Consider the following 57,045-nt stretch of genomic DNA (forward strand, 5'->3'; position numbering starts at 1 on the left):
GACCGCCCTCAGCACCTCGTTGACGGTCGTCTTGCCCGAAAGGACGAGTTCGCGCGCGTTCACGTTGATGGGCTCGAAGTCCGTCCGCCTGACGGCCTCGAGTATCAGGTTGCGGTCCCCCTCGTGGATGGCCGCGCGCACGTCGCCAGTCACGCGCAGCACCTCGGCCACGACCGTGCGCCCACGATAGCCCGTGCCGTAGCACTCCGGGCAGCCACGCCCGCGATAGAACTTGATGTCCTCACCCACAACCGCAGGGTCAATGCCAATTGAGCGCATCTCGTCCGCGTCGGGCACGTAAGCCTCCTTGCAGTGGGGGCAGATGCAGCGGACCAGGCGCTGGCTGACGATTCCGCGAAGTGCCGTTGCCTGCATGTACGGCTCGACGCCGATGTCGCTCAGGCGGTCGAGGGTCGAGATGGCGTCGTTCGCGTGAATGGTCGAGAGGACCAAGTGCCCCGTGACTGCCGCACGCATGGCGATGTCGGCGGTCTCGGAGTCGCGAATCTCTCCCACCGAGATGATGTCGGGGTCCTGTCTCAGTGCAGAGCGCAGACCGTCGGCGAAAGTGGTCCCGGCCTTGTCGTTGACCTGGACCTGGGTGACTCCTTCGATGCTGTACTCGACCGGGTCCTCCAGGGTGATGATATTGACTCCCTCGGTGTTGAGGCGACCGATAATGGTGAAGAGGGTCGAGGACTTGCCCGAGCCCGTGGGGCCAACAAGGAGGATGACCCCCTGCCTATACGAGACGAGCCTGTTGTACTCCTCCAGGTTGTGTCCGTAGAACCCCAGCTCCTCGGCAGTGTCGAGCTTGTTGTCACGGTCGAGAATACGGATGACGATCTTCTCGCCATGTACCGTGGGAAGGGTCGACACGCGAAGGTCGGCCTCCTTGCCGTGCAGGCTGACGATGGCCCTTCCGTCCTGGGGCACGCGCCTCTCGGTCACGTCCATTCCGCACATGACCTTGATTCGGCTCGTGAGAGACTGCTGGAGCTCCTTCGGGATCTGGAACTCCTCGTGGAGGACTCCGTCGATGCGCATGCGGACGCGCACGCCCCCGTCCTGCGGCTCGACGTGGATGTCGGAGGCCCTGTCGGTGATGCCACGCTCGATGATGTTGTCCACAAGGCGAATGGACGGCGCCGACGACCCACGGCCGTTGTCGAGATCGTTGGTGTGGAGGCCGAGGCTGTAGGCCCCGTTCACGTCGGACTGCTCGGCCTCCTGCTGCATCTCTCGGATGGCGCGCTTGGCGCCGACGGTTCCGTACAGAACCGAAATGGCGTGATCGATGCCGCTCTGCGTGGCAATCATGGGGACGATGCGCTTGCGCGAGGCGGCGCGTGCCTCCTCGGTCGCGATGAAGTTGAGGGGGTCGGACATGGCAAGGTAAAGCTCGTCGCCGCGCGTGCGAACCGGAACGATCGAGTTCTTCTTGGCAAGGTTCCTTGGGACGAGCTTGGTCATCTCGGGATCGATCTCGATTTCGGAGAGGTCGATGTAGTCGATTCCCAGCTGCACCTGAAGAGCCTCGATGAGCTGGCGACGCGTGATGACGCCGGTCGAGATGAGCGTCTCTCCCAGGCGCTGGTGCGTCTCTTTCTGCGCAGCGAGCGCCTTCGACAGCTGCTCCTCGTCGATGACGCCCGCGTCAATCAGAAGGTCTCCGAGACGTGTGTACTTCATTTCAAACTCCTAAGCGTTGACGTCGTGGTCGGCTGGCGGCGCGGGCCTTCGCGCGCGCCGCTACGACGTGGGAATGGGAAGCTCGCGCGTGTAGCTCTCTCCCAGAGGCGTGTAGTAGAAGCGATAGGTCCTGCTGAGCGACGGGTCGCTCGCGTCGGTGATCCGGTAGGCCCCCTTGACGCAAACGGACGTGCAAGAGTAGTCGTCCTCGGGATCCGTGGGATCGTCGACCAGCTCGATCTTGCAGTTACCGTAGGCGCTCCCGTTGAGCAGGGGGAAGTCGCCCTGGTCGCCCTGCAGGTACAGCTGGCCGTCAATAGAGACGAGCCGCACGCCCCCAGCCGCCGAGATGGTCTGACGGTGGAAGACGACCGTGTCGACCTCCTGACCGTCCTCGGCAAGCGTCGAGGTCATGAACCTGAACGGGTCGGCCAGCGAGCTGTCCACCGTCCCGGAAAGCATCTGGGCCTGAGAGGCAAACTGCTCGCGTCGGTACACGTCCAGCGCGCCGGACGTGCCAACCGCGACCACGCTCGTCAGCAGCGTGAGCACGAGGAGTGCGGCCAGAAGCTCGACCAGCGTGAAGCCGGAGCACGACCTTGGGAGACGCCGTGGCGCAATGTGACGCGCGATCATGGCTCCTCCCCCGTGAGTCGATACGACACGATGTCATCCCCGCCGGAGATCAGCATCGTGTGGCTGCGGCCGTCGACCTGCACCGTCGCTCGGTCGCTCCCCCGGCTTCCCACGTAGCGGTCCGACTCGGCCGCCTGGCGCTGCTCCCACAGGTCACCCTCGCGGTCCTCCGCCTGCCTGCTGAGCCTTGCGGCGGTCGCCGATGCCGCAAGGAGCATGACGGACGCGAGAGTGCAGATCAAGATGGCAACCAGAGTCTCCGCAAGGGTTTCTCCCCGCTCGCCCCTTCCGACGCGGCATCGCGGTGCGTGGTGGACAGGAGGCCCGCCCTGAGTTTTGCGTTGAAGTCGCATCACGCCACCTCCACCCACTGGACGCCGAAGTTCCTCTTTCCGGTCAGCTGCGAGTCATCGTCGTCGCCGCCAACCGTCTTGGCGCGGCGCTGGCACGAATACGTGTCGTCGGCGGGCATCGCGGTCAGGCTGCCCTCGTAGTTGCCGCTACCAAGCTTGACTGCCATGTCCCAGCCATAGTAGTCGTAGCGCAGCGTAATGACGATGATGGTTATGCCCGTGTGGGTGGTGCATACGGGAACGTAGTACTTGCCCTGGTAGTAAACCATGCAGATGTAGTGACTCGAGTCGGACAGGACCATGAGCTCGCTGTTGGCCGTTGCCTTCCAGGTGCATTTTGCCCACTGGTTCGTATACCAGCTGTCCTGCGTGGTCCCCCAGACGTTGCACTGGGCCTGAAGCTCCGTAGAGAGCCTCATGCCAGCAACGGGTCCGGTGTACTCCACGGGAATCTCAGTCGAATTGGGTCCCCAGTGGATGACGAGCCCGCCCTCGGTCGTACTTCCCTCGAGCATCGCGGGCACGGTGGTCGAGAGCGTGTAGGCGTAGTCGCCGCCATCCGCAAGCTCGGCCTTGATGGTGATGTAGTACTGCTCGGCGCCCTCGGTCTTCATGCTATAGGTGAGCTTGACCTCGGGGACCGTGGCCCCCTCCACCGTGAAAGAGTCGATCTTGGTGACCATCTCCTGCGGAGAAGTGCTTCCCGACGCAATCGACCGGGCAGCCTGGGTCGCCCAGTTCGCCAGGGCCGATCCGTCAGAGGTCGTCCCGGGATCAAGCTGGTCGGCAGGCTTCGCGCGCGTGAGGATGAGGTTGGCGATGGAGCCGCGCTCGCAGGCAAGGGAGCGCGCGGTCTGGATGCCCGAGGAGACCGCAAAGTATGCCTGCTGCTCCTTGGTCGTCTTCTTGCTCCGCTCGACGCTCACAGAGGACGAGGCGATGACCACGGTGGCAACCATGGTGCAGACCAAGAGGAAGACCAGGGCGACGATGAAGGAGGCACCGCGGTCGGCGCGCAGGAGCGCGCGGGCTCCAGCGAACCTGCCTTTGCACTTCTCGCATGCGTACGTCATCGCTCGCCCCCTATCCCACGATCGGCCAGTCGCCATAGTACGGTAGCAGAGACCCGTTCGCCCAGACTCCGCCGAACGGGAAGGCGCGACCGACGAGCGAGGAGGAATAGGGATGGGTGTCCGCGACCGAGAGCCTCGGCTGCGTCTGCGCGGCCATCTGGTCGTAGCTCAGACGGCACGAGAGCTCCCAGGAGTTGTTGTGGTCGTTGTAGCCCGAGTTCCACACGTAGTGGACGTTGGCACCCGGCTGGTAGGCATGCCCGCTGCCGACGCCGCCAGCAAGCGCGCCCACGTGGTTCCAGCCCTGGGACATGCCCAGGACCGTGCAGTTCTGGATGCCCCAGTCGTTCTGAAGCTCGTCGTAGCCGGCGATGCCGCCCACGTAGTCGGCGCCCGAGGTGTTGACGGCCGCGATGTTCTGGTTCCAGTAGCCGCCCTTACGGTAGCCCGCGAGGCCTCCCACGAATGACCAACCGCCCACGTCGCCGGTGGCGTAGCAGTTGTCGATGCCGCCGTCGTTGTGGTAGCCCACGAGTCCGCCGAAGCAGTTGCCGTTGTTGTCCCCGTCGCGGACGTAGACCGCGGCAAAGCTTCCGCTGATGTTCTGCGAGTCGCGGTAGCCCACGAGGCCGCCGACGCTGTTGCCGCTGGAGGTCACGCGTGTGTACTCGATCGTGCCGCCGGAGCCGGGGTTCTGGTGCACGGAGCACGCGTTTATGGCGCCCGAGGACCAGCCCGAGAGGCCGCCCACGTTATCGGCGCCGCCGACGACGTCGACCGCCGAGGTGACGCCGTTGGCGGAGCCGGCCTGGCGGCCGAACGCGCCACCCACGTTGTAGCCAGAGCCTCGCACGACCTCGCGGCCATCATACGAGATGCCCGAGCGGCAGGCGACACGAGAGTTGCTGAACGAGCCGGACGAGAGGTCACCCACGAGGCCGCCAACGTTGCTGGCGCCCGAGACCGAGGCCAGAACGACGTCGCCCGTGCCCTCACCCGGGGTCGAGCCCGCAAGGCCGCCTACGTTGTCCCCCTGGCCGGCCACGGTGACCGCCGTGTTGCTGGCCGTGTTGCCCACCGTGGTGTTGGAGATGGCGCTGTAGCTGCGCACCTCGCCTGTGACGCCGCCGACGTGGCTGGCGCCCGAGACGTTGGCCATCGAGGCGCAGCCGTTGATGCCCTGGGAGTTGCTGCCCGCAAGGCCACCGACGCAGTTGCCGGTGCCCACGACGCTCACCACCCTGGACGCGTCCTTCTCGCCCACCATGGAGCCGTTGATAGAGCCGTTGTCGCCCAGGTAGCCGCAGAGGCCGCCAACGTAGTTGGCGCCCGAGACGTCGGCGAGGGAGCGGTTGCCATCGAGCGAGGACCCGTTGCGACCGGCTATGCCTCCGACGCAGTCGCCCGTGCCCGTCACGGTGACGTGCCAGCTGCGGCCGAAGTCGTTCTTGTAGTAGCCGACATTGCAGTTCTCGAGCGAGACGCTGTTGGGATTGTCGCCCACCAAACCGCCGACGTAGCCCGCGCCCAAGACGTTGACCGCGCTCGAGCAGTTCTCGATGTTGTTCCAGCCCTCGATTCTTCCCACGAGGCCGCCCACGCAGTCGCCCGTGCCCGAGACCTGGCCCTTGCCGTCAGCGGTCTCGAATACGTGGCAGTCGCGCACGGAGCCGGTCCTGTGCACGCCCACGAGCGTTCCGACGTCGCCCTTGCCGCTGACGACGGGGTCCTCGAAGTTGAGGGAGTCGACCGTGCAGAAGAGGTCACCGAACAGGCCGGTCTCGTTCGAGTCGCTGGAGATCCTGAAGTTCTTGAGCACGTGGCCGTTGCCGTTGATGACGTTGGAAGGCGTCGCCTCCATCTCCTTCGAGGCGGAGATGGGCGAGAAGGACGCCAGCGGGTTGAAGCCGTTTCCGCTCGATTCGTTCCTACTCTGGATAGAGACGCACTCGGGATGCTGCTCCCACGTCGTCCCGTCGAAATCGATGTCGCCCGTCACCTCGGCATCCGTATAGCGCGCGAAGCCATAGGTGAACGCGTCGAGGTTGTCGATGTTGGCCGAGGCGCAGGCGGCCCGCAGGTCGAGGTTGCGCAGGTGGCGCAGGGTCGAGACGCTGACCTTGGGCGCCTCGGAGTTCGACGTGTCCCTGCTCTCGTAGAGGCTGTTCGTCTGGAACTCCTGCGTACGGATGGGCTGCGAGGGGTCGTCCTGGCCCACGTCGCAGAAGAGCGAGACGGTCACCGTGATGTCGGATCCGGGCATGACGTCCTTCACGATGTCCGAGAACCTCAGGCCGTCGCGCATACTGTCCAGGATGAAGTCGAGCTCGCCGTCGCCGTTGGAGAGCGCGATGCGCGTGCTGGGGTCAGCGCTGACGGGCGAGTATGAGCGCGACCAGACCTCCTTGGCACCCCAGTTGCGGCACGACTCTCCCTCGACGGTGACGTCGATGCGCAGCGAGGCCAGCCTCTGGCTGTCGCCCGCGACCTTGCCGAGGCCCTTGGTCTTGACGCTTGCGTAAAGCTCCTCGGAGTTGACCAGCGAGAGGTCAAGGTCCGAGAAGAGCTCGCGCTGCTCCTCCTCGGCGGTACGCGCGCGCTTGGTGAGCTTTGACCCGCCGTAGTACCCGATCAGATAGGGCGAGCGTTCCTCTCGGGAGCGCAGGCCGCTGATGGACGAGTAGTCGACGTCTCCCCCGCTGGGGCATTTCGCATCGCCCTCCCAATAGTAGACGGAGTAGACCTCGCCGGTCGCGGGGCTTACCTCGACGACGAAGCTCCCCGAAAGCAGTGCAGACGTGATGGGGTTGGCCTCGCTCGTGACGAGATAGGCCGTCGTCTCCTCATCGGAGGACGAGAGCTGGAATAGCCCGTAGTCCTCCCACGAGGCGGACTTGTCGGGGTAGTCCGCGGGCATCGCCACCACCTTGCTGCCAGGCTTCGACGAGAGGCTGCCCGCGAGGATGTCCGCCTGTCCGGTGGACGAGAGCGCCGAGAGGCGGCTCTGCACGGCATTGTAGACAACCTGGGCCTCGGCATCCAGCTGCATCATGCGCAGGCTGCGCTGGATCGCCATGAGGTTGGGTATCGCGATGGCCATCATGACGGCGAGTATCGAGACGGCAGCCATCATCTCGGCCATGGTGAAGCCGAGCGTCGCCCTTGTCCTGTCCTTGCGCCGCGTCATGACCCTCCGTTCGCGCGGTTAGTCCAGCATGCATAGATACTGAAAATAATAGCACCGCACCGGGGACACATTCGCAGAATCGCAGGTTCTGGGGGCATCCATCCCGTCAAGCGTGGGGGGAACCGGGGCCTTGGACTCGACGACGGGTCAGTCGAGGCGGCGCTCGACGCCCAGCGACTTGTACAGGAGCCCCTTTCGCTCCATCAACATCTGGTCCGCGCGCGCGAACGCCCCGGCCGGGGTCTCGTCCGAGGCGACGATCCTCGTGTACCCGCAGGTGGCGTGGAGCGCCACGGGAAGCTCCCCCCGAAGCACCTGGACGTTGAGGACGGCGTGGAAGTACTTCTCGACCGCCTCGGGACCGCCCTCGCGAAGAGAGGCGTCGTCAATCACGAGCAAGAACTCGTCCCCTCCCCAGCGCGCGGCAAAGCCGCCGAAGCGGCCGACCGTCTGACGCGCCGCGGTGGCCGCGCAGCACAGCGCGACGTCGCCCACGGCATGGCCGTACACGTCGTTCACCTGTTTGAAGCGGTCGATATCGAACAGGAAGAGGCTTTGCTCGACGCCGTCGTCGCGAGCGAACAGCTGGGCCAGGTACTTGTCGGCCCGCCGGCGGTTGTTGAGGCCGGTCAGGGGGTCGTTGAGGACAAGGCGCTCCTGCATCGTGGCGAAGCCTATGACGAACGAGCACAGCAGGGCGAGCGGATAGGCGGGCGTGCCGGGAAAGACGGAGTCGAACATGGCCGCGACCAGGGGCGGGACGGCAAAGCGCAGGACCACGGCAAAGAGGGCGCGCCTCTCCTGGAGGGCGTCGGTCGCCAGCCCCCAGATCGCGCGGACGGAAAGCACCAGAGCGTAGGCGCTGCCCAGGAGCATGGCGAGCCAGAACCAGCGGCCGCGCGAATAGGCGCCGCTGGAGTCGAGCGTGAACACGAGTCCGGTCGACATGGAGGACAGGACCAGGACGATCAGGGCAAGAAGAGGCACCGCGAGCAGGGCGATCGAGGAAGCGCGCCCGATGCGCACGGAGCTCAGGCGCGTCGTGAGGCCGACGGCCCACCAGAAGTTGATGAGGCAAATCAGAACGAGGATGACGCAGGTGAGAAGGGAGTACAAAACGGGCTCGGCCGTCCACTTCCCCGCATAGATGAGATTCCAGCAGGTGTCCAGGAGACAGTACGCGACGTAGCAGAGGAGCATCGTGCGGACCGATCTGACCTCGAACATGGAGCCCATGTCACTCGACACGTTCACGGCCATGAACAGTGCGCCCAGGGCGCAGAAGACCTCGGTCGATACCAATGCGGCAAGGTGTACGGAGGAGACGTCCATCACTTCTCGCCCTCCTTGCTGAAGGCGCTCCTCTTGCGAAAGAGCATCTTGCGGTCATAAAGGACCTTGTCGGCACGGGCAACCGCCTCGTCGAGGGAGGTGCGGGAATCGCATACGTCGGTGCTGCCCATGCAAAGCGTGAGCGTGAAATCGAGCCCGTCGCGCTCGCAGGCCGCTTTGAGCGCATCGTTCGCCAGACTCTCGGCCACCACGGTCCCCGCGGTCGGCCCCGTTCGGATCAGGACGAACTCGTCGCCACCCCAGCGGGCGACGAGACCCCCCACGTCTTCGACGACCATCCTGAGGGCGGAGGCGACCGAAAGGAGGGCCTTGTCCCCCGCAGCGTAGCCGAACTCGTCGTTGATCCTCTTGAAGTGGTTGAGGTCGCAGATGTACACGTGGATGGGATTGTCGACCGACACCTCCAACGAGAGGCTCTCGAAGTAGTCGTCCGCACGACTTCGGTTATTGAGTCCCGTCAGGGCGTCGAGGTAGATGTCCGCTCTCTGGCGCGAGAGAAAAGCCATGACGACGGCCCAGAGCATGCCCAGAGACCCAATGCCGGACACGCCGGCCACGACGAGGGAGAAGCCCGCGACGAGCGGCCCCAGGCCGCAGAGCATGAGGTTGAGGCAGCGGAGGGAGCGGATGCGGGAGCGCACCCTCGCGATGCACGCCAGGATGCTCGCAAACGAGACGGTGACGAAGAGGAGCGAGGGGGCCAGGACCAGCATGTAGTAGGGACCGTGCTGGAAGAGCCCAGCTTCGTCGACATAGAACACGGCCCCCGTCCACCAAGAGTCCACGAGTGCCACGACGCAGGACAAAAGCGCGAGGTGGCAGGCGATGCGGACCGCCCTTGACTGCAGCAGGCGCGACTCGAGCATCACCTCGACGTAGACGAACCATCGATAGTACATGTACGCCAATAGGAAGAGGCTGAGCGCAGAGACGGCGAAAGCGACCGAGGCGGGAACGGGAACGAGCGCGTATCCGGTAAAGAACCACAGGAAGTCCACTACGAGGTAGGAGAGGTAGGCGCACGCCACGCAGCGAAGCGCCTCTCCGTCCGGACTATGCCCCAAATCGGACGACATGCGGACGAGCAAAGCCAGGCTCAAGGCAAGGCACGTGACGTCAGTCAGCAGGTATGTGAGGGTGTAGGCCAGCGTGACGATCTCCCCCAAGGCCGCGTTGGTATACAGGGCCAACAGTAGCATCGCCCAGCTGGTACCAGGCAGGCATTTTTCTAAATGGTACCCCTGAGGTGCCAGCCGCAGAACGCGACTGCATAAAATGTCATCTCCCTGGATACACTTCTACACAAGAACCGTCGAGGGGAGTCAGCATGGGCGCCTACGACCTAACCCTGCAAGAGAAGCTCGACGACCTAAAGCGCTACATCCAGTCGCTGGGGAGCGTCGCCGTTGCGTTTTCGGGCGGAGTTGACTCTGCCTTGCTTGTAAAGGTCGCAAGCGAGACGCTTGGCGGAAACACGATAGCGATCACCGCGCGGCCCCCTGGCGCCGAGGCCCCCGGCCAGGAAGAGGCGCGCCGCCACTGCAAGGACCTTGGCGTCCCTCACGTCTTCGTCCTGCTCGACGAACCCGAGGCAACGTGTGCGATGAGCGCGGAGGAGCGCTGCTACGACTGCAAGAGCGCGCTCTTCTCGCAGATGAAGTGCGTGGCGAACGCGCAGGGGTTCACATTTTTGGCGGAGGGTTCGAACCTGAGTGACCTCGAGAGGAACCGCCAGGGCCTGCGGGCGCTCTCCCAGCTGGGAGTGAAGAGCCCGCTCAGGCACGCGCGGCTCGACCGCCGGGAGGTGCGCGAGCTCTCGCGCAGGCTTGGGATACCGACATGGGAGCGCAGCTCGAGCCTCTGCGAGACGCAGGTCGCGCCGCGGCCGCGCGACAGGGACCGAGCACTCGCGACGGGTGCGAGCGCGGCCGAGGCATACCTTCGCGCGCTGGGATTCGGCTGTGTCCGCGTCAGCCCGCAAGATGCGGGCGGCGCCCTAGCGCGGATAGAAGTCCCCGAGGAGGACCTGCCGCGACTCCTGGAGTCGAAGACGAGGGCAGCCATCGAGAAGCGCCTGCGCGAGCTTGGCTTCGAGCGCGTAGCCTGCGACCTGGGCGGGTACCGCGCCGCAGAGGCGCGCGCCGAGCCCTAGAGCCCGAACGACGCGGCTATGGTCTGAATTACGGAGTCCACCGTCAGCTGGGCCCCGTCGAGCACCACGGCCTTCCCCACAAGAATCAGTGCGAGGGCAAGCAGGAACAGGAATAGCCCCACAAGGAACCTGAGGACTCCCCTGCCCTCGGAGGGGCTCGAGCCCATGGTCGCATGGGCATCGCCGCGCAAGCGCGAGCCGTCGAAGGCCGAGGACGTGTCGGCGGAGGCATACGGCCTGAAGCCCACCGCGCCTTCGGTATGCCGTCCCTCTGCCGTGCCGCGCCCTGGTGACCCACTCGCCATGTGACCTCCCTTGCCGCCAACCCATTTAGTCTAGCCCCGCGCGAAAGCGCGACGCGACCACCCTCGGGAGAAACACGGCAAGCGGTACTGCCACGGGAGCCGCGAGGCTAGCGAGCGAGGAAGAGCTCGAGCACGAACACCAGCGAGCAGCAGCCCACGGCGACCTGGAAGAGGCTCGCCCCATACCACGAAGCGACTATGCCGGCCACAAGCGCGAGCGCGCCCGCAACGGGAGAGTTCGTCGCCTCGATGATGGCGGGAAAGGTCATGACCGCAAGCGTGATGTAGGGGACGTAGAACAAAAACGACTGGAGGAAGCGGCTCTTGATCTGCCCCTTCACGAGCGTGAGGGGGAGCACGCGGACGGCAATCGTGACCGCAGCCATGATCGCGATGTAGACGTAGGGGTTGTTCCTCATGCCACGTCCCCCAAAGCCTCGGGCACGCCCTGCCCGATGGCCTCGGAATCGGAGGCGAGGAGACGTCCCCGCTCGCGCGACTCATCCTGCGAAGGCTCCTCGGCCTCGCCGTCCTTGACGGGAAAGAGAAGGGCCGCAAGCGAGGAGAGCGAAACGGTCAGGACGATGGTGCGCGTGCCTGCGGAGAGCCCAGAGACGAGCGGGGCGAACTCAAAGAGCGCGCTCGCGGCAAAGCTGGCGATCACGAAGCCGCGCACGACGGGATTCTTGCGAGAGGGCGGCACGATGACGGCGAGGAACATGCCAAAGAGCGCGACGGAAAGCGCGCTCACGATGCGAGCCGGCATGACGTTGCCGACGACGATGCCGAGAGCCGTGCCCAGGGACCACGCGGGGAGGGCGGGAATCATGGCTCCATAGGAGTAGTACGGGTCGATGTTGCCGGGACGGGCGATCGCGATTCCGAAGATCTCGTCCGTAAGGTCAAAGCCCACGAGGAAGCGCTGGACGAGACTCGCCTCTGGGTCGAGGCGCTGCGAGATGGCGAAGCTCATGAGGAGATAGCGCGCGTTCGCGATAAGCGTGACGATGGCCATCTCGAAGTAGGTGCCACCGGCCCCCATGAGCGCGAAGGCGGCATACTCCCCCGCCGAGGCGTTGTTGAGCAGGCTGGCAAGAAAGCCCTGGATGGGGTCGAGTCCGACGCTACGCGCCGCTATGCCGAGCGAGAACGAGACGGCAAGATAGCCCAATGCGATGGGAAGACCGTCGTGAGCTCCCTCGCGAAGCGCCCTTCCGTGGCGGTTGATGAACTCTCTAAGCATGCGCCCTCGTCTTCCCCTCGTTTTGCGGGCTAATTATCGACGAGTGTACAAACTCGAATCACCTTGTTAACGTTCCTGAAAAGCAAACGCCAAATCTTCGCAAAGAGCACAATTTACGAGATGACCGACGACACCAACGCACGCCCGCGGGCGGAGGCGCCTACTTGTTTTCGATCTTGCCGACGTTCTTGATGACGATGGACACGTATCCATCGGCGTCGGTCGTGAACTCGATGTAGTTGTCGTCGGCGGCGTACTGGGACGGGAAGGTGATTTCGATTCCCGTGTCCGTCTTGATCTTGTGGTTCTTGGCAAGGCGGTTGGCGACGCCGCGCTTGACGGGCACCTCCTCGGGCAGGTCCTGCTGGCGAGAGACCTCCTCGAAGCGCTCCTTCATCTGGGGGCGGTCCTCGAAGACCTGGCGGCCGACCTCCTCGGGCGTGAAGGACTCCTCGCGGTCGGCACTGGAGCGGACGACTGCCTTTGCCTGGGCCACGGCCTCCGTGACGTTGGCGCCGTACTCCTCGGCGACGTCGGCCACGATCTTCTCGACCGCCTCGACGACCTCCTTGCTGGACGCCTGGACGGAGCACTGGAGCAGGCCGTCGGGGATGACCATGCGCTCCTGGGAGCCGACCGTGCGGACCTTGTCGTGGAAGTCGATGGAGAAGTCGGACAGGTCGACGACGACGTAGCTGTCGACCTTCTGGGTCGGGTTGGGAAGCGTGGAGTCATGCCTGAGGATGCCGTTGGAGGGAGCCCCGACGGCGTCGGAACCGAGCTCGTGGACGAAGGCCTGGCGACGCGGCAGCAGGACGGCCGCAAAGAACTCTTGCGAGAGGTCCTCGAACCCATCCTCGCCCTCGTTTGCGGCCTCGACCATGGCCTCCGCCACGACGCCGTTTCCGGCCTCCTCGGCGCGGACCTTCATGTCCTTGGTGTCGGTGAAGTCGCACACCAGCAGGTCGCACTCCTCCAGGTCGTCGCAGCGGCGCAGCTCCTCCCACAGGTACTGCGCGACCTGCTGGGAGATCTCGACGAAGTCGATCTGCCCGCCTACGTAGCCGTGGAGCGCGTCGGCGAACCCGCTGCCCTCCGAGAACTGACCGTGCTTGTTCTCGACGCTCGAGCTGATCTTGCGCATATGCCTCTGGACGTACGACTTGATGGCGCGCTCGGATACGTCGAGCTCGCGCTGCGAGAAGGAATAACTTCCGCTCTCGAAGTCGAAGGCGTGCAGAATGGCATGACTGATTCGCATCATGGGAGACTCACCGTCAATCCTTTGGCGCGCAGGGCGCCCGTCCGTACGTGCTTGCGTGGCGCCCGCGCAGGCGAGCGCTCGAAAAGTCTACCGCACCCAGGGGCCCGCGGAGGGCCAAGGAGTGCGCGCTCCACATGTTGAGGGCATGTCGCGAAGCGGACGCCGGGCGGCTCCGAACTTCGACCTGACACCGACGATGACCTGCCGTGATTCAAGCGTTGAATACGCGCCCAGAGAGATATGTATTTAACATGTCCGCAGGTGCGAACTAGGATTTGCCACATGCCCGGCGCGGCTGGGCACTCCGTCCGGGCGCCATGCGCCACAGCAAAAAAGGAGAGCAACATGATAGCCGGACTCGGCGTACCAGAGATGATCGTCATTCTGTTTGTGGCCCTGCTGATCTTTGGGCCCCAGAACCTTCCCAAGCTCGGAAGCGCCCTTGGAAAGACCGTGAAGAACATCCGCGAGGGCATGGAGGAGGAGGGCGAGAAGGACACGGCCCCAAAGTCCTCGCAAGAGAGCGAGGACTAGTCCTCACCCGTCGGCTCGCCGCCGCCCGCCCCCTGCGCGTCGGCCTCGAACAGCTCGACGAATCGCTCCACCAGCGGCGAGACGTAGCGTCCGCGGCGCCACACCACGGCCATGCGCGTGACGAGCTTCTCGCAGTCGACGACCTTGACCGAGGCGCGCTCGACGCGCGTGGTGGAGAGGAACGACTCCGGAACCAGCCCTATGCCCATGCCCCTCGACGCCCACACGCAGGTCGTGCGGGCGTCATCGCTTACGCAGGAGGGGGTCAGCCGCAGCCCCCTCTCTTCCATCAGCTCTGAGATAACCTTCTCGAAGCGGCGGTAGATAGCCAGTGGCTTGCCCGAGAGGTCCTCGAGCGCCACACGCTTGGGGTCGCGTCCGCAGCTCATCTGCTCGGGAATAATCGCGACCATGTTCTCGGGCTTGGCGTAGCGGCACTCGAGGTCGCCGACAAGAAACGGCGTGCGCACCACGCCCACGTCGACCACACCGCGCTCGAGCATGTCGAGCACCTCGTAGGTGTTCCCCTCGCGCAGCTCGAAGCTCACGTCGGGGTAGTCCTCGGCGAAGCTGCGCATGCTCGGCGTGGGGAACAGCCCTCCGGACGACGAGATGATGCCGATGGAGAGCGTGCCACGCGAGCCCTTGCCGAAGCTCTTCACCTCGCGCGTGGCGGAAGTGGTCGCGTCGATGATCTGCGCGGCCCTGATGTAGAGCAGCTTTCCCGCGTCGGTGAGCTCCGCCATGCGGGGCCCGCGGTTCACGAGCCGGACTCCCAGCTCCTTCTCGAGCTGCTGGAGCTCGTAGGAAAGCGGCGGCTGGGTGATGTGAAGGCGCTTCGCGGCAGCGGTCAGCTGGTGCTCCTCGGCGATGGCCATAAAGTACTCGAGTTGTTTCAGGTTCATGAGGCCCCTCCACGACGCCGACGTGCCATGCGACGCAACTATAATGGGAACTTGCTGCCGCTGCCGGCAGCCTGGCGTCTGTCTTTATACCCGAGGGAGAAGAACGTGAGAAGCCTCCACGCCGACATAACACTTTCCCGCCGCGCCTTCGTCGCTATTCCCGGCACCATCGCCCTTGCGGGTCTCGTGGGCTGCGCGGGCGGATCCCAGAAGCCCACCTCAGGCAAGAACGTCCAGATAACACTTCCCAACGGCGCCGGGACCGGGTACAACTGGATGTGCGAGACGGACAACTCCATCCTGGAGCTCATAACGCAGGAGACCGTCGACAAGTCCGACAAGGACGTGGACGGAGGGAGCCTCGAGGACACCTTCCACTTCTCGACCGTGAAGAAGGGCAACGTCACGGTCAAGTTCACCCTGGCCCGTGCCTGGCAGGAAGACGCCGTGCGCAAGACCTGCTCGTACAGCTTCACGGTGGACGAGAACAAGAACGCCACGCTAACGGGCTACGAGGGTCCCGACGACTGCAAGGACCGTGCCACCATCTCGTAGCACCCCACGGGCCGTGCGGCTCACGCAAGGCCGCATCCGCACAGGCACAAGACCGCACCTGGGCCCCGGCTGTCGTCGGGGCCCAGGTTTAGTATGCGCTTCTCCTCAAGTGATATCGCATATATTTTGATAAGTTTTGGATATTTGAACGACAACCCATCCGCTTACCGATGTATCAATTCCGTTTGCAAGCGCATGAGATCCCCAACCTCGCCATTTTTCTCGTGGCCTGTAAGCAAGGTGCTAAAGTAGACATGAAACAACTGATGCCTATGTCTGGATGCGGAATGAGGATTCTATATTATGAGGGGTCTGAGGATGACCCAAATATCCAATTTATAGACGCTTCGCTTGAGGGGCTGGGTGAGAGCGCCCACATCGAGGTCAACAGTGAGCGCGTAGAGCTGAGCGAGGTCGAGAGCGTCGGAATCTCCTCTCTCGCGGACATGCGCTCCGTCGCCAGGGTTGCGCTGACCAGCGGAAGAACCATTTGGCTGTATGTTCCGCGCGTGTTCCCCGGCGGCATCACGGACGTCATGATCAACAACATCCCCGCCACCGAGCGCGTCGTGAGGCAGCTGGACGAGCTCGCTGGGTCGAGGGACGGGGCCGAGTAGGCCGACCCCGGACGCGTCCGCGTGGACGCCACAAGAGGCCGCGCGCCGGCACCGGAGCGCGGCGGCCGTCACGGCAGGCCCGAAGCTCAGTCCTCGGGCATATGGCGAAAGTCGTCCTAGTGGCTGAAGGCTGCGACGACGAACGCGAGGCCACTGGCAAGCCAGAGGGCGAGCACCAGGAGGGCGGCACGATAGAGCCAGGGAGCCCTCGTGGCACGCTTAGAAACGCTGTGGGGTGCTGGCATGCGAATACCTGCTTCGTTTTAGGCGCGTGTGGATACGTACAAACATGCATATAGATAATTTAACATATCGCACGGCATGTCACCAGCTCGGACGCGAGCGGCAAGCGCTCAGGAGCAAGCGGTAGCCCCAAGCGCAAGGCCAGCGTACCAGACAGGCATGCCAGGCTAGCGCCCCCTACTCCACCCGCTCGAGCGGTACGCGGAAGGTGATGGTCCGCATGGTCCCCATGTCGTCGAACTTGACGAGGTAGGCGCGGCGTCCCTCGTCGACCTCGCGCACGCTCCCGACCCCGAAGACGCGGTGCCGGATGCGCTCCCCCACCTTGAAGCGCGGAGCCGACCTCAGACGTTCTGCGGCGGCGATTTTGCTGTCAGAGAGCCTGTAGTAGTCGCGTGCCTCAGCCACGAGCGAGTCGGGCAGTGGCTCGTCGAACTCCACGAGGCCTGGCTTCAGGTCGAGCATGAAGCGCGACGGATAGCGGGGTATCCCCTCCTGCGCGGCACCCTCGGCGTCCACTAGGTAGAGCCCCTTACAGGCGCGCGTCATCGCGACGAAAGCGAGCCTTCGCTCCTCCTCCATCCCCTCTCGCGAGCGCACCTTGCGCGAGGGAAAGACACCCTCGTTGAGCGCCGCCACGAAAACATGGGGAAACTCGAGCCCCTTGGCGGCATGCACGGTCATGAGCCTGACTTTGTCGCGCTCCATCCCCTGGTCGATGTTGGAGAAGAGCGCGACGTGCGTCAGGTAGCGCTCGAGTGTGGCCTCCTCGCCGCAGCTGGTCTCGTACTCGTATATGGACTGGCGAAGTTCGGCCAGATTGTCGAGCCTCTCCTGACTGCCCTCGGTCCTGAGCGCGAGCTCGTAGCCGCTCTCGTCCAGAAGACGTGCCAGGAGCTCGGAGACCGTCCTGTGGCTGGCGTCGGCCGAGTACCTGTCGACCATCTGGACGAACTCGCGCGCGGACGTGCCCCTGAAGAAGGGGTCGTCCAGGCTTCGCCGCAGCGCCTCGAGCAGGCTGATGCGCTGCCCCGCCGCGAACTCGCGCAGAAACCTCATGCGCTGCTCGCCGACGTTTCGCTTGGGGCGGTTCACGATGCGCATGAACGAGAGGTCGTCGCGGTAGCAGACCATGCGCAGGTAGCTGAGGGCATCCTTCACCTCGCTGCGTTCGAAGAACTGCACGCCAGAGTAGATGACGTAGGGAATCTTCCTCTTGACGAGAGCCTCCTCTATCGCGCGGGTCACGTAGTGCGCACGATAGAGGATGGTGATGTCGCGATAGTCGACGGGGTTTCTTCCCTCCTCGAGGCTTCCCGCGTGGAGCTCCGCTATCCGCTCGGCGATCCAGGCGGCCTCGTCGGCGGAGCTGTGGGCGTGGTGCCCCCTCACCGCAAGGCCGGACGGAGCAACGGCGCTCAGGGTCTTCCTGTAGCGGATGGTGTTCTTCGAGATGAGGTCGTTGGCCACCGAGACGATCTGCGGCGTCGATCGGTAGTTGCGCTTCAGCTCGATGGTCTTGCAAGGAGAGAACCTGTCGGCAAACTCGAGCAGAAAGCGGATGTCTGCGCCGCGCCAGGTGTAGATGGTCTGGTCGGGGTCGCCCACGACGAACAGGTTGCGGTGGTGTGCCTGGAGGACCTCCATCAGCTCGTACTGCAAGGGGTCGATGTCCTGGAACTCGTCGACCATGATGTACTCTAGGCGGCCCTGCCACTTGCCGCGCACCTCCGCGTTGCTCGCGAACACGTGCAGAGTGAAGACGATGAGGTCGTTGTAGTCCAGCCCGAAGCACTTCTTCTGCTGGTAGAGGTAGCCGTAGAACAGGATGTCCTCGACCTTGGTCGCCGAGAGGTAGCGCTCGTGGAGCTCGTCGGCGCTGGGTCCGACCATCAGTCTGAAGTAGTCGCGCTCGCTCACGCACTTGCGCATCTCGAACATGTCGCGTGCGCGGGAGAAGGTCATGTCGCGCAGGCTGAGACCGCGCTCCTCGTAGATGATGCGCAGCATGGCGTCGATGTCCGAGTTGTCGAGCACCAGAAAGTTCTTGGGGTAGCCAACGGCGTACGAGTCCTCCTGCAGGACGCTCACGCAGAAGCCGTGGAAGGTGTTGACGTATCCGGTGTCGTCGTCGCCCGTGAGTCGATGTATGCGCTGGCGCATCTCGTTGGCGGCCTTGTTGGTGAAGGTGACGCACAGGATGTTGCCGGGAAAGATGCCAAGCTCGTTCACGAGGTAGGCGAAGCGGTGGCTCAGGGTTCGCGTCTTGCCCGTCCCGGCGCCAGCGATCACGCGCACGTAGCCCTCGGTGGTCGTGACCGCCTCGAGCTGCTCGGCGTTGAGCCCGCGAAGTGCGTCCTCGCCCATGGGCCCCAAGTCCTTCTCCATAGCAAACCCCCCTGCAAACTAGAACACGCGTTCTATTTTGCAGGGGGATATCGATTTGGTCAAGTGCCCGACGGCGACGTTCGCCGGGGCCGCACTGGAAGGCATCGGGGAGAAGGGCTACAGCCTTCGCCCGTACAGGTAGATCGACCCCTTGTCGCTCTTGCGCGAGGGACCCTCCTTCTTCTGGATGAGGTCGAGGCCGCGGTGCTCGACGAAGTCAAAGTTGGGGACGTCGGAGATCATAGTGAAGAAGCCATGGGCGCCGTGCTCGCAGAAGTTCATGACGGCGGCCTCGAACAGCCTGCTTCCGATGCCCTTTCCCTGGTCGGCCGGGTTGACCACCAGAAGGTTGAGCTCGGCCTCGGCGTTGGAGTAGCCGCGAGAGATGAAGACGTCGGCCGTGGTGTACATGCGCAGGCGGCGGAAGAGCATCTCCTCCACGTCGGGCCCGCCCAGCTTCGCGCGCTTGCGTGCGGCCTCCATGAGCCTGGCATAGGTCTCGTCCATGCTGTGGTCGTGGATGATGGATCCGTCCTTGGCAAAGCCGCCCAGACAGGCACCCACGACGTGCAGGCCGCGGACCGCGACCATGGCGAACTGGGAGCGCTTGAGCGAGCCGGCGGTCATGACGCGGCCGAAGGTGATGCGGTCGAAGTAGCCCTCGACGTTGGGGACCCATATGCGTGCGCAGATCTTCGCCACGTCGTCGAAGTCCGCGTCCTGGTACGGACGAAACGTTATGGCGGGGTCGACCTCATACTCATTTGCAGCAATCTGCATAATCTGGTCCGTCATTGTCACATCCCTGATTCGTTAACAATACTGGGACACTTTAACGCATAAAGTCACATAGCCACGGCAACAATTGGGCACGCAGCAGCATGTGGCCCCCTATGGTGCATCGAACGATCCAAGCACACCAAATCGCCACGTCCTCACGCGACCGCCGACGCTGGCCGACGGCCCTAGGCGATGTGCTCGGACGAGGGACCTCCGAGGCTGAACTCGCGCGCCCCCAGACGCTCGACGTCCAGGCGATCGTGCGTCGCGACCACGAGCGTGCGGCCGCGGCGGTGCTCGAGCAGGAACGAGACCGCGCACAGGTGGCTGGCCTCGTCGAGCGCGGAGAACGGCTCGTCCAGGAGGAGCGCGTCCCCCTCTGCCGCGACGGCACGCGCGAGCTCGACCCGGCGGCGCTCCCCTCCCGAGAGCCTGCGGACCGGGACGTCCAGGCACTTCTCGTCCAAAAGATCGCGGAGAAGGGCGCGCGCACGGGGTCGCAGGCGGGCACCTCCCATGACGAGCGCGACGTTGTCGACGGCACCCATGTCCTCTATGAGCCGAGCCTCCTGGAAGACCACGCAAGGCGCCTGCGCGGGAAGGACCTCGCCCGCAACAGGCGGCAAGAGGCCCGCGAGCGTGTGGAGGAGCGTCGTCTTTCCGGCGCCGGACTCATCGCAACACGCCAGGGCACGTCCATCGGCGAGCCCGAGCGAGAGGTGGGCGCGAACGACAGACCGGCCGTGGCCGAGGCTCACGTCCGAAAGGGCAAGGTGCGCGGGTCCCTTGGGAGCCGGGCGGGCGGACGCGAGGTGAGGCGCCAGGAGGGTTGTCCAGCGGCCGGAGCGCTCGAGCAGGAAGACGAAGGCGGCCCCGCAGGCCCAGGAGCACGCGACGATGACTGCCGTCCAGGCAAGGAGGTCGGCAGTCTCGAGCGTGACCTTCGCCTGGTAGATGCGCTCGCCGATCGATCCCACGGGACTTCCGATGAGCTCCGCCGCCACGGCAGCCTTCCAGGCCATGCCGCAGACGTTTCTGCTGACGCCCACCAGCGCGGGCAGCACCTCGGGCCACGTATGGGCCAGAAAGCGCGTCCTCCTTGGCACGTCAAACGAGCGAAGCATCTCCCCCACCTTGGCGTCAACACTGTCCAGGGCCTCGAGGTATGCGTGGTAGATGGCCGGAAACACGGCCAGAAACACGGCTATGCCGGAGACGCCCCGAGAGCCGACCCGCATCAGCAGCAGCACGATCACGCAGACGATCGGCACGCTCCGAAGCACCGAGACCGCGGGGCCAACGAGCGCGCGAGCGAGATCGCTCTCGTGGGCCAGGCAGGCGAGGCCTATGGCCAGTGCAAATCCGGCGACGAATCCGCAGGCGATGCGCGAGAGCGAGAACCAGACGACGCCAGGCGTGGCCGAGTCGGTCAGGAGCAATAAGAGGCGCGCGAGGGCCTCCGCAGGACCCGCCAGCAAAATGGCGTTTCCGACAGCTATGCTGGCAAGCTGCCACGCGGCTAGCCAGAAGAGCACGGCGACCGCGCAGCGCAGGGCGGATGAAGCTCGCTCAGACAACCTACTCACCCAGATAGTAGAAGTCGTCCGCGGGCATGTACCCGCCGACAGAAGTGGGGTCGGCATCGAACAGGACCTGCAGGTAGCCCTCGAGGGCGTCCTTCATCTGGGTTCCGGTCAGGCACACCACGTTGCAACCGGGAATGGCCTTCTTGGCAATGGGCTCCTTCGCGACGATTCCCGCCTTCACCACGAGCTTCGCGGCGGCTTCGGGGTCGTCGTTCACGGCGTCGACCGAGGCGGCATGCCTCTGGAGGAAGTCTCTCACCACCTCGGGGTGGTCCTTCGCGAAGTCGGAACGCACGACCGTGACGCCCATGACGAACTGGCTCCCGTCGTCCACGTAGCGCTTCCAGACGTCAGTCAGGCTCACGACGGACGAGACAACGGGATTCTTGGCGATGGTGGCCGTGGCGAAGGGCTCGGGCAGGATGCCGACAGCGTTGGCATCGTTCGCCAACACGGCCGCGACCTCCTCGTGCTCGCTCTTCCACTCGACGCTCACCTTGTCCGAGATGCCGGCCTTGCCCAAGAGGTAGTTCAGGGTGTACTCGGGACTCGCGCCCTTGCCCGAGACGTACACGGTCTTGCCCGCAAGTGCCTCGAAGTCCGTGACGGAGGCGTCTCCCGTCACGACGGACAGCACGCCAAGAGTGTTGACGTCGATCGTCTGGACGCCGCCCTTCGTCTTGTTGTAGAGCACCGCGGCCGCGTTGGAGGGAACGAGTGCAATGTCGACCGATCCCGAGATGACCTGGGGCAGGACCTCGTCCGGAGAGGCCGAAATTGCGTACTGGTAGCTAACACCATCCCCTGCGGAGCTATCCGACTTCTCGTCGTCCTGCGAGGAGTCCGCCTCGGGAATGCCGGAGGTCTGGTCCATCATCGACACCAGCCCGATAGTCGTGGGCCCCTTGAGGGACGCGACACGCACGGTGACGTCCTCCGGCTCCGCCGAAGGTGCGGGGTCGCTCGAGGCGGGCGAGCAGGCGGCAAGTGCAAACGCCCCTCCCAACCCAAGGCCTGCGGCAAAAAGTTGACGGCGAGTGAGGTTCATCGTGCTCATGTGGTGCGTCCTCCCATTCGTGCTACGGCATTGCAATTCAAAAATTCAGTCAATGGTACCAGTGTCCGAGGCCTTCGTTCCGCACATCGGCCAACGTGCGGCAAACGGCCGTCCCCGCGGCACAAAAAACGGGCGGCCCGAAGGCCGCCCGTGCCGGGTAACTCGTTATGTACCCTTTGGACTCTCCCCCTTAAGTCGGGTAGTCCTCGCGTGAGGTAGAACCCATCCTATAGATACGGAGAACGAAAACGGCGCCTTATCGATTGGCGCCCACGGTCCGCTGTGGCATGTCACCGGTACTTCCATCTGTCTTCTCGGAGACTTGTACGGCGCTTGTGCCGCTTACCTGGCCTCTAGGTCTATGGCCTGCGGGAGTAGACGGGACTCGCGATGCCTGCCACAGCGGACTTGGTAGCTGAATCTATGCGGTTCTAAAGGTTTGCCCTGAGAAGAACCAGTGCTTCTTCTGTTGACTCAATCCTACCCGATTGCGTCCGGCGATTGCACGCAAATGTACACGAGATAGTAGTCCTTTGAGTAAGCGGTATATATGTGAGCGCGAACGGCACAATTTGTTTTTAAACATTCGACATTTCGATATCGTACTAGCCTCACATTTGAAACCAGACGGCGCGAGGGGGCGACGCGAGCGAGCCACACGCGAGCAGAGCACGGGCTCGAGCGCGAGGGAACGCAGGTCAAGCCCCATGTCACTTCATAAAAGTCCCATGTGAATACCGCCAGAAGGCATTCCCAAAGCATTGCCGGCCAAGGTACCATCTGTACATATTTTGCAACCATCGTCAGCCGGAGGACCCATGCAGATTGGCTTCGACAACGACAAGTACATCGAGATGCAGGCAAGGCACATCCGCGAGCGCATCGCGCAGTTCGGCGGAAAGCTCTACCTGGAGTTTGGCGGCAAGCTCTTCGACGACTACCACGCGAGCCGAGTCCTGCCCGGGTTCGCCCCCGACTCCAAGGCCCGCATGCTCGAGCAGCTGGCCTGCGACGCCGAGGTCGTCTTCGCCATCAACGCAAACGACATCGAGCAGGGCAAGCGCCGCTCGGACATCGGCATCACCTATGGCGAGGACGTCCTTCGCCTGATGGACGTCTTCCGCGGCATGGGCCTCGCCATCGGTGGCGTCGTCATCACCCGCTTTGCGGGCCAGCCCAAGGCGGTCGCGTACGAGAGCCGCCTTTCCCAGATGGGCATCAGCGTCTACCGCCACTACCCCATCGCAGGCTATCCGACGGCCGTCGACCTGATCGTCTCGGACGAGGGATTCGGCAAGAACGACTACGTCAAGACCAAGAAGTCCCTTGTCGTCGTGACGGCACCGGGCCCCGGCTCGGGCAAGCTCGCCGTCTGCCTGTCGCAGCTCTTCAACGAGCACAAGCACGGCGTCAAGGCGGGCTACGCCAAGTTCGAGACCTTCCCGGTGTGGAACCTCCCCCTCAAGCACCCAGTCAACGTCGCCTACGAGGCGGCGACCGCCGACCTGGACGACAACAACATCATCGACCCCTACCATCTGGAGGCCCACGGCGAAGTCACGGTCAACTACAACCGCGACGTCGAGACCTTCCCCGTCCTGAAGGCCATGATGGAGAGCATCCTGGGCGAGAGCCCCTACCAGTCCCCCACCGACATGGGCGTCAACATGGTCGGCAACTGCATCTGCGACGACGAGGTCTGCCAGGAGGCCAGCAAGAACGAGATCATTCGCCGCTACTTTCAGGCCGCCGAGAAGATCGAGCGCGGCGGGCAGTGCGAGGGCGAGCTCGCGAAGATCGGCCTTCTCATGCGCGAGGTCGGAGTGGACGAGAACTACAACCCCGCGCATGCGGCCGCCCTCCTCAAGGAGGAGGCGTCCGGCCTGCCCGCCGGTGCCATGATGCTCCCGGACGGGTCGATCGTCACCGGCAAGACCACCGAGCTGCTCGGCGCGGCCTCGTCGCTCCTGCTCAACGCACTCAAGCGCGTGGCCGGCGTCGCGGACGAGACCTACGTCGTCTCCGACGAGGCCCTCTCGCCCATCGGCCACCTCAAGACCTCGTACCTGCGCAGCCGCAACCCACGCCTGCACTCCGACGAGACCCTGCTGGCGCTCTCCATCAGCTCCGCCACCAACCCCCTGGCCCAGAGGGTCATCGCCGCCACCAAGGAGCTCAGGGGCTGCGACGCGTACTTCTCGGTCATCATCTCGCGCACCGACGAGGCCGTCTACAAGAAGCTCGGCATCAACGTGTGCTGCGAGCCCAAGTTCGAGCGCGGAAGCTTCTACCACAGGTAGGCCCCACGACACCCAGGCGGAATCGAGGTCCCATGAGGGAGCCGAACCACCCAGAGACCGCGGAGTCCCTGCGCCGCAGGCTCTTCGTGGCGCTGACCCTTGACGGGTCGACGCGCGACGAGCTCGAACGCGTGCAGGGGCTCCTTTTGCCCGACCTTGCGCACCCCCACCTGACGTCGCGGCACAACCTGCACCTGACGCTTGTCTTCCTGGGCGAGCAGACACTCCGGCAGGAGGCGGACGCGACGAGGGCAATGCGCGCGGCCACGCGGGCGTTCGCGGACGCCGGAGGGACGAGCTTCCGGCTGAGCCTGGGCGACCTGGGCTGCTTCGAGAGGCGCAGCCGCTCCGTGGTCTGGATGGGCCTCAGGCGCACGGGCAGCGCACGGGCGGGCTACGGAAGCCTCATGAAGCTTCAGGCTCTACTTGAGGCTGAGCTTGTCCTGACAGGACTCAAGACCGAAAGACGCCCGTTCAGACCCCACATCACGCTGGCACGAGGCTGTCGTGTGGCGCCGGGGACGGGCGAGAAGAGCATGGAGGACCTTCTCCTTAGGAGGAGCCGCGAGTTCGGCCTTGCCGCAGAGGTGGGCGCGGACGAGAAGTGCCCGTCGTTTGGCGTAGACGGGATCTCGCTCATGTGGAGCCACCATCCGGCGGGCGGCGCCCTCGCCTACTCCGAGCTGTCGCGCTGCTCGCTGTAGCCGCCCAGCATGGTGTAGTCGGCGGACGCCGCAGCGAGCCGACCGACCGAATTCCAGAAGCGCTGCCCCTCTGGGGCATGTCCCTCGTCCCCCTCGACGGGAACGTGCAAGGCGGCCGTGGCGATGACGCGCTCGCGCCGCGCGGACTCGAGTTCGGGATCCGCTTGGCCGGCGATGCCCTGGAGGACGCCCTCCTGGGCAAGAATGGCATGCGCCGCGAGGGAGAGCTCGTCTTGTGCGCGCAGGACGGATGCGGCCGCCTCCCGGGCGCTCTCGTGCTCACCGAGGGTCGAGCCCTCGGCGCGCTGGACCTTGGTCTCGCGGCGGCGGAGCTCGTCGGCGTTGGCCTCGACCGGCATTACGGGAGCACCGGTCGCCGCGGCTGCCACCAGGGCGCCTGCGGCGACGGCACCGCCAAGGCGAAGCCCCGCCTCGCCGGCCGCCTGTGCCGGCGTTTCGGCGGGTGCCTTCGCCCGAGGTTCCTCTGTGCCGCTGCGCTCAGCCATATCCTGAGGATAGCAGGAACGGCAGGGGCCTCGCGACTTCTGGGTCCACCCTACTTGTGGAAATAGGCCAGCGCAATCGCGCCGGGGCCCACGTGTGTGCCGATGGCGGCACCCACGCTCACGCACAGGAGGGCGTCGGTGTAGTCCTCCCAGAGGTAGCGGCTGTCCTCGACGTACTTGTCGAGCAGCTTGGTCGACAGTCCGGTGTATCCCAGGGACAGGGGCATGTCGAAGTCGATGCCGCCGCTTTTCTCGACCGCTTGGTTGAGCAGGTTCTTGCCGTTCTTGGACCCGCGGGCCTTGCCCAGGATCGCGACGGCACCGTCGTCGATGGTGATGACGGGCTTGATGGAGAGCATTGCGCCCACGGCGCCGGCCGCCGACGAGATGCGGCCGCCCTTGCGTAGGTACTCGAGCGTGTCGAGAAGCGCGACCAGGCAGATGTCGCCCTTGCGGCGATCGAGCTCCTCGGCGATCTGGGCGGCGGACTTGCCCTCGTCGACGAGGCGCAGGGCAAGCTCGACCAGGCAGCGCTCGCCGACCGTCGCGTTGAGGCTGTCGACCACGTGCACATTGCCCCTCGCGGCGTCTGCCGCCATGCAGGCGCTCTGGTAGGTTCCGGAGAGCTTGGACGAGATCGTGATGACGACAACCTCGTCGCCCGCACCCTGGGCTTCCTCGATGGCCTGCGAGAACTCATAGGGCGTTGCCTGGCCCGTCGTGGGCAGGCCGTCGCTCTCGATGAGCATCTCGTAGAAGCGGTCGTGGTCGAGGTCCACGCCATCGAGGTAGACCTTGCTTCCGAAGGTGATGGAAAGCGGCACGACCGTGAGGTTTGCGGGACACTCCTCGGGCGTGATGTCCGACGCGGAGTCGGTGATGATGCGAACTGACATGCTTGCTCTTCTCCTCTGGCTGATCGTTGGGGCCGCACGGCGAGCGATGGCCGCGGGCGGCATCGGAATCTAGATGTGAGACAGGTTCTTGTTGATGATCGAAAGGGCAAAGTACATGGCGTCGCGCGTCTCGAAGTCGAGACCCTTGCCGGCGCTCTTGACGACGTTGCCCAGGAAGTCGTCGCACTCTTGGATGACCTGGTCGCCCTTGTCGGTCAGCAGGATGGGCTTTCCGCCGCGCGCGCCGCCGACGGGATCGACGGTCACGAAGCCGCCCGAGCTGAGACGCGAGATCGAGCGCGAGACGACCGCGCGGTCGACGCTCATCATGCGCGCGAGCTGGGCCGAGGTGACGCCCGCGGGCTCCTTCTGGAGGTAGTAGAGGGCGATGCCGTCGGTGCCGTGGAGGCCGTAGCGACGCATCTCGTCGGTCTTGATGCGGGTGACCTCCTTGTTGATGGCCGAGATCAGTCCCACGAAGTTCTCGAAGCGCTGGCTCATACGATGATTCTCCAAGGTGAGTCGGGCACGCGCGGATGCGTGCGGTCGCCAAGAAACGGGAATCAGTGTACGGCAATATGTTGACGTGTCAACACTGAGATGAAAAATACTGGCGATTTGTCAACTTGAATTCGAGCAACGGACGCGATTGCTTCGTGTGCGAGGGAAAACGGGCGTTTTTTCGGCGGCCCCGTATGCCGACGGGAGGGCGCCACGCGGGACCGCCCCCTACGCTCGGCTCCCCCACAGCCAGCGCGCGACCATGGGACACGCCGTGACGAACCACGCTGTGTAGCGCCTGGGATGCAGGCGAAGGTCCTCGAGGACCTCGTCGAGCAAGACCCAGGCGACGGACTCGGCCTCGTGGGGGTCGGGCCTGACCGGGCCGTCGTAGCGCCCCACGAACACGTGGTCGTACTCGTACTCGACAAGGTGGTTGGGGAGAGCCGCCCGGTACACGAAGGAGCCGACCTCGGCGCACTCGGCCCCGCTGACGCCGAGCTCCTGCTGCAGGCGTCTGGCCACCGCTGCGCCGAGCTCTTCGCCTGCACGCGGGTGGGAGCACACCGAGTTGGTGAGAAGCCCGCCCGAGTGGTACTTCTCGCGCGCGCGGCGCTGAAGCAGGACCTCGACCCCGAGCTCCCCGCTCCGTACGAGGAACACCGAGAACGCGCGATGCAGGAGGCCCTCCTCGTGCACCGCAAGCTTGGGCATGGTGCCGACCTCGCGGTCGAGCATGTCGACGAGGACGAGCGAATCCTCCTCCTGATTTGACAGCAGCTCAGCGAGCGATGCCATGGGGCCTCCCAACAGCCGATCAAACGACGCGGTCTCGATTGTACCTGGGAAGGGCCCGCGTCAGCCAAGGCCCAGCAGGACCCCGGCCACGTGGACGAGAAGGGCGACGACATACGCCACGACGCACTGGAACGCCACGATGCCCACCGCCCACCTGCCGCTGAGCTCGCGCCTGATGGCTGCGATGGCCGCGACGCAGGGCGTGTACAGGAGGCAGAAGACCATGAGCGTGAAGGCGCCCAGCGGGGTCAGGACGGCCAGCAGCTCTGCCGTGGTGCCGAAGAGCACCGTGAGCATGGCGACCACGACCTCCTTGGCCATGAAGCCCGCGATGAGCGCCGTGGCGATGCGCCAGTCCCCAAAGCCAAGGGGCGAGAACAACGGGGCAAGCCCGGAGGCGACGAGGGCGAGGATCGAGTCGCCGGCGGAGTCGACCAGCTGGAGCGAGGGGCTGAAGCTCTTGAGGAACCAGACGGCCACGGCGGCCACGAAGACCACGGTGAAGGCCCGGGTCAGGAAGTCCTTGGTCTTCTCCCACACGAGCATGAGGACGGACTTGGCGCTGGGCAGGCGATAGTTGGGAAGCTCCATCACGAAGGGCACGGCCTCGGACCTGTCGACGGACTTGTGGACGACGAGCGCGACCAGGACGCCCACGAGGATTCCCAGGAGGTAGAGGGCGCACATGACGAGCCCGCCGCACCCCGGGAAGAAGGTCGCGACGAAGTAGCCGTAGATGGTGATCTTGGTCGAGCAGCTCATGAAGGGCGTGAGGGCGATGGTCAGCTTGCGGTCGCGCTCGGAGGGCAGGGTGCGCGCGCTCATGACCGCGGGAACGGTGCAGCCGAAGCCCACGAGCATGGGGACGATGGAGCGACCTGACAGGCCGATCTTGCGCAGGAGCTTGTCCATCACGAAAGCGACGCGCGCCATGTAGCCTGTGTCCTCCAAAAGCGACAGGAAGAAGAACATGGTGACGATGATCGGCGCGATGGGAAGCACCGTGCCGACGGCGTTGAGGACGCCGTCGACGATAAGGGAGTGTACCACGGGGTTGGCACCAACCGCCGTGAGCCCCTCGTCCGACGCCACCGTGAAGAGGTCGACGCCGCTGGATACCAGGCCCTGGAGGAACGCGCCGATGACGTTGAAGGTCAGCAGGAACACGCCGAGCATGATGAGGGCGAACGTCGGAATGGCCGTCCACTTGCCCGTGAGAACCCTGTCGACCGCGCGGCTGCGCTCGCGCTCGCGACTCTCGCGCGGCTTCACCACGGTAGCGGCGACGATACGCTTGATGAACGAGAAACGCATGTCGGCGATGGCCGCTGAGCGGTCAAGGCCGCGCTCCTCCTCCATCTGGGAGACGATGTGCTCGACCATCTCGAGCTCGTTGGCGTCAAGCTCGAGGGCGGCCGAGACACGCTCGTCTCCCTCGATGAGCTTGGTCGCCGCAAAGCGCGTGGGGATGCCCGCGCGCTGGGCGTGGTCCTCGATCAGGTGCATGGTGGCGTGCAGGCAGCGGTGGACCGCCCCGCCGTTGTCGTCGGGAGCGCAGAAGTCCTGGCGAGCGGGAGCCTCGCGGTAACGTGCGACGTGCATCGCGTGCTCGACGAGCTCGGCGACGCCCTCGTTCTGGACGGCCGAGATGGGAACGACCGGGATTCCCAGGATGTCCTCGAGGGCATTGACGTCGATGGTCCCGCCGTTGCCCTGGACCTCGTCCATCATGTTGAGGGCGAGCACCATGGGAACGCCCAGCTCCATGAGTTGCATCGTCAGATAGAGGTTTCGCTCGATGTTGGTGGCGTCGACGATGTTGATGATGCCGTGGGGGTGCTCCTCCAGGATGAACTCGCGGCTCACAATCTCTTCGGGGCTGTAGGGAGACAGCGAGTAGATTCCCGGCAGGTCGGTCACGTCGGTGTCGGGATGGCCCTTGATGGGACCGCTCTTGCGGTCGACCGTGACGCCCGGGAAGTTGCCGACGTGCTGGCTGGCGCCGGTAAGGTCGTTGAAGAGCGTGGTCTTTCCGCAGTTCTGGTTGCCGGCAAGCGCGAAGGTGAGCACTTCTCCCTTGGGAACGGGATTGGAGTGGTCGCTGGTGCGCGCGTCTGCGGCCGCCTGCGGCGAGTCCGTCTCGCCGAGGCCAGGGTGGTGGGTGACGCGCTGCGAGGGCGCGTCAGGATAGGCGTGGCGACCGACCGCGGGCCTGGTGGCAATCTTCTGCGCGTCGGCGACGCGCAGGGTCAGCTGGTAACCATGCACGCGAAACTCCATGGGGTCACCCATGGGCGCGTATTTCTCGAGCGTGATGTGGGCGCCGGGGATGACGCCCATGTCCAAGAAGTGCTGGCGAAGCGCGCCGTCGCCACCCACCCGGGCGACCTCTACGGTCTCGCCGATCTCAGCCTGCGCAAGTGTCATGTCCGCCATGCGATTCTCGGTTTCTCTAACGGGGTCTCGCCCCATGGCTAGTGTCGGGTCTCAATAATCGCGCCGAGAAGGGCTCGCCGTTGCGGGATGGCAGGAAAAAACCATCACCGCACATCGGGCGCGGGGCACGCCCTCAGGCGTCGTCCTCGCCGGTGTAGCACGAGGAGACGATGCGGCTCTTGCCGGCACCCTTTGCCTCGTACAGGCGTGCGTCGGCCGCGCGCAGGAAGTCGCGGAGGTCCTCCGCGGACGAGCAGAGGCCATAGACGTAACCCATGCTGCATGTGACGCGTGCCCCCTCGCAGTCCCCGCTTTGGGCGCAGAACTCTTCCAGGACGCGGTGGGCGCGCTCGTCGAAGTCGCCCGAGTCGATCTTCGAGATGACGAGGAACTCGTCGCCGCCGTAGCGGTAGCAGCAGGAGTCACCAAAGTGCAGGCGCATGAGGTCGGCAAGCGCCACCAGGAGGTGGTCTCCCGACTCGTGTCCCGAGGTGTCGTTCACGCGCTTGAACTCGTCGATGTCGGCAAGCATCACGCAGATTTCGAAACCCTCGTAGCCCTCGAAGTCCCTGCGCAGCGAGTAGCGGTTCAAGAGGCCCGTGAGCGCGTCGCGCCTCGAGGTCATCTCGAGCTTGCGGTTAAGCATTCCGAGCTCGTCGTTGGCTATGCGAAGCTGCTTCTCGGTGCTGAAGAACTGCAGCGTGGTCATGTAGCGGATCATGGAGGCGATTGAGACGCAGGTGCCAAGAATGGCCATGCTGCTGACGCGCACCTCGTCAAAGACCCCGGTTTCCGCGAAGTGAATGCAGCTCGAATAGATAAACGCAATGGAGGGGACCGCGAGGACGGGAGGGACGAGGAATATGCAGTAGGCCCAGACGGTCATTGCGATCAGCACCATGAAGTGATCGCCCTCGCCCGTCCTCACGATGGAGAAGAAGATGCCGTACATGACGCTCGCGCTGATGTAGAGCGCAAGCGCGGCAGTGCAGAGACCCAGGCGCTTGCGCGTCTGGCGATAGTAGACGGACGCGACGATGAGGGCGATGCCCGTGACGGACGTCAGGAGGTAGATGGTATGCCCCTCGAGCGGAAAGAACAGGGCGCCGACAACCGAAGCCACCGTGGTAAAGATGGCCATGAGGGCGCCCACGCCCAGGTTTTGCTCGGACATCCCGCGCGCGACGTACTCCTCGCGCCTTCCCAAGCCAAGGTACAACGCGATTTTTCGAGCCTGACTGGAATCCAATTCCCGACCCATCGAAAGTGACCGACAGTTTCATTAAGTATAAATGTTCTAAGGGACATTAATTCCATTCCGCTCCTCTGGTTAACGAATACGCAGCAAGAGCATGCCGTAGTGACACTTTGGATAATCTGTGATGTAGAATCTTGCCTTAGGCACAAAGCCACAGCGAGCAAACACCATGCACATCGGAGAAGACATTGTCACAAACGCAGCAGATGGACCGAATCGCCACCGCAGCCCTCACCCCCGAAACCGACAAGACCGGCGCGGGCAAGCCCGATCCCAGGGGTGACGCCCAGGCCACGAAGCGCCCCAAGGGGAAGGCCCCGCGCATCTATCTGGCCGTCGCCGCGGCGCTCGTTGCCGTCTGGGGCATGGGATGCGCGTACTTCTCGTCGCACTTCGTGCCCGGAACGACCGTCAACGGGCGCGACGTCTCGAACATGTCGGTAGAGGACCTCGCGAAGGCCGTCGACGGGGACGCGACGACGTGGAAGGCCAGCGTCTCGGGGGACGGCATGAGCCTCGAGCTCAGTGCCACGGACATCGGCCTGAAGGCCGACGGCGACACGCTGGCGCAGGACGCCCTCGAGGCCACCGACGCGCGCGCCTGGCCCATCAACCTGATAAGCCACCAGCAGATTCGCACGGAAAGCGGCATGAGCGTGGACGACGGGAAGCTGCTGGAAGCCATCGCGGCCGCGGTCGACGTGCACAACGCGGATGCGACCGGGCCAATTAACGCCACGGGTGCCTACAACGGAGACACCAGGCAGTTCGAGGTCGTGGAGCAGAAACTGGGAACCGCGGTGGACGCCGAGCGTACGGCGAGCAAGGTCGCGGCTGAGGCGAAGGCGCTCTCCCCCTCCGTCACGCTGGGAGACGACGAGCTGGTGCAACCGACCGTAAGCGCAGACAGCCCGGAGCTCGCCAGCGCCATCGAGAAGGCAAACGCCATGCTTGCCGTCGAGATTCCGCTGACCAAGGACGGCACCGAGGTCGCGCGCGTCACGAGGGACAGCTCTAGCTCGTGGATCTGCATCGGCGAGGACCTCTCCGTCAGCGTCAGCCAGGAGTCCGTCGCACAGTGGGCCAACGACTCGCTCGCCGCCGAGGTGGCGAAGTCGGACGAGGTGAACGACTACGCGCTCGACGCCGCCGGCATCGCGCAGTCCGTTGCCGCAGGCATAAGGGACCTCAAGTCGGACTCCATCGAGATTCCCCTGGCCATCGTGAACTCGCGCCCTCCCGAGTCCGAGGGGCACGAGACGCGCGGACGCCACATCGACGTGAACCTCACCACCCAGTACGCGCGCTTCTACGACAGCGACGGCACGGTCATCTGGCGCAGCTACCTGGTGTCAGGCAAGGTCAGCGAGGGCAGGTCAACGCCCACCGGAACCTACCGGATCAACGCGAAGCGCCAGAACGAGACACTCGTCGGCGCAGACGAGGACGGGGACGGCGAGCCAGACTACCGCAGCCACGTCACGTACTGGATGCCCTTCATCGGCAACGCCGTGGGCCTCCACGACGCGAGCTGGCGCAGCAAGTTCGGCGGCACGATCTACGTCTACGGCGGAAGCCACGGCTGCGTCAACCTGCCGACGGACGCGGCCGCCCAGCTCTACTCGCTGGTCAAGGTCGGCGACACCGTGTACGTGCACAAGTAGGACGCGCCTCGCGCAAAGCGACAAGCGGTAACGACGAAGGCGGGGTCACCGGATGCGCCCAAGAGCGCCCGGTGGCCCCGCGTCCTTTCGTTCGGGAACGCCCTGGAGAAGTGCCTACACCTCGGATTGCGCGAGCACCCTGAAGCCGGCCTCCTCGAGCTTCTGGACCGCCCTGTCGGCCTCGGAGGAGACCTTGACCTTGAGGATGTCCACGGCCCGATCGCCCTTGGTCGAGAAGCAGTAGCCGTACTCGACGGGAATGTCGAGGTCGTCGAGTACGCCCAGGAGGTCGGCGAGACCGCCGGGGCGGTTCGCCACCTCGATGGCAGCAACCTTCGTGACCATGGCGCGCCAGCCCTTCTCTTGCAGCTCGTCGCGCGCGCGGGCAGGGTCGTCGCAGATGATGCGCACCACGCCGTACTCTGCGGTGTCGGCGATGGTGAGCGCCTTCATGTTCACATCGGCATCGGCGAGCGCGCGGCACAGCTTTGCCAGGCGCCCCTCGGTGTTTTCCAGAAACACGGTCAGCTGGTCAATCATGTGGCTACCCCCTCAGATCGATGACGCGCTTCGCCTTGCCCTCGGAGCGCGAGATGCTCATGGGCTCGACAAGCCTCACGCGGACGCCCACGGAGAGTGCCGTCTTGAGCCTGGCCTGGATGGACTTCTGAAGCTGGTCGATAGCGCCGGTTGAGTCGAAGTCGAACCTGGGGTCGACCTCGGCCTTGAGCGTTACGACGTCGAGCGAGTTGCTGGTGGTGAGCTCGATCTGGTACCAGCTGGACACCTGGTCGAACTCGCGCATGACGTTCTCGATCTGGCTCGGGAACACGTTGACGCCGCGGATGATCAGCATGTCGTCGGTGCGGCCATGGAGCCGGTCGATGCGGCGGTGGGTCCTTCCGCAGGCGCAGGTGCCCGGAACAATGCGCGTGATGTCGCGCGTGCGGTAGCGCACGACCGGACTGGCCTCGCGGTCGAGCGTGGTGACCACGAGCTCGCCCCACTCCCCGTCGGGAAGGGGCTCTCCGGTCTCGGGGTCGACGATCTCGCAGTAGAAGTGGTCCTCGGCAATGTGGAGGCCATCCTGCTCGAGGCACTCGACCGCGACGCCAGGCCCCATGGTCTCCGTGAGGCCATAGACGTCGAGCACCTTGTAGCCGAACTTCTGCTCGAGCTGCGCCCTGAAGCCGTCCGAGAACGCCTCGGCGCCGTGAATGCCGACCTTGAGGTTGAAGTCCCGCACGGGGTCGAGCCCCATGGCGATGGCGGAGTCGGCGATGTGCATGGCATAGCTGGGCGTGCAGCACAGGATGGTGGAGCCCATCTCGCGCAGGACGCGTATCTGGCGCTCCGTGTTGCCCGCGCTGATGGGAATCGTGGTCGCCCCCGAGGCCAGCGATCCGTAGTGGGCGCCCAGGCCACCCGTGAAGAGGCCGTAGCCGTAGCAAATCTGGCAGACGTCGCCCCTGCCGCAGCCCGCGTAGCTGATGCCGCGCGCGAAGCAGTCTCCCCAGAAGTCGAGGTCGTGGTCAGTGTAGGCGCCCACCGTGGCCACGCCGGTGGTGCCGGAGGACATGTGGATCTCCCTCACGTCCTCCATCGGGACGGCGAGCATCCCATAGGGATAGTTGTCCCTCAGGTCCTGCTTCGTGACGAAGGGAGCCTTCCTAAGGTCATCAAGCGACTTGACCCCATAGGGGTCGAAGCCGGCCTCATCAAAGCTCCTCTTGTAGAACGGAACGTTCTCGTAGCAGCAGATGACTGTCTTCTTGATGCCCTCGAGCTGAAGCGCCGCAATCTGGTCGCGCCCCATCGTAAGGACGTCGTCTTTCCTTGCCATGGACCACCCCTTTCGCGAGGTCCGAGCCTCGCACGAATCGTGGGGCCATGGTAACAACCAAAGCGTTTCTACACAGTTACCGCCTCGAAGGCCGGCGGCGAACGGTCGGCACAAGAAAGGCCCCGCGGCATTGCCGCGGGGCCAGGGTCGCAAGGGAGCCGAACAGGGAGGACTTCTCGCCCTCGTCGCAAGACTAGGCCATGCCCAGGATGCGACCGATGAAGAAGGCGCTCAGGCCACCCAGCAGGATGGTGATCGGCAGCGTGATGAACCAGGCCGCAATGATCTTGCGCGCCGCGCCCCAGCGAACGGAGCTGCGACGGCGGGCAGAGCCTGCGCCCATGATAGAGGTAGTGACGACCTGCGTCGTCGAGACGGGAGCGCCGAGCGCGGTCATGAGCTCGATGGCGACGGTCGAGGAGGTCTGCGCGACGAAGCCGATGACCGGGGTCAGCTTGGTGACGCCGTCTCCGACGGTACGCATGATGCGCTGGCCGCCGATAGAGGTTCCGATGGCCATGGTGACGGCGCAGGTGATCTTGACCCACAGGGGAACGCCGAGCGCTGGGTCAGCCAGGCCGGCCGAGACGAGCGCGAGCGTGATGATGCCCATGGTCTTCTGTGCGTCGTTGTTGCCATGGCTGTAAGCCATGAACGCGGACGAGACGATCTCGAGCTTGTGGAAGAGGCCGTTGGCCTTGTGGGGCGTCCAGTTGGCGAAGAGCTCGAACACGAGCTTCATGATCAGGAAGCCCAAGGCCATGCCGATGAGCGGCGAGGTGAACAGGGGGATGACGACCTTGCCCACGACGCCGTCCCAGATAACGTGCTGCGTGGTGCCGGTGTGCACGATCGTCGCGCCAATGAGGCTGCCGATGAGCGCGTGCGACGAGGAGCTGGGGATAGAGCGCCACCAGGTGAAGAAGTCCCAGACGATAGCGCCGATGAGAGCCGCCAGGATGACGTAGAGGTCAAGCTGGATGTCCACGAGGCCCTTCGAGATGGTGAGGGCAACCTTCTCGCTGGTGAGCGCGCCGACGAAGTTCATGACGGCGGACATGGCGATTGCCGTCCTGACGGGAAGCGCCTTGGTGTAGACCGTCGTGGCGATGGCGTTTGCCGTGTCGTGGAAGCCGTTGATGAACTCGAAGACGAGGGCGGCGACCAGAACACAGACGAGAAGTGCGCTAACCATTTTTCACGATGACATTCCGGATGTCGTTGGCGACATCCTTGCAGGCGTCGAGGGTGTCCTCGATCTTGTCGAGAAGCGACTTCCACTTGACGACCTCGATGGTGTCGCCGTGCTCACGAAAGAGCCTCGCGAGGGCGTCGCGGTAGACGATGTCGCCCTCGTCCTCGACGTCGTTGGCGGCCTTGGTGTGCTTCAGGATCGAGGCGTCCTTCTTGAAGTCAGGGAACTTCTCAAACGCGATGTCCAAGTGCTTGGTCGCGTTGACGATCAGACGGGCCATGTCGACCGCCTCGGGTCGGATGGCGTCGATGTCGTAGAGCTTGAAGCGGGCGGCAACGTTCTCGAGGCCATCGACGATCTCGTCCATCTGAAGTGCGAGCGCCGAGATGTCCTCTCGGTCGAACGGCGTGATGAAGGAAGAGTTGAGAGTGGTCATGATCTTCCCGACCTCTTCGTCCCCCTTGGTCTCGTACTCCTTGACCTCGGGAATCAGGTCGGCCTTTTCGGAGTAGTTCTCGACGATGTCGAGGAACAGCTCTGCGGCTGAAACGGTAAGCTCGCTGAACTCCTTGAACTGGGTGAAGAAGATGTCTTCCTTACGCTTTACTCGACTCATATGCCATGCCCTTCCAAAGCATCTATGGCCATAGTTGAACAACAGAGGTCGGCAAAGGCCTGTTTAAGCTACGTTAAAGCCGCCACGCCCATGTTAGCAGTTTGTTAAGACGCAGCCACAAGCAGTTTTACCGTTCGCAGAATACCACGAATAAACGGGCGAGAAGTGCATTCCTTCTCGCCCGTTCTCCTACTTTTATCTGCGATTCTTCGACGGTTTGAGCGTGCCGTCAACAACCTGCGCCCATCGGCTCCGCAAGGACTCCGTCGCGGGCGTGCGGCCGTCGAGAATCCTAGCGTGCCCACCCCAGAGGAGGCGTGGGGAGGCCGGAGCTTGCGGCGTCCGGATGCACCTGGGGCGGCACGGGCGGCTGCGGGCGCACGAACGCCACGGGCGCGGGTGCCTGCGTCGCGGCGACCCGAGTCGGATTGGGGACATACCCCTCCGGGGGAACGGGCATGACGCGCATGGGCTGGCCAGCAGGCGCGACAGGAGCCTGATGTGCCGGATGGGCAGACGAGACCTGCTGGGGCTGCGCCGGCCAGGCCTGCCGCGCCGCCGGAGCCTGCTGTGCAGCCCAAGCCTGCTGGCCCTGGTACGCCTCGAGGGACTTGTAGTAGGCGACCCACTGGTCAAAGAAGGACCTGGCCACCGCGCGGTCCGCAGAGCGCGCGTCGACGACGGCGCGATAGGCGACCTCGAGCTCCCTGGCGGGAAGGGCCCCCTCGCCGTAGAGGCCGCCCCTGCGGGGAAGCGGCATGATGATCAGCGCGCGCAGCGCCTTGATGAACGAGGGGAGGTAGAGCAGGACGAGCACGACGTACATGCCGATCATCAGCGCGCCGTCCTCGCCCGACGAGACATAGTTGGTGTCCTGCTCGACGCCGAACAGAACGTACGGGCCGAACATGACCAGGAAGTCGTCAAGCCCGTGGAAGAAGGCCGCGCCGGAAAGGCGGTTGCTCTCCAGGATGGCGGCGCTCAGACAGACGCTGTACATGCCCGTCTGGGTCATCTTCAGAAGCGCCTGCGCGAGCTGGGAGGCGCTCGAGAAGTCAAGGGCGCCCCACGAGATGTGAAGCGAGCCGAAGAACACGGCGGTCGCGAGGACCGAGCCCATGAACCCCGCGCGCGTCCTGCCGAACGCGCTCAGGAGCCCGCCCAGGGCGATGCCGCGGCAGTAGGACTCCTCGTAGAAGCCGATGCCGAGGCACAGCATGGTATACAGCGCGAGCTTCGAGAGCCAGTAGGGCGAGACCTCCGTACCTGACGAGACGTACTCGAAGATCGAGAGCGCGCCCAGGACCAGGGAGACGACCATGATGGGGCCGGTGTACTTCCACACGCGGGCGAAGTCGCCCCTCTCGTAGTCGAGCATGTGCGTCCCGCCCAGGAGACACAGGGCCCCGACCGACATGGAGGCGACAATGAGCTCTACCAGGAGGCTGAGCGAGTCGCTGTCGTTGGCGTAGTCGACGAGCGGAAAGATCACGAGGCTCGGAAGGACGTAGAGGGCGGCCAGCGCTACTACGGCGCCCACGAGCTTGCCGACGCCCGAGCGTTCGGTGGTGCCAGAAACCATGTAACTCCTCCATCGGACAGGGCCTCGCGGGCGAGGCGCCAACCATTTCCGGCCAATTGTAACAGCACATGACAGATTGACGTGGTCGCCAAATGGCGCCTGGCAACCGACCGATAGCATCTACCTCGGCAGATTTCGATACACGCTCTTCTCCCCTGCCTAAACGTTGCGGCTATGTAAGGTGGGGGTAAACAACGACAGGCAAGGGGCGAGCCACCGGCAAAGGTGGGATATGCTGCGCTTGTCCTGTAGTACCGACAGAAGAGGAGTGGGAACATGATCAGTATCCCCGACGGGTACGTATCGCAGCTCGATACGTATGACACTCAGCGCGCCATCGAGCGCATCAAACACATCTTCCTTGCAAAGCTTTGCGCCGCACTGCACCTTGTGCGTGTGACGGCCCCGCTTGCAGTCGACCCCGCTACAGGAATCAATGACAATCTCAATGGCGTCGAGCGTCCCGTCGGCTTCGACGTCCCTGCGATTGGCAAGGATGCCGAAGTAGTTCACTCGCTCGCCAAGTGGAAGCGCCTCGCTCTCAAGCGCTACGACTTCAAGGTGGGCAAGGGCATCGTCACCGACATGAACGCAATCCGTCGTGACGAGGAGCTCGATAACCTGCACTCCATCTACGTGGACCAGTGGGACTGGGAGAAGGTCATCTCGCTGGAGGACCGCAAGATCGAGTACCTGCAGGATACCGTCCGTCGCATCGTGACCGCCATCTGCGGCACCCTCGACGAGCTCAAGTGGACCTATCCGCAGCTCGACGTCGACCTTGACCGCGACGTGACCTTCATCACCACGCAGGAGCTCGAGGACCTCTATCCCGAGCTTGCCCCGAAGGAGCGCGAGAACCGCTTCGTCGCCGACCACCACACGACGTTCATCATGGGCGTCGGCGCCCCGCTTGCCAGCGGCGAGCCCCACGACGGCCGTGCTCCCGACTATGACGATTGGGGCCTCAACGGCGACCTGCTGTTCTGGAACGAGACCCTCGGCTGCGCCTTCGAGGTGAGCTCCATGGGCATCCGCGTCAGCCCCGAGTCGCTCGACAAGCAGCTCACCATGGCCGGCTGCGACGACCGTCGCGAGCTCCCCTTCCACAAGGCCCTGCTCGCCGGCGAGCTCCCCTACACCATCGGCGGCGGCATCGGCCAGAGCCGCATCTGCATGCTGCTGCTCGCAAAGGCCCACATCGGCGAGGTCCAGGCATCCCTCTGGGACGAGGAGACCACCGAGGCCTGCGAGAAGGCCGGCATCATGCTCCTCTAGTTCCCGACGGGAACGCGAGGCGGCAGGAACAAGCGCTCGCAAACATGAGGGGTGGTGCATCGTTGATGCACCACCCCTTTTCTTGTGCGTCTAGGAGTCAGGCACCGGGCCCACCCTGTGGCGACGGGCCCACGCGGCCGCCTAGATCTGAGCAGACTCGAATCCGTCGATCAGCAGGTTGGTCGAGAAGAACGCAGCAAGCGCGTTGATGGCGTAGGCCGTGTCGAGCGCGCCCGCCGTCTCGAAGCTCGAGTGCATGGCGAGCTGAGCCAGCCCCATGTCCACGGCATGGACGCTCACCTGGGTGTTCGAGAGGTTGCCGAGCGTGGAGCCACCCGCGGAGTCGCTGCGGTTAGCGAAGGTCTGGACGGGGACGCCGGCATCGGTGCACACGGCCGAGAAGAGCGCGCGACTGAAGGCGTCGGTCGTGTACTTCTGGTTGGCGGCCTCCTTGATGACGACTCCCCCGTTGAGCACCGAGCAGTTGACGTCGTCGGTCTTCTCGCCATGGTTGGGGTGGACCGCATGGGCATTGTCACAGCTGACCAGGAACGAGCCCGCGACCGCGCGGTAGTAGTCCTGCACGTCCTTACCCAGGGATAGGTTCAGGCGCACCAGCGCGTCATGCAGGAACGTGGACATGGCGCCCTGCTTGGTGTTCGAGCCGACCTCCTCGTTGTCGAAGCACGCGAAGACGTTGACAGCATGCTCGTTGCGGGCCGCGAGGAAGCCCTTGAGCGACGAGAACGCGCACTGGAGGTCGTCGAGCTTGGGGGCGGAAACGAACTCGTCCTCCCAGCCCCAGACGCGGCCCTCCTGGCGGTTGACCAGGAAGAGGTCCTTGGCAATGACCTGCTCGGGCTCGACGCCGAGCTCCTGGGCGACCATGGCGTCGAAGGCGCCGCGCTTGAGCCTCCCCGCCGAGAACAGCGGGCACAGGTCAACCTGGCGGTTGAGCTCGATGCCCTTGTTGACGTCGCGGTTCATGTGGATGGAGACGTTGGGGATGACGAGGATGTCGCGGTCGATGTAGAGCAGGCGGCCCTGGATGCGCGAGCCCTCGCGCACCAGGACGCGGCCAGCCACGCTCAGCGGGCGGTCGAGCCAGGTGTTGTCAATCATGCCGCCGTAGCCCTCGACGTCCAGGCGAAGGTACTCGCCGGGTCCCTCGAGCTCGGGCACGCTCTTGACCTTGTACGTGGGAGAGTCCGAGTGCGACGCGGCAATCTGGAAGTGGTAGTCGTCGAGCTCGGTGCCGACGGTGAAGGCGACGATGCTCGAGCCGTTTCGCACGGTGTAGTACGAGCCGCCACGCTCGACGCTCCAGGGCTCGCCCTCGGGCAGGAAGGCGAAGCCCTTCTCGTCCAGGTACGCGCGAACGGTAGCAATCGTATGGAACATGCTGGGGCTCCTGCCGATGAAGTCGACAAGCTCCCGCGAGGCCTCAACGCCCACGGTTTCTGACATGTGGTATCTCCCGACGTTCGGATTCCATTGGTGTGGCCGCCGCGACGCAGCGGCGCCCCCAAGAGTGTAGCGCCGGGGCGCGTCGGACCCCGCCCCATCAGCAAACGCACGCAGACCTCACCCTTTCCGCTTGGAGCGCAGGACCGGCGGCAGGTGCTCGCTCGGGCAAGCGCCCACGGGGAGAAGTGCGCGCCATGCGGCTCGCCGACGCGTCAGCGGGCGCGGTGCCACGTTGCTAAATAATCCTAAATGGATTTACTAGACCGGGTTCTCGCACGTATAACCAGTCGTCTGACGCGGCGTGTCGAAGATACTGTTAGGCAAGACACCAACCGGGGCGGAGCGTCCCGAAACATACGCGAGGGAGACAACGATGAAGACGATCACCCATGTGCTGAAAGACCCCAGCGGGCTTCACGCGCGCATCGCATCGACGATCACGGCCGAGGCCAACAGGTGGAAGAGCAACGTGACCATCGTCACGCGTGGCGTCCGCTCCAACGCGACGGACATGATGGGCCTCATGCTGCTCGACGTCCGCGAGGGCGAGAGGATCGAGATCGTGGTCGAGGGAGAGGACGAGGACCGGGCCGCCAAGGCGTTCGAGGGGCTCGTCATTGGGCTGTAGAGCAGGCCAAACCCAACGCCCATACGAGGTGGGCATTTACTAGACGAAGGTTTAGTAAATTTCGAACTCGCAGCTAAACGCCCACGCCGGACCGACAATGGTGGAAAACGCGACGGCGATTGGATATGCCCATGAACAGCAAGAAGGCACGCGCCATCTTCACCAACGATGGCGAATGCGACGACATGAACTCCTTTGTCCACCTGCTTCTCTACGCGAACGACATCGACATCGAAGGGCTCGTCTCGTCGAGCTCGATCTTCCACTACGCAGGCGACCCCAAGCAGGGTATCGCCCCCAAGCGCTGGGCCAACCCCCAGTGGATGCTCGACGACATCGACGCCTACGGGAAGGTCTACCCCAACCTCGTGGCGCACGACCCCAGCTACCCCACGCCGGAATACCTCCGGAGCGTGACCGCGGTCGGCAACGTCAAGACGATCGGCGAGATGTCGGAGGACACCAAGGGCTCCGAGCTCATCAGGAAGGCACTCCTGACCAGCGACCCCAGACCCCTGTGGCTCCTGGCCGGAGGCGGCACGAACACCATCGCCCGCGCCCTCAAGCACATCGAACTTGACTTCCGCGGAACCGACCAGTGGGACAGTGTCTATCGCCAGGTCTGTCAAAAGGGCATCATCTTCATGATCGTCACGCAGGACGACACCTACCGCGACTACATCTGCCGCACCTGGCCTGACCTGCGCATGCTGCACTGCACGTCGATCCAGGGCATTGCCTTCATGTTCGACGAGACCGTGATCCCGCCCGCCGACCTGAGGATGTTCCGGGGCAGCTGGATCAAGCCCAACCTGCTGGAGAAGGGGCCGCTGCTCGCGCGCTACCACACCTGGGGCGACGGCCACGTCTACCCCGGCGAGGAGGACCGCTCGCAGTTCGGCTCGAACGCCGAGCTCATGGGCGGCAACTGGTGGGGCAAGCAGCCGCGCAACCGCTACGACATGATCTCGGAGGGCGACTCGCCGTCGTTCTTGTACCTGATCGACAAGGGCCTGCGCAGCCTGGAGGACCCGACCTTCGGCGGCTGGGGCGGACGCTTCGTCCGCAACGCCGAAAACGAGTTCAACCCCGATGCCGACTACTGGCAAAACGCCACCGACGCGGCGCAGGGCCCCACCAAGGGAGACGCCCTGCAGCTCACGCGCTGGATCGGCGACTGGATGAACGACTTCGCCTCGCGCGCGACCTGGTGCACGACGCCGGACGAGAAGAGCGTGAACCACGCCCCCGAGGTCAGCGTGGAGGAGGGCGTCGACGTGGTCGCAGCCCCCGGTCAGGAGGTCACGCTGCACGCTCTCGCGACCGACCCCGACGGCGACGAGGTGTGCGTCACCTGGACGCGCTACGCCGATGCCGACGGATACGAGGGAGAGCTCGTCCTCGACGTCGAACGACGGGAGGACGGCGCGTGCGTCAGCCTCACCGTCCCCGCAGACGCCAAGCCCGGCGACACCATCCACCTCGTCGCCCGCGCGTCCGACGAGCCGAGCAGGACTCCCTACATGGTCAACTACCGCCGCGTCATCATCACCGTGGGCGCATAGGACAACCAAGCGACAAGCGCCCCGCCACGTGCGGGGCGCACTCTTGAGAGGCAGACATCGCATGAGGATTCGCACCTGCAGGGTCAACCACATGACAGAGTCCCTGGGCTTCGACCTGGGATCGCCGACCTTCTCGTGGGTAGTCGACGACGTGGGCGAGGCCGCACGGGGCCGCATCGAGTCGCGCCTCGTCGTGCGATCCGGGGCGGGCGTCGCCTGCGACACCGGCTGGGCCGAGCTTGACTGCGCCGCCACGAGGCCGGGGGTCGCCCTTCTCCCCCGCACGCGTTACACCTGGCAGGTCAGCGTGCGCGACGAGGCGGGCCATGTTGCCGAGGGCGTGGAGCACTCCTTCGAGACCGGCAAGATGGGCGAGCCGTGGCAGGCCGCGTGGATCGGCTGCGACGAGGCCGACGGGCGCCACCCCACCCTCTCGCGGACCATCACGACGCGGCCGGGCGCGCCCCTCGCGGCGGCGCGCGCCTACGTGTGCGGCCTTGGCCTCTACGAGGTCGAGGTCGACGGGCGACTCGCCTCGACCGAGCACCTCGCGCCCGGCACCTGCGCCTACGACAAGTGGCTCCAGGTAGCGACGATCGACCTGACCGGCGCGCTTGCGGCGCCCGGCGAGCACGACCTCCGCGTCACGCTGGGCGACGGCTGGTACAAGGGGCGCTTCGGGTTCATTCCCACCAGGGGCGGCTACTACGGCGACGACTGGTCGCTCATCGCGGAGGTCCACCTGACCTACGCTGACGGCTCGCACGAGGTCGTCGCGACCGACGAGTCGTGGCAGGTCGGCCGCTCCAACGTCACGTTCTCGAACATCTACGACGGCGAGCACGTCGACGCGACCCTGCCTGCCGTCGAGCCTATGCCTGCGCGGCTGCTCGATCCCGAGGAGGCCGCGGCGCGCACCGCGAGACTCCGCGACCGGCTCTCCCCCGCCGTCTCAGACCATGAGCTCTTCTCGCCCACGCTGGTCGAGACGCCGGCAGGCGAGAAGGTCCTCGACCTCGGGCAGAACATCGCCGGCGGCTTCAGGATGCGCGTGCACGAGCCGGCCGGCGCGACCGTGCGCCTGCAGTTCGGCGAGGTGCTGCAGGACGGCAACTTCTATCGCGACAACCTGCGGAGCGCACAGGCCGCCTACACCTTCGTGAGCGACGGGGAGCCGCACGTGCTGCGGCCGCGCTTCACCTACTACGGCTACCGCTACGTCAAGGTGGAGGGCGTGGCCGACCTCAGGCCCTCCGACTTCGAGGGCGTGGCCTGGTACAGCGACGTGGAGACCACCGCGGGGCAGATTCGCACCGCCAACCCGCTCGTCAACCGGCTCGTGGAAAACGCGCGCTGGGGCATGCGCGACAACTTCGTGGACACGCCGACCGACTGCCCACAGCGCGACGAGCGCATGGGCTGGACCGGCGACGCGCAGATCTTCAGCCCAACGGCCTGCTACCTGGGCAAGCCCTACGCGTTCTATCGCAAGTACCTGCACGACATGGCCCTCGAGCAGGAGGGCCTCGGCGGTGCCATGCCCATGGTGGTCCCGAGCTTCGGGCTCGTGGGCGCGGGCTCGGTCTGGGGCGACGCGACCGTGGTGATCCCCTGGAACCTCTACCTGTTCTCGGGAGACGACGCGGTGCTGCGCGAGCACTGGGGCGCCATGCGAGCGTGGATGGACCACGTGGCCGCGCTCGACGGCGACGACCACAGCTGGCCCAGCGCCGCCGCGCACCTGGGCGACTGGCTCGCGCTCGACTCGCGGCCCGGTAAGGACGAGCGCTTCGGCGCCACCGACGAGGGCTTCGTCGCCTACGTCGCCTACTTGCAGAGCGCCCGCATCATGGCGCGGGCGGCCGCGGTGCTCGGCGAGGGTGCTGACAAGGCGCGGTTCGAGGCGCTGGCCGAGGCTCTTCTCAGCTGGATCCGCAGCGAGTACTTCTCGCCCAACGGCCGCTGCTGCATCGATACGCAGACGGCCCACGCCCTCACGATCGTGCACGGCCTTGCCGACGCGCGCCGCGCCGGGCGCGCCCTCCACGACCTCGTTCAGGCCATGGGAGGCCAGCTCACCTGCGGGTTCGTGGGAACACCCGTCATCTGCGAGGCCCTCTGCCGCACCGGCTACGAGCGCGACGCCTACCAACTGCTGCTGCGCGAGCGCCAGCCCGGCTGGCTCAACCCCGTCATCCAGGGCGCCACGACCATCTGGGAGCGCTGGGACTCCCTCGACGAGGACGGCCGCATCACCGGCACGAGCATGAACAGCCTCAACCACTACGCCTACGGCTCGATCTGCGCCTGGCTCTTCGGCTGGACCGCCGGCCTGCGCCCCGACGCCGCAGCCCCCGGCTTCGCGCGCGCCACCGTCGCGCCTCACGTGGACTGGCGTCTGGGCAAGCTCGAGGCTACCTTCGACTCGCCCCGCGGCACCTGGCGCGTCGCCTGGTCCGTCTCGGGCGAGAGGAGCGTGCGCCTGGAGCTCACGGTCCCCCTTGGCTGCACCGCGCGCGTGACGCTGCCGCACGCCCCGAAGAGCGCCTGGCTCGCCTTGGCCGGCGACGCGAGTGACGACCGAGGCGCTCGGGGCTACGTCGAGCTGGAAGGCGGCACCTACGCCGTCGCCTACGAGGCCACGGTCGCGCTGCGCCGCACGCTCTCCCTGGACACGCGTCTCTCCGACGTGCTCGCCGACAGCGCCGCCGTCGCCGCGATCGAGGGCATCGTTCCCCACCTCCACCTGGCCATGACGCCGACGGAACTCCACGCCACGCCCCTGCGCGAACTGCCATGGCAGGACCTCTGCCACCGTCCGCTCTCGGCCGAGCAGCAAAGGGCGATCGAGGCGGCGCTCGAGGGCCTCTCCGACAGGCGCTACGGCGAAGAGGACTAGGGCCGTCGCAGGCGAATCCTCGCAATAATCGACCTGAGAGCGAATAGATCGGTTTCCTTGCAATACATGAGATGTACTCTGCATTACAAGGAGGTTGTCATGGGCACCATTACCACAAGCATCAGGACGGACGCAGCACTCAAGCGCGAGGCAGATCGGCTTTTTGCCGACCTCGGCATGAACTTCTCTACCGCCGTCAACACGTTTCTCCGCCAGGCCGTACGCGAGCAGGGCCTTCCCTTCAAGCCCTCTCGCAATGTCCCCAATGCGGATACGCGTGCGGCGATGATCGAAGCAGACCACATTGCCACAGACCCCAACGCCCACGGCTATCACAGCGCCGACGAGCTCTTTGAAGACCTGGACGCATAGCGACCTGTTTGACGAGTAGGCGCCCGGGGCCCACCCGCTAGCCCTATCCCCTCGCGCGGGCCACGAGCGCCCAGTCCTCCATGTCGGGCCTCTCGGGCAGCTCGAGCACGCCGTCGACCGCCTCGAGCGAGAAGGGCTCGCCGTAGCGCCCCTCGCGCGGGTCGAACCAGCGTGCCTCCCAGGCCCCCGGCTCGACGCCCTCCACAGACAGACGCTTGCGCACGTTCGACGCATAGTAGGCCACCACCTCTCGGCCGTCGGGGGCGACCGTCACCAGGGGACGGTGCCTGCCCAGAAGCGCCGACCCACCGGAGCCGTAGGGCCGCATCCGCCACCAGCCCACGTCCTCGCACAGGCGCCGCAGATGACCCATCTGCTCGGCGCCCGGCGCGTCGATCGCCTCGTCCCAGGTCACGCCAAAGCGATTGAAGACCTGCGCCACCATGCGGGCCATGGGGTCGGCGGGCAGGCCCTTCTCCCAGGCGTTGTCCCAGATGCCCTGCGCCCCGTAGGTGTAGCCGGCGCAGCCGCACTGGATCGCCATGTAGGCCACGCGGCGCACCATGGCCGCGTCGATCTTGCGCGGCCCCATCTCCTCGAGCGACGAGCACAGCTCGTAGAGGGCCTCCCCCTCCACCAGCGGCTTGCCCGCATGGCACGCGAGCCACGCGCGGTAGTCGCCCTCGGCCACCACATAGTCGCCGTGTCCCGCCTGGTTGAGCGCGAAGTCGAACCACGGCTCGTCGAAGTAGTAGTCGGCAAAGGGGCGCTCGTTGGTATAGTGCACGGTGGCGAGCTGCCCGTAGCCGTCGCGTCGCTCGACCTCGCGGGCGACCTCGCGCCACCCCGCGATCAGCTCGTCGCGCGCGGCGTCGTCGTAGCCGGCCACCTCGCCGGCGAGCGTCCACACCACGGGGAGCGCCCCGTAGCGCGCAACCACGTAGCGCGCCAGCTCGCGCATGTTGTCCACGGTCGTGAGGCCGCGCCCCAGGTTGAACCCCCACGCGATGCCGAGCGCGTTCACGAGGCCGGCGTCGGCCACGTAGGCCATGCGCCGGTCGAGCTCGTCCGCAAAGAACTCCACGTTGGGCACCGGGCCGCGCGCCCCGTCGAGCTCCCGCCAGAAGCGCGACTCGCCGGCCAGGTCCGCGCGCAGGTTGGTCTGGTACACGGTGAAGCCCTGCGCCACGCGCCGGTCCACCATGCCGCGAAACTGGCTCGCCATGCCCGGATGGCTCGACTCGTCCCAGCGCTCGCCCCACGCGAACTCCCAATGGGTGTCGCCCAGCCAGAAGAACGGCGTCCCGTCCGCGTGCTCGAAGTGGCGACCGCCGGCGCCCACGCGCAGGAACCCATGGCGAAAGACGCCCAGCTCACCCTCGTACGCCGCCGAGAAGAGCCTGCCCTCGCGCCCACGCAGGCCCGAGTCCGCGGGCGCCTCGACCTCCCAGCGCCAGATGCCGTCGGCGGTGGGCGCGAAGCTCACGCGATAGGTTGCCCCGCCGTCCCAGTAGGCCTCTCGCACGACGCGCGCGCCGCCCTCGTGCTCGAAGGTCACGCTGATGAGGCAGTCCCTCACGGGGTCGGGGTAGGCGTGCGCGGCCTCGAGGTCGATGGTCGTCGCGCGCCAGGTCACGGCTCTCTGGCACATGGGTGGCTCCTCTCGTCGATGTGATAGAGAAAAAGGGGCGGTCGAGGTCTCCCCCGGCCGCCCATGCAGTGTAGGCACTGCTGGATGCATGTCCAAGCCGCTTGACGTGGCAGGAACTACTTGTTGTCGAGCTCGGCGAGCTCCTCCTTGCTGAAGCCGAAGAGGAAGGTGACGATCGTCGAGACGATCATGGCCACGACCATGCCGATGATGGCGTTGATGGTGTTGCCCATGCCGCCCTGCATGTAGCCGAGGAAGATCAGGAAGTTGGTCGCCATGGCGCCCGGGTAGAGGGTGACGCCGAGGACGTAGGAGACCAGCGCGCCGGCGGCGCCGCCGCAGATCATGCCGAGCATGGTGCGACGGAAGCGGAGCACGGTGCCGAAGAGCGCGGGCTCGGTGACGCCGCCCACCAGGGCGGAGACGACGTAGCCGGCAGCCATGCCCTTCTCCTGCTTGTTGCGGATGCGCAGGAAGGCGCCGAGCGCGCAGCCCCAGACGGCGGTCATGGCGCAGTTGGTGGAGACGAAGAGGAACGGGTCGTAGCCGACCTGGAGGATCTGGACCTGGGCGAGCATGATGACGGGCATGTGCATGCCGGCCACAACGAACAGCTGCCAGAAGGCGCCGAGGAGGGCCATGGCGATGCCGGTGCCGAAGAGGCCGAGGCTCTGAAGGCCGAAGAGGAGCTGCGCGATGCCCTGGCCGAGGAGGTTACCGAGCGGCGCGAGCACGACGAGCATGATGGGGACGACGATGATCATCGTGAAGAACGGCGCGAAGAGCGTGGAGAGGACGTCGGGGACGTGCTTCCTCATAAACATCTCGACCACGGCGAGCACCGGGATCGTGAGGATGATCGGCAGGACGCTCTGCGAGTAGTTGGCCGCGGCGATCTGGATGCCATAGACGCTGATCTGGGCACCGTCGGCGGCTGCAGACACGATCGAGGGCGCCACGAGGATGCCGCCGCAGAGCATGCCGAGAAGCGGGCTGCACTTGAGCTTCTTGGCGGCGCAGTAGCCGAGGTAGATCGGCAGGAAGTAGAAGCCGGCCTCGTAGAGCGTCGTATTGAAGAACGTGTAGGTGGGGTCGGTGTCGGAGACGAGGTGGAAGACCTCCGGCCCGAGCAGGACGGCGAAGGTGCGGAAGAGGCCCGCGGCCATGACGACCGGGATCAGCTGCACCATGGAGCCCGATAGGTAGTCGAGGATCGCGTTGCCGACCTTGGCGGGCGTCAGCTTCTCCTTGGGCAGGTCCTCGTCGAGGTTCTCGTCGATAGAGCCCGCGCCCGAGACGCCCAGGGCGACGATCGCGTCGTAGACCTTGGGCACGTTCTGGCCGATGATGACCTGAAGCTGCTCGCCGGCCCAGTTGATGCCCAGGACGCCGGTGATCTTCTTGATCGAGTCGCCGTCGACCTTCTCCTTGTCGGAGATCGTGAGGCGCAGTCGAGTCATACAGTGGGTCGCAGACGCGATGTTCTGGTCGCCACCGACGAACTCGAGCACCTCCTTGGCGATCTTCTCGTTATCCACTGCCATGCCTTCCTCCTTGTTGTCCAGAACACTTATATACGAATCTGTCTTGTGGTGCCTCTCAAGGCGTCATGCCCGGTGCCTTGTCTTGCTGAGAAGAGAATAGAATCGTCACATTTGGAAAACCGTGCGATGGGGGTTTAATAAATCCTTAAGTCCCGTCTAGTTTCGAGTCCTTCTCCGGATGCCGGAACACCGCTCACGAGCAGGCATTCCGACATGTTCGCGTACACGCGGGCGCCCGCGCGGCGGTTTAGTCGCGTAAAGCGTGGCCATCGCTAGGCGCGAGACGACCGAACCCTCGAGAGCGCGTCGTGCCAGCCGTCCAGGCGCCGGGAGCGCTCCGCGTCGCCCATCTCGCGCGAGTAGGACCCATGCGAGACGCGCTCGTAGATCGCGTTGCCCTCGTACAGGCCGCACGAGAGGCCTGCCACGTAGGCGGCGCCTGCCGCGGAGAGCTCCTCCAGGCTCGACGTGACGACCGTAAGGTCCGCGGCGTCCGCCTGCAGCTGCATGAGGTAGCGGTTCCTGGTGACGCCGCCGTCGGCCCGAAGCTCCCCTATCGCAAGCCCCGAGTCCTCACGCAGTGCCTCGATGACGTCGGCGGTCTGGTACGGGATGCACTCGGCGCAGGCCTTGACCATCTCGGCGCGACCCGTGGTGCGCGTGACGCCCGTGAGCATGCCGGTGGCGTCCGCGTCCCACCAGGGTGCGCCGAGGCCCGTGAACGCCGGCACGAAGTACGCGCGGTCGTCCGGGTTGGCGCGCGCGATGACGCCCTCGACCTCGCCCGGGTCCGAGATGAGCCCCATGTCGTCCTTCAGCCAGCTGATCACGGCGCCCGTGTAGTTGAGGTTGCCCTCGAGCACGTAGGAGCGCCTGCCGCCGATCTCCCAGGCGATCGAGGAGACCAGCCCGTGCGAGCTCTCGCGCGGGCTCTCCCCCACCTGCATCATGACCGACGAGCCGGTGCCGTAGGTCGCCTTGAGGTCGCCGGGCGCAAGGCAGTTCTGCGCCGCGAGCGCGGCCTGCGAGTCGCCCAAGATGCCGCAGACGGGCACCGCCTGGGAGAAGAGCCCGCCCATGGTCGTGTGGCCGAACACGGAATCCGAGGGCCAGACCTCGGGCAGGCAGTCGATGGGCACGCCGAACAGGTCGCAGAGCTCCTGGCTCCAACGGGCGTCCCTCAGGTCGAGCAGCTGCGTGCGGCAGGCGTTCGAGGGCTCCGTCGCGAAGGCGTGCTCCTCGGTGAGCTTGAACGTGAGCCACGAGTCGATCGTGCCCAGGCAGAGCGTGCCGCGCTCGAGTGACGCGGCGACCTTGGGCTCGTTTTCAAGGAGCCAGGCGAGCTTGGGTGCCGAGAAGTACGGCGAGAGCGCGAGCCCGGAGAGCTCCCTCACGCGCTCGGCCATGCCGGCGTGCCGTGCGGCGAGCTCCTCCAAAAGGCCCTTGGCGCGGCCGCACTGCCAGACGACTGCGTCGGCAAGAGGCTCGCGCGTCTCGCGGTCCCAGGCGAGGCAGGTCTCGCGCTGGTTGGAGATGCCCACGGCGACGACCTCGCCCGAGACCACCCCGGCACGCTTGCACGCGTCGCGGGCGACCGCGAGCACGTTGGTCATGATCTCCTCGCCGTCATGGCTGACCCAGCCCTGCTCGTTCACAATCTGGGTGTGTGGACGTGCGCACTTCTCGACCGCGTTTCCCTCGGCGTCGAAGAGGACGGCCTTAGTGCCCTGCGTGGACTGGTCGATCGCGAGGACGAGGGAGCGCTTGGCGGCGCCCATGCTAGTCGACCGCCTTCTGGAGCAGCTCGAGCGCGGAGGCGGCGATGCCGTCGGCGTCGAGGCCGTAGTGTGCGAAGACCTCCTTGGAGGTGCCCGTCACGACCGGGGCGTCCGGGAGCGCGAGATTCCTCACGAGGCGGGGGCAGGACTCGCCCACGATCTGGGCGACCTGGGAGCCGAGGCCGCCGAAGGGGCTGTGCTCCTCGACCGTGAGGACGACCTTGCAGCGGGCGGCCGCGTCGCGCACGGCGTCCGCGTCGATAGGCTTGACGCAGTACATGTCGAGCACCGTGGCGGAGACGCCCTTGTCCTCGAGGGACTTGGCGGCCGCGAGCGCCGGGGCGACCATCTCGCCGCAGGCGATGATGGCGACGTCGTCGCCCTCGGCGAGGGTGGTCGCCTTGCCCATCTCGAAGGGGCAGCCGTCGGCCGCGTAGACATCCTCGACGGGGTTGCGGCCCACGCGGACGTAGGCGGGCTTCTCGTCGGCAAGGAGTGCGTCGATGAGGCACGCGGTCTGGAAGCGGTCGCTCGGCAGGTAGACGCGCATGTTGGGGATCGCGCTCATGGCGGCGATGTCCTGCGCGGAGTGGTGGCTCATGCCGAGGGCGCCGTAGGAGACGCCGCCGGAGATGCCGATGAGGGTGACGTTGGTGTCGGAGTAGGCGCAGTCGACCTTGGCCTGCTCGTAGGAGCGGGTGGTGACGAAGGAGGCGGGGCTGGCCGCGAAAACCTTCTTGCCGCACGAGGCGAGGCCGGCGGCGATGCCCACGAGGTCCTGCTCGGCGATGCCGACCTCGACGGACTGCTCGGGGAAGGTCTCGAAGAAGGGCGTGAGCGACGCCGAGCCGCGCGAGTCGGAGCAGAGGACGACGATGTCGCGGTCGGACTGTGCCCTCTCGAGCAGGACGTCGCAGATCGCCTTGCGGTTTGCGATGGTGTTAGGCATTGCGCTCAGCCTCCTTGTGGGCCGCGAAGTCGGCCGAGATCTGCTTGTACTCCTCGTCGTTGGGGAGGTGGTGGTGCCAGGACGCCTTGTTCTCCATGAGGGAGGAGCCGAGGCCCTTGGTGGTGTTGAGGATGATGACCGTGGGCTTGCCCGAGGTCTGCTCGGCGAGGGTCAGCGCGGAGTCGATGGCGCGGACGTCGTTGCCGGGGATGGAGATGACGTTCCAGCCGAAGGCGGCCCAGCGCTCCTCCTGCGAGTCCTGCGCCATGACGTCCTCGGTGCCGCCGGAGATCTGCAGGCGGTTGCGGTCGACGAGGGCGCAGAGGTTGTCGAGCTTGTAGTTGGCCGCGCTCATCGCGCCCTCCCAAACGGAGCCCTCGGCGAGCTCGCCGTCGCCCATGATGGCGTAGGTGCGGTAGCTCCTGGAGTCCATGCGGGCGGCGAGCGCCATGCCCACCGCGACGGGGAGGCCGTGGCCGAGCGAGCCGGAGTTCATCTCGATGCCGGCGAGCTTGTTGTTGGGGTGGCCGATGTAGGGGCTGCCGAACTTGGAGAAGCGGTCGCGCACGTCCTCGTAGTCGAGGAAGCCCTGCTCGCAGAGGACCGCGTAGTAGGCCTCCATGGCGTGGCCCTTCGACAGCACAAAGCGGTCGCGGTCGGGGTCGTCGACCTTCTCGGGGGACACGTTGAGGTGGTTCTTGTACAGGACCATCAGCGCGTCGATGACGGACATGTCGCCTCCGATGTGGCCGCCGCCACCCGCCATGATGATGTCGACGCAGCGCTGGCGAAGGTCCCAGCGCAGGGACTCGAGCTCCTCAATGCTAGTCATTCTCTACTCTCCCCTCAGGTATGCCTTGACGTCTTCCTCGATCGGGTCGTAGAGGTCGGGCTGAATGCCCAGGTACTTGCAGGCCTCGTACAGCACGGGGACGACGCTAGCGTGGATTGCCGCGCAGTGGTGGATGTAGGGCCCCTCGACGACCTTGGCCTCGAGGCGCTTGATGTTGTCGACCTTGATCCAGAGGTAGGTGCCCATTCCCTTGGGGCCCTCGATGCCCTCGGCGTTGCCGAGCAGGAGCGAGTAGTCGCCGTTGTCGCCGTCGAAGCGGGCGATGGTGACGTCGCCGTGCTTGGCCTCGGCCGTGACCGCGCCATTGTGGTCGAAGGCCAGGGGCACGCAAATCTTGGGACGCTGGCAGGCAACGCTGCAGGGCCACGGCCCGCAGTGCTGGAGCAGCTCGCCGTTGGGCTCGTCGGGGTGGCGGATGGTCCAGTCGGCGAACATGGCGCGCTTCTCGCCCATCGTCGCGGCCTCAACCATGAGGGTCGTGATGGCGCCGTGGACGTCGGTCTCGCAGATGATCGGCGTGCCCTCCTCGTTGAGGATGGAGTTGGCGGCGCAGGGCATGATGCCGAGCTCGCTCTGGAGCTCGTTCCAGCACTGGATGACGCCGGCGGTGCAGTGGTACTTCTTGAGCATGCGGCGGATGGAGACGGCCATGGCGGCGACGGTCTTGACCTGCTCGCGGGTGCAGTCGATGTCGTAGCGCTCCTCGATCCAGGCGAGCTGGCGCTCGACGTCGGAGGTGCCCTCACCGGTGGCCTCGGCCTTCGCGTCGGCGACGCCGCGCGTCAGCTCGGGCAGCGGCACGGGGACGCACTCGATGTTGAAGCGCTCGAGCAGCTCGCCCTCGTTGAACATGGTGGAGTAGAACTCGTAGGGCCTGGGGCCGATCTGCAGGATGCGGGCTGCGCGTAAGGTCTTGACGACGTTGCAGACCGCGATGAAGTCGCGCAGGCCGCGCTCGAAGACGGGGTCGTCGACGCGGCAGTTGGTCATGTAGGTGAAGGGCACCTGGAAGCGGCGCAGGACCTTGCCGGTCGCGAACAGGCCGCACTGGGTGTCGCGCAGGCGGGTGCCGTCGGGCTCGGGGCGCTCGTCGAGCGGGCCCCAGAGCAGGACCGGCTTGCCGAGGTCCTTGGCGAGGCGTGCGCAGATGAACTCGGTGCCGAAGTTGCAGTGCGGCAGGAAGAGGCCGTCGACGCCCGCGGCGCGGAACTTCTCGAGCGCCTTGACGCGGTCGTCCTCGTCGAAGAGGAGGCCCTCCTCGTTGATGTCGTCGATGTCGACGAACTCGATGCCGAGCTCGACGAGCTTGTCGGCGATGATCTTGCGGTACTTGCGCGCGTCGGGCGCCGAGAAGATGCTGCGGCGCGTGGGCGCATAGCCGATCTTGATGGTGTCCATCCCTCTCTCCTAACTAAACTTTCCGACCTGCGATTCCGTTCGTTTAACGGCTGTTCGCAGACTTTGTTTTGCCTGTCTACGTTGCGTTTCCGATAATAGGAAGAGAGCAGGGCCCGACCGTCGCCAATCGGATTTACTAAATCTTTCGAACTAAATCGAACGGCGTTTTACAATCGGGCTAGAACACGAGGGAAAGGATTGGGCTCATGAAGGTGACGGCACGCGACGTGGCACGCGAGGCAGGGGTCTCCCCCGCCACCGTCTCGCTCGTCTTCAGGAACAAGCCCGGCGTCGGGCGCGAGACCCGCAACCGAGTCATGAAGTGCGCACAGCGCCTTGGGTTCGAGTACGACGCACCCGACCAGATGCGCTCGACGAGCACGATTCTCTTGATCGTTTACAAGCGCCACGGCGAGGTCGTCGGCGACACGCCGTTCTTCGAGACGCTCATCAAGGGCGTCTCAGACGCGACCTACAAGCACGGCTACCACCGCCTCTCGGTCTCGTACTTCTACGCGCACGAGAACGAGCGGGAGCAGATCAAGGCGCTGCGTTCGGTCAAGTGCGCGGGCATCATCCTACTCGCCACCGAGGCCCTGGCGCCCGACATCTCCCAGTTCGAGCGTCTGGGGGTGCCCGTCGTCCTTCTCGACAGCTGGTTCCCGACCAAGCGCCTCGACTCCGTCGTCATCGACAACACGCGCGCGGCCTGGGAGGCCGTCCGCTACCTCTCCGCCCGCGGCCACCGCTCGATCGGCTACCTGCACGCAGGCGTCTCGATCCGCAACTTCCTCGAGCGCCAGGAGGGCTTCTACTCCGCCGTGCGCTCGATGGAGGTCGAGGACAACGCGCCCATGCACGTGGTACGCGTCGGCGCGAGCACCGAGAGCGCCTACGACGGCATGAACGCCTACCTCGACACCAACCCCGAGCTCTGCACGGCCTACTTCGCCGACAACGACATCATCGCGGTCGGCTGCATGCGCGCCCTGCAGGAGCACGGCATCCGCATCCCCGAGGACGTCTCGATCATCGGCTTCGACGACACCATCCACTGCACCATGGTCACCCCGCACCTCTCGACCATGGGCGTGTCGAAGGAGGCCATGGGCGAGCTCGCCGTGAAGCGCCTGGTTGACCGCATCAAGGGCAACATGCTGGGCGAGGTCATCCGCGTCGCGGTGCTGCCGACCATCGTCGAGCGCGAGAGCGTCTGCACCCTAGCCGAGTAACCACCGGGGCCGCGCCCGGCGAAGCATACGAGAGAAGGAGACAGGAGAACATGGGATTCATCAGCAACCTGCTTGAGCGCCGCAAGGCTCCCGAGCGCCCGGCCGCGCTCGACGTCGAGCCCGGCGAGAACATCGTGCTCGCGCCCGTCAGCGGCCGCGTCGAGGGAGTCGAGACGCTGCCCGACCCGGTGTTCGCGGGCGAGGTCATGGGGCGCACTCTGGCCATCTGGCCGAGCGAGGGCAGGCTCTTCTCGCCCGTTTCGGGCACCGTGGTGAGCGCCATGCCGCACGCCGTGGGCATCGCGGGCGACGACGGCGTCGAGGTCCTCATCCACGTGGGCATCGACACCGTCGAGATGGCCGGCGACGGCTTCACTCTGTTCGCGGGCAAGGGCGACCACGTGCGCGCCGGCGAGCCCCTCATGTGCTTCGACCGCGAGAAGATCCAGGCGGCCGGCCACCACGACGTCATCATGACGATCGTGACCAACTCCGACGAGTACCCCGAGGCCGCCGTAGTCGCCACCGACACCGTGACGGCGGGCTCCGCGGGCATCAAGACCAAGTAGACGGACGAAAGGGACACGACAGATGGGATTTCCCAAGGGATTCTATTGGGGCGGCGCGACGGCCGCCAACCAGTACGAGGGCGCATGGAACGTGGACGGCAAGGGCGACAGCCTGCCCGACCACATGAGGGGCGGCAGCTTCGAGACGCCGCGCCAAATCGACGCCACACTTGACGCCGGTGCGCTCTACCCGAGCCACGAGGCCACCGACTTCTACCACCACTATGAGGAGGACATCGCGCTCTTCGCCGAGATGGGCTGGAACATCTTCCGCATGTCGATCAACTGGACGCGCATCTTCCCGACCGGCGAGGAGACCGAGCCCAACGAGGAGGGCCTCGCGTTCTACGAGCGCGTGTTCGACTGCTGCCTCGCGCACGGCATCACGCCGCTCGTGACCATCTCGCACTACGAGCTGCCCTACCACCTCGTCGAGAAGTACAACGGCTGGGCCAGCCGCGAGCTCATCGACCTCTACTTCCGCTATGGCAAGGCCCTTCTCGACCGCTTCGCGGGCAAGGTCAAGCACTGGCTCACCTTCAACGAGATCAACGTCGCGGGCGCGCCCTTCGGCGCGGCGCTGTCGCTCGGCACCGTGCAGGGCTACACGGGCACGATGGCCAACCTGCCCGATGACATC

Annotated in this window: 50 protein-coding genes (2 of these 50 cut by a window edge); 15 read left to right on the forward strand and 35 right to left on the reverse strand. The window is 65.4% G+C overall.

Annotated features, from left to right (window positions below; genetic code table 11):
- The 7 genes from BMY31_RS03760 to BMY31_RS03790 all read right to left on the reverse strand — a co-directional run.
- Positions 1–1,692 carry the 5' portion of a GspE/PulE family protein gene (locus BMY31_RS03760; protein WP_078686929.1) on the reverse strand. Its footprint begins 15 nt before the window's first position, so 1,692 of the gene's 1,707 nt are visible here — the first part of the coding sequence; its start codon is at positions 1,690–1,692; its stop codon lies beyond the left edge, outside the window.
- Positions 1,693–1,752: 60 nt separating this feature from the next.
- The gene (locus BMY31_RS03765; RefSeq protein WP_091008395.1) at positions 1,753–2,328 is read right to left on the reverse strand and encodes a prepilin-type N-terminal cleavage/methylation domain-containing protein; all 576 of its coding nucleotides are present in this window, start codon (positions 2,326–2,328) and stop codon (positions 1,753–1,755) included.
- A complete protein-coding gene (locus BMY31_RS03770) occupies positions 2,325–2,570 on the reverse strand; it encodes a hypothetical protein (protein WP_143327741.1) in 246 nt (81 codons plus the stop codon). Before BMY31_RS03770 ends, BMY31_RS03765 begins: the two co-directional genes overlap by 4 nt.
- 110 nt (positions 2,571–2,680) lie before the next feature.
- Positions 2,681–3,754 (reverse strand): hypothetical protein, encoded by a 1,074-nt coding sequence (locus tag BMY31_RS03775; RefSeq protein ID WP_091008398.1) that lies wholly within the window; start codon positions 3,752–3,754, stop codon positions 2,681–2,683.
- Positions 3,755–3,764: 10 nt separating this feature from the next.
- Positions 3,765–6,941 (reverse strand): type II secretion system protein, encoded by a 3,177-nt coding sequence (locus BMY31_RS03780; RefSeq protein WP_091008401.1) that lies wholly within the window; start codon positions 6,939–6,941, stop codon positions 3,765–3,767.
- A gap of 147 nt (positions 6,942–7,088) precedes the next feature.
- Positions 7,089–8,273, reverse strand: coding sequence for a GGDEF domain-containing protein (locus BMY31_RS03785; RefSeq protein WP_091008405.1), 1,185 nt, complete (start codon positions 8,271–8,273; stop codon positions 7,089–7,091).
- Entirely contained in the window at positions 8,273–9,493 is a 1,221-nt protein-coding gene (locus BMY31_RS03790) for a GGDEF domain-containing protein (protein ID WP_091008408.1), read from the reverse strand. The genes BMY31_RS03785 and BMY31_RS03790 overlap by 1 nt, the downstream gene beginning before the upstream one ends.
- Before the next feature lie 128 nt (positions 9,494–9,621).
- Between BMY31_RS03790 and larE the strand changes: the two genes are divergently transcribed.
- Entirely contained in the window at positions 9,622–10,446 is an 825-nt protein-coding gene (gene larE / locus BMY31_RS03795; protein ID WP_091008411.1) for an ATP-dependent sacrificial sulfur transferase LarE, read from the forward strand.
- Here the strand turns inward: larE and BMY31_RS03800 are convergent.
- From BMY31_RS03800 to BMY31_RS03815, 4 genes are all read right to left on the reverse strand, one after another.
- Positions 10,443–10,751: a hypothetical protein gene (locus tag BMY31_RS03800; protein WP_091008414.1), complete on the reverse strand. Its 309-nt coding sequence runs from the start codon at positions 10,749–10,751 to the stop codon at positions 10,443–10,445. The genes larE and BMY31_RS03800 overlap by 4 nt on opposite strands.
- 107 nt (positions 10,752–10,858) lie before the next feature.
- Positions 10,859–11,170, reverse strand: a complete 312-nt coding sequence (locus BMY31_RS03805; RefSeq protein ID WP_091008417.1) for an AzlD domain-containing protein — start codon at positions 11,168–11,170, stop codon at positions 10,859–10,861.
- On the reverse strand, positions 11,167–11,994 hold the full coding sequence (locus BMY31_RS03810; protein WP_091008420.1) for an AzlC family ABC transporter permease: 828 nt from the start codon (positions 11,992–11,994) through the stop codon (positions 11,167–11,169). The genes BMY31_RS03805 and BMY31_RS03810 overlap by 4 nt, the downstream gene beginning before the upstream one ends.
- Positions 11,995–12,154: 160 nt before the next feature.
- Positions 12,155–13,258, reverse strand: coding sequence for a nucleoid-associated protein (locus BMY31_RS03815; protein ID WP_091008422.1), 1,104 nt, complete (start codon positions 13,256–13,258; stop codon positions 12,155–12,157).
- Between the two features lie 345 nt (positions 13,259–13,603).
- Here BMY31_RS03815 and tatA point away from each other — a divergent pair, with 345 nt between their 5' ends.
- On the forward strand, positions 13,604–13,792 hold the full coding sequence (gene tatA / locus BMY31_RS03820; protein WP_078686941.1) for a twin-arginine translocase TatA/TatE family subunit: 189 nt from the start codon (positions 13,604–13,606) through the stop codon (positions 13,790–13,792).
- Here tatA and BMY31_RS03825 read toward each other — a convergent pair.
- On the reverse strand, positions 13,789–14,697 hold the full coding sequence (locus BMY31_RS03825) for a LysR family transcriptional regulator (protein ID WP_078686942.1): 909 nt from the start codon (positions 14,695–14,697) through the stop codon (positions 13,789–13,791). The two genes, tatA and BMY31_RS03825, sit on opposite strands and share 4 nt — an antisense overlap.
- A 105-nt stretch (positions 14,698–14,802) precedes the next feature.
- Here BMY31_RS03825 and BMY31_RS03830 point away from each other — a divergent pair, with 105 nt between their 5' ends.
- Positions 14,803–15,252 carry a protease inhibitor I42 family protein gene (locus tag BMY31_RS03830; protein WP_159443979.1) on the forward strand — a complete coding sequence of 150 codons (450 nt, stop codon included), beginning with the start codon at positions 14,803–14,805 and terminating at the stop codon, positions 15,250–15,252.
- Positions 15,253–15,539: 287 nt separating this feature from the next.
- Positions 15,540–15,869: a hypothetical protein gene (locus tag BMY31_RS03835; RefSeq protein WP_143802928.1), complete on the forward strand. Its 330-nt coding sequence runs from the start codon at positions 15,540–15,542 to the stop codon at positions 15,867–15,869.
- 116 nt (positions 15,870–15,985) lie between these two features.
- On the opposite strand, the gene BMY31_RS08915 is transcribed toward BMY31_RS03835, so the two are convergent.
- The 5 genes from BMY31_RS08915 to BMY31_RS03855 all read right to left on the reverse strand — a co-directional run bounded on the left by BMY31_RS08915 (position 15,986) and on the right by BMY31_RS03855 (position 21,923).
- Positions 15,986–16,114, reverse strand: coding sequence for a hypothetical protein (locus tag BMY31_RS08915; protein WP_255375258.1), 129 nt, complete (start codon positions 16,112–16,114; stop codon positions 15,986–15,988).
- Positions 16,115–16,289: 175 nt separating this feature from the next.
- Positions 16,290–18,500 carry an ATP-dependent helicase gene (locus tag BMY31_RS03840; RefSeq protein ID WP_180371349.1) on the reverse strand — a complete coding sequence of 737 codons (2,211 nt, stop codon included), beginning with the start codon at positions 18,498–18,500 and terminating at the stop codon, positions 16,290–16,292.
- Positions 18,501–18,617: 117 nt separating this feature from the next.
- A complete protein-coding gene (locus BMY31_RS03845) occupies positions 18,618–19,295 on the reverse strand; it encodes a GNAT family N-acetyltransferase (protein ID WP_234970667.1) in 678 nt (225 codons plus the stop codon).
- Between the two features lie 170 nt (positions 19,296–19,465).
- The gene (locus tag BMY31_RS03850; protein WP_180371350.1) at positions 19,466–20,857 is read right to left on the reverse strand and encodes an ATP-binding cassette domain-containing protein; all 1,392 of its coding nucleotides are present in this window, start codon (positions 20,855–20,857) and stop codon (positions 19,466–19,468) included.
- A 1-nt stretch (position 20,858) separates the two neighbouring features.
- Complete coding sequence (locus BMY31_RS03855; RefSeq protein WP_257612370.1) at positions 20,859–21,923, reverse strand: ABC transporter substrate-binding protein; 1,065 nt, start codon at positions 21,921–21,923, stop codon at positions 20,859–20,861.
- Between the two features lie 818 nt (positions 21,924–22,741).
- Between BMY31_RS03855 and BMY31_RS03860 the strand changes: the two genes are divergently transcribed.
- Together BMY31_RS03860 and thpR are read left to right on the forward strand one after the other, a co-directional pair.
- Positions 22,742–24,223: a DUF1846 domain-containing protein gene (locus tag BMY31_RS03860; RefSeq protein WP_078686947.1), complete on the forward strand. Its 1,482-nt coding sequence runs from the start codon at positions 22,742–22,744 to the stop codon at positions 24,221–24,223.
- A gap of 32 nt (positions 24,224–24,255) precedes the next feature.
- Positions 24,256–24,927 (forward strand): RNA 2',3'-cyclic phosphodiesterase, encoded by a 672-nt coding sequence (gene thpR / locus BMY31_RS03865; protein ID WP_091008433.1) that lies wholly within the window; start codon positions 24,256–24,258, stop codon positions 24,925–24,927.
- Here the strand turns inward: thpR and BMY31_RS03870 are convergent.
- From BMY31_RS03870 to BMY31_RS03895, 6 genes are all read right to left on the reverse strand, one after another.
- Positions 24,897–25,433 carry a hypothetical protein gene (locus tag BMY31_RS03870; RefSeq protein WP_091008436.1) on the reverse strand — a complete coding sequence of 179 codons (537 nt, stop codon included), beginning with the start codon at positions 25,431–25,433 and terminating at the stop codon, positions 24,897–24,899. The two genes, thpR and BMY31_RS03870, sit on opposite strands and share 31 nt — an antisense overlap.
- A gap of 50 nt (positions 25,434–25,483) precedes the next feature.
- On the reverse strand, positions 25,484–26,329 hold the full coding sequence (locus BMY31_RS03875; RefSeq protein WP_078686950.1) for a DegV family protein: 846 nt from the start codon (positions 26,327–26,329) through the stop codon (positions 25,484–25,486).
- Between the two features lie 69 nt (positions 26,330–26,398).
- Positions 26,399–26,830, reverse strand: coding sequence for a MarR family winged helix-turn-helix transcriptional regulator (locus BMY31_RS03880; RefSeq protein ID WP_091008439.1), 432 nt, complete (start codon positions 26,828–26,830; stop codon positions 26,399–26,401).
- Between the two features lie 228 nt (positions 26,831–27,058).
- Entirely contained in the window at positions 27,059–27,628 is a 570-nt protein-coding gene (gene idi / locus BMY31_RS03885; RefSeq protein WP_078686952.1) for an isopentenyl-diphosphate Delta-isomerase, read from the reverse strand.
- Positions 27,629–27,688: 60 nt separating this feature from the next.
- On the reverse strand, positions 27,689–30,064 hold the full coding sequence (gene feoB, locus BMY31_RS03890; protein ID WP_234970671.1) for a ferrous iron transport protein B: 2,376 nt from the start codon (positions 30,062–30,064) through the stop codon (positions 27,689–27,691).
- A 133-nt stretch (positions 30,065–30,197) separates the two neighbouring features.
- The gene (locus BMY31_RS03895) at positions 30,198–31,238 is read right to left on the reverse strand and encodes a GGDEF domain-containing protein (protein WP_159443981.1); all 1,041 of its coding nucleotides are present in this window, start codon (positions 31,236–31,238) and stop codon (positions 30,198–30,200) included.
- A 272-nt stretch (positions 31,239–31,510) separates the two neighbouring features.
- Between BMY31_RS03895 and BMY31_RS03900 the strand changes: the two genes are divergently transcribed.
- Positions 31,511–32,986: a L,D-transpeptidase gene (locus BMY31_RS03900; protein ID WP_143802929.1), complete on the forward strand. Its 1,476-nt coding sequence runs from the start codon at positions 31,511–31,513 to the stop codon at positions 32,984–32,986.
- A gap of 114 nt (positions 32,987–33,100) precedes the next feature.
- Here the strand turns inward: BMY31_RS03900 and BMY31_RS03905 are convergent, their stop codons facing one another.
- The 5 genes from BMY31_RS03905 to BMY31_RS03925 form a co-directional block, all read right to left on the reverse strand.
- The gene (locus BMY31_RS03905) at positions 33,101–33,526 is read right to left on the reverse strand and encodes an amino acid-binding protein (protein WP_078686955.1); all 426 of its coding nucleotides are present in this window, start codon (positions 33,524–33,526) and stop codon (positions 33,101–33,103) included.
- Between the two features lie 4 nt (positions 33,527–33,530).
- Complete coding sequence (locus BMY31_RS03910) at positions 33,531–34,829, reverse strand: phenylacetate--CoA ligase family protein (protein ID WP_091008446.1); 1,299 nt, start codon at positions 34,827–34,829, stop codon at positions 33,531–33,533.
- Positions 34,830–35,022: 193 nt separating this feature from the next.
- On the reverse strand, positions 35,023–36,024 hold the full coding sequence (locus BMY31_RS03915; RefSeq protein WP_091008449.1) for an inorganic phosphate transporter: 1,002 nt from the start codon (positions 36,022–36,024) through the stop codon (positions 35,023–35,025).
- The gene (locus tag BMY31_RS03920) at positions 36,017–36,640 is read right to left on the reverse strand and encodes a DUF47 domain-containing protein (protein ID WP_078686958.1); all 624 of its coding nucleotides are present in this window, start codon (positions 36,638–36,640) and stop codon (positions 36,017–36,019) included. Before BMY31_RS03920 ends, BMY31_RS03915 begins: the two co-directional genes overlap by 8 nt.
- Positions 36,641–36,932: 292 nt before the next feature.
- On the reverse strand, positions 36,933–38,222 hold the full coding sequence (locus BMY31_RS03925; protein ID WP_180371351.1) for a CPBP family intramembrane glutamic endopeptidase: 1,290 nt from the start codon (positions 38,220–38,222) through the stop codon (positions 36,933–36,935).
- Positions 38,223–38,498: 276 nt separating this feature from the next.
- Here BMY31_RS03925 and asnA point away from each other — a divergent pair, with 276 nt between their 5' ends.
- Positions 38,499–39,500 (forward strand): aspartate--ammonia ligase, encoded by a 1,002-nt coding sequence (gene asnA, locus BMY31_RS03930; RefSeq protein WP_091008455.1) that lies wholly within the window; start codon positions 38,499–38,501, stop codon positions 39,498–39,500.
- Between the two features lie 141 nt (positions 39,501–39,641).
- Here asnA and BMY31_RS03935 read toward each other — a convergent pair whose 3' ends face one another.
- Positions 39,642–40,967, reverse strand: a complete 1,326-nt coding sequence (locus tag BMY31_RS03935; protein ID WP_091008457.1) for a M18 family aminopeptidase — start codon at positions 40,965–40,967, stop codon at positions 39,642–39,644.
- A gap of 373 nt (positions 40,968–41,340) precedes the next feature.
- On the opposite strand from BMY31_RS03935, the gene BMY31_RS03940 reads away from it, so the two are divergent.
- The 4 genes from BMY31_RS03940 to BMY31_RS03955 all read left to right on the forward strand — a co-directional run bounded on the left by BMY31_RS03940 (position 41,341) and on the right by BMY31_RS03955 (position 46,431).
- Entirely contained in the window at positions 41,341–41,595 is a 255-nt protein-coding gene (locus BMY31_RS03940) for an HPr family phosphocarrier protein (RefSeq protein WP_091008460.1), read from the forward strand.
- 131 nt (positions 41,596–41,726) lie between these two features.
- Positions 41,727–43,160: a nucleoside hydrolase-like domain-containing protein gene (locus BMY31_RS03945; protein WP_180371352.1), complete on the forward strand. Its 1,434-nt coding sequence runs from the start codon at positions 41,727–41,729 to the stop codon at positions 43,158–43,160.
- A gap of 61 nt (positions 43,161–43,221) precedes the next feature.
- Positions 43,222–46,059: an alpha-L-rhamnosidase gene (locus BMY31_RS03950; RefSeq protein ID WP_180371353.1), complete on the forward strand. Its 2,838-nt coding sequence runs from the start codon at positions 43,222–43,224 to the stop codon at positions 46,057–46,059.
- 99 nt (positions 46,060–46,158) lie between these two features.
- Positions 46,159–46,431, forward strand: a complete 273-nt coding sequence (locus BMY31_RS03955) for a type II toxin-antitoxin system RelB/DinJ family antitoxin (RefSeq protein ID WP_078686965.1) — start codon at positions 46,159–46,161, stop codon at positions 46,429–46,431.
- A gap of 43 nt (positions 46,432–46,474) precedes the next feature.
- Here the strand turns inward: BMY31_RS03955 and BMY31_RS03960 are convergent, their stop codons facing one another.
- The 6 genes from BMY31_RS03960 to BMY31_RS03985 form a co-directional block, all read right to left on the reverse strand.
- On the reverse strand, positions 46,475–48,082 hold the full coding sequence (locus BMY31_RS03960; RefSeq protein ID WP_091008470.1) for an apiosidase-like domain-containing protein: 1,608 nt from the start codon (positions 48,080–48,082) through the stop codon (positions 46,475–46,477).
- Between the two features lie 116 nt (positions 48,083–48,198).
- Positions 48,199–49,626, reverse strand: coding sequence for a PTS transporter subunit EIIC (locus tag BMY31_RS03965; protein ID WP_078686967.1), 1,428 nt, complete (start codon positions 49,624–49,626; stop codon positions 48,199–48,201).
- 272 nt (positions 49,627–49,898) lie between these two features.
- On the reverse strand, positions 49,899–51,404 hold the full coding sequence (locus BMY31_RS03970) for an FGGY-family carbohydrate kinase (protein WP_091008473.1): 1,506 nt from the start codon (positions 51,402–51,404) through the stop codon (positions 49,899–49,901).
- A 1-nt stretch (position 51,405) separates the two neighbouring features.
- Positions 51,406–52,353 (reverse strand): transketolase family protein, encoded by a 948-nt coding sequence (locus tag BMY31_RS03975; RefSeq protein WP_091008476.1) that lies wholly within the window; start codon positions 52,351–52,353, stop codon positions 51,406–51,408.
- On the reverse strand, positions 52,346–53,185 hold the full coding sequence (locus BMY31_RS03980; protein WP_078686970.1) for a transketolase: 840 nt from the start codon (positions 53,183–53,185) through the stop codon (positions 52,346–52,348). The genes BMY31_RS03975 and BMY31_RS03980 overlap by 8 nt, the downstream gene beginning before the upstream one ends.
- Before the next feature lie 3 nt (positions 53,186–53,188).
- Complete coding sequence (locus BMY31_RS03985) at positions 53,189–54,604, reverse strand: L-fucose/L-arabinose isomerase family protein (RefSeq protein ID WP_091008479.1); 1,416 nt, start codon at positions 54,602–54,604, stop codon at positions 53,189–53,191.
- 206 nt (positions 54,605–54,810) lie between these two features.
- Between BMY31_RS03985 and BMY31_RS03990 the strand changes: the two genes are divergently transcribed.
- The 3 genes in view from BMY31_RS03990 to BMY31_RS04000 are tightly spaced (at most 50 nt apart) and all read left to right on the forward strand, a layout consistent with a single transcriptional unit that may run on beyond the window.
- Entirely contained in the window at positions 54,811–55,836 is a 1,026-nt protein-coding gene (locus tag BMY31_RS03990; RefSeq protein ID WP_091008482.1) for a LacI family DNA-binding transcriptional regulator, read from the forward strand.
- A 50-nt stretch (positions 55,837–55,886) separates the two neighbouring features.
- Complete coding sequence (locus BMY31_RS03995; protein ID WP_091008485.1) at positions 55,887–56,405, forward strand: PTS sugar transporter subunit IIA; 519 nt, start codon at positions 55,887–55,889, stop codon at positions 56,403–56,405.
- Positions 56,406–56,427: 22 nt separating this feature from the next.
- Positions 56,428–57,045, forward strand: the 5' portion of a protein-coding gene (locus BMY31_RS04000) for a glycoside hydrolase family 1 protein (RefSeq protein ID WP_091008487.1). The gene runs 819 nt beyond the window's last position; the window shows 618 of its 1,437 coding nt (coding positions 1–618); it begins with the start codon at positions 56,428–56,430; the stop codon falls past the right edge of the window.

Origin of the sequence: Parafannyhessea umbonata (genome assembly GCF_900111255.1) — a bacterium.
Taxonomy (GTDB): Bacteria; Actinomycetota; Coriobacteriia; order Coriobacteriales; family Atopobiaceae; genus Olsenella_J; species Olsenella_J umbonata_A.

Coding starts and splice junctions, on each gene's coding strand:
- BMY31_RS03765 (WP_091008395.1), bottom strand. CDS start 2,328: ATGATCGCGCGTCACATTGCGCCACGGCGTCTCCCAAGGTCGTGCTCC.
- BMY31_RS03775 (WP_091008398.1), bottom strand. CDS start 3,754: ATGACGTACGCATGCGAGAAGTGCAAAGGCAGGTTCGCTGGAGCCCGC.
- BMY31_RS03780 (WP_091008401.1), bottom strand. CDS start 6,941: ATGACGCGGCGCAAGGACAGGACAAGGGCGACGCTCGGCTTCACCATG.
- BMY31_RS03785 (WP_091008405.1), bottom strand. CDS start 8,273: ATGGACGTCTCCTCCGTACACCTTGCCGCATTGGTATCGACCGAGGTC.
- BMY31_RS03790 (WP_091008408.1), bottom strand. CDS start 9,493: ATGCTACTGTTGGCCCTGTATACCAACGCGGCCTTGGGGGAGATCGTC.
- larE (WP_091008411.1), top strand. CDS start 9,622: ATGGGCGCCTACGACCTAACCCTGCAAGAGAAGCTCGACGACCTAAAG.
- BMY31_RS03800 (WP_091008414.1), bottom strand. CDS start 10,751: ATGGCGAGTGGGTCACCAGGGCGCGGCACGGCAGAGGGACGGCATACC.
- BMY31_RS03805 (WP_091008417.1), bottom strand. CDS start 11,170: ATGAGGAACAACCCCTACGTCTACATCGCGATCATGGCTGCGGTCACG.
- BMY31_RS03810 (WP_091008420.1), bottom strand. CDS start 11,994: ATGCTTAGAGAGTTCATCAACCGCCACGGAAGGGCGCTTCGCGAGGGA.
- BMY31_RS03815 (WP_091008422.1), bottom strand. CDS start 13,258: ATGATGCGAATCAGTCATGCCATTCTGCACGCCTTCGACTTCGAGAGC.
- tatA (WP_078686941.1), top strand. CDS start 13,604: ATGATAGCCGGACTCGGCGTACCAGAGATGATCGTCATTCTGTTTGTG.
- BMY31_RS03825 (WP_078686942.1), bottom strand. CDS start 14,697: ATGAACCTGAAACAACTCGAGTACTTTATGGCCATCGCCGAGGAGCAC.
- BMY31_RS03835 (WP_143802928.1), top strand. CDS start 15,540: ATGAGGATTCTATATTATGAGGGGTCTGAGGATGACCCAAATATCCAA.
- BMY31_RS08915 (WP_255375258.1), bottom strand. CDS start 16,114: ATGCCAGCACCCCACAGCGTTTCTAAGCGTGCCACGAGGGCTCCCTGG.
- BMY31_RS03840 (WP_180371349.1), bottom strand. CDS start 18,500: ATGGAGAAGGACTTGGGGCCCATGGGCGAGGACGCACTTCGCGGGCTC.
- BMY31_RS03845 (WP_234970667.1), bottom strand. CDS start 19,295: ATGACGGACCAGATTATGCAGATTGCTGCAAATGAGTATGAGGTCGAC.
- BMY31_RS03855 (WP_257612370.1), bottom strand. CDS start 21,923: ATGAGCACGATGAACCTCACTCGCCGTCAACTTTTTGCCGCAGGCCTT.
- BMY31_RS03860 (WP_078686947.1), top strand. CDS start 22,742: ATGCAGATTGGCTTCGACAACGACAAGTACATCGAGATGCAGGCAAGG.
- thpR (WP_091008433.1), top strand. CDS start 24,256: ATGAGGGAGCCGAACCACCCAGAGACCGCGGAGTCCCTGCGCCGCAGG.
- BMY31_RS03870 (WP_091008436.1), bottom strand. CDS start 25,433: ATGGCTGAGCGCAGCGGCACAGAGGAACCTCGGGCGAAGGCACCCGCC.
- BMY31_RS03875 (WP_078686950.1), bottom strand. CDS start 26,329: ATGTCAGTTCGCATCATCACCGACTCCGCGTCGGACATCACGCCCGAG.
- BMY31_RS03880 (WP_091008439.1), bottom strand. CDS start 26,830: ATGAGCCAGCGCTTCGAGAACTTCGTGGGACTGATCTCGGCCATCAAC.
- idi (WP_078686952.1), bottom strand. CDS start 27,628: ATGGCATCGCTCGCTGAGCTGCTGTCAAATCAGGAGGAGGATTCGCTC.
- feoB (WP_234970671.1), bottom strand. CDS start 30,064: ATGGCGGACATGACACTTGCGCAGGCTGAGATCGGCGAGACCGTAGAG.
- BMY31_RS03895 (WP_159443981.1), bottom strand. CDS start 31,238: ATGTCCGAGCAAAACCTGGGCGTGGGCGCCCTCATGGCCATCTTTACC.
- BMY31_RS03905 (WP_078686955.1), bottom strand. CDS start 33,526: ATGATTGACCAGCTGACCGTGTTTCTGGAAAACACCGAGGGGCGCCTG.
- BMY31_RS03910 (WP_091008446.1), bottom strand. CDS start 34,829: ATGGCAAGGAAAGACGACGTCCTTACGATGGGGCGCGACCAGATTGCG.
- BMY31_RS03915 (WP_091008449.1), bottom strand. CDS start 36,024: ATGGTTAGCGCACTTCTCGTCTGTGTTCTGGTCGCCGCCCTCGTCTTC.
- BMY31_RS03920 (WP_078686958.1), bottom strand. CDS start 36,640: ATGAGTCGAGTAAAGCGTAAGGAAGACATCTTCTTCACCCAGTTCAAG.
- BMY31_RS03925 (WP_180371351.1), bottom strand. CDS start 38,222: ATGGTTTCTGGCACCACCGAACGCTCGGGCGTCGGCAAGCTCGTGGGC.
- asnA (WP_091008455.1), top strand. CDS start 38,499: ATGATCAGTATCCCCGACGGGTACGTATCGCAGCTCGATACGTATGAC.
- BMY31_RS03935 (WP_091008457.1), bottom strand. CDS start 40,967: ATGTCAGAAACCGTGGGCGTTGAGGCCTCGCGGGAGCTTGTCGACTTC.
- BMY31_RS03940 (WP_091008460.1), top strand. CDS start 41,341: ATGAAGACGATCACCCATGTGCTGAAAGACCCCAGCGGGCTTCACGCG.
- BMY31_RS03945 (WP_180371352.1), top strand. CDS start 41,727: ATGAACAGCAAGAAGGCACGCGCCATCTTCACCAACGATGGCGAATGC.
- BMY31_RS03950 (WP_180371353.1), top strand. CDS start 43,222: ATGAGGATTCGCACCTGCAGGGTCAACCACATGACAGAGTCCCTGGGC.
- BMY31_RS03955 (WP_078686965.1), top strand. CDS start 46,159: ATGGGCACCATTACCACAAGCATCAGGACGGACGCAGCACTCAAGCGC.
- BMY31_RS03960 (WP_091008470.1), bottom strand. CDS start 48,082: ATGTGCCAGAGAGCCGTGACCTGGCGCGCGACGACCATCGACCTCGAG.
- BMY31_RS03965 (WP_078686967.1), bottom strand. CDS start 49,626: ATGGCAGTGGATAACGAGAAGATCGCCAAGGAGGTGCTCGAGTTCGTC.
- BMY31_RS03970 (WP_091008473.1), bottom strand. CDS start 51,404: ATGGGCGCCGCCAAGCGCTCCCTCGTCCTCGCGATCGACCAGTCCACG.
- BMY31_RS03975 (WP_091008476.1), bottom strand. CDS start 52,353: ATGCCTAACACCATCGCAAACCGCAAGGCGATCTGCGACGTCCTGCTC.
- BMY31_RS03980 (WP_078686970.1), bottom strand. CDS start 53,185: ATGACTAGCATTGAGGAGCTCGAGTCCCTGCGCTGGGACCTTCGCCAG.
- BMY31_RS03985 (WP_091008479.1), bottom strand. CDS start 54,604: ATGGACACCATCAAGATCGGCTATGCGCCCACGCGCCGCAGCATCTTC.
- BMY31_RS03990 (WP_091008482.1), top strand. CDS start 54,811: ATGAAGGTGACGGCACGCGACGTGGCACGCGAGGCAGGGGTCTCCCCC.
- BMY31_RS03995 (WP_091008485.1), top strand. CDS start 55,887: ATGGGATTCATCAGCAACCTGCTTGAGCGCCGCAAGGCTCCCGAGCGC.